This window comes from Corynebacterium sp. HMSC066C02 (assembly GCF_001814945.1).
Lineage (GTDB): Bacteria > Actinomycetota > Actinomycetes > Mycobacteriales > Mycobacteriaceae > Corynebacterium > Corynebacterium aurimucosum.
This window is the reverse complement of sequence record NZ_KV818450.1, coordinates 1-53028: the sequence shown is the minus strand read 5'-3', so window position 1 is coordinate 53028 and position 53028 is coordinate 1. Positions and strand designations below refer to the sequence as shown.

The window sequence follows — 53028 nt, the reverse complement described above, 5'->3', positions numbered from 1 at the left end:
TATCGCCGCCCAGCGCCTCGACGACCGCTGCCATACCCGGCGTCGAGCTCAGCGAACCTGCAAGGGTACCCACGCTGATCGCGGGGTCCAGATCAAAGAGGCGCATCGCCAGGGTTGTCAGCCCCGCCAGAATGAAGAAGAAGACGATGACCACCATGGACATCTTCCAGCCGCGCCGGCGGAAATCTTCGAAGAAGCTACGGCCGAAGTTCAGGCCGATGACGTAAACGAAGATGGCCAGGCCAAATTGGTACACGAACGCCGGGACCACGATGTCCGGGTTCGCTGCGGACAAGCCCAAGGCCACGAACATCGCAGCCGCGGCGCCGAGCGAGATGCCGAAGACATTGATCTTGCCCACGGCCAGTCCCACCGCCATGATGAGAAAGAGCGTCAGCAAGGGCTGTTCAGCAAGAAAAGCCAGCACGTTAATTCACCCATTTCCATGTAAATACGCGGACATCATCGTCCGAGTCGCGGTTAATTGTGATAGCGAGGTACGCATCAGACAGGCGCTCCATGAAGCCCCCACCCCACTCGGCAACGACCACGGCGTCCTCTATTTCGGTGTCCAAGTCTAGGCTGTCCAGCTCCCCCAACGGATCCTCAGAATGGTCGAGGAGGCGGTAGGCATCCACGTGCACCAACGTCGGCCCGCCCACGCGGGAAGGGTGCTCGCGGGCGATGACGAAGGTCGGTGAGGTCACCCGCCCCTTCACCTGCATCCCGCGGGCAATGCCCTGCGTAAAGGTGGTTTTCCCGGCACCTAAGGGGCCGTCGAGGATAACCAGGTCTCCTGCTTCCAGCGCCGCGCCTAGCTCTTCACCAAATGCCTGGGCATCCTCTGGCGTGGCGGCCTCACGGCGTCCTTCGTGTGGAAAATCACTGCGCATCGCTAGCTCCTTCGCGGTATGTACGCTCGGTGCGCCCGGTGGGGCGGCACACCACTTCATAGTTGATGGTCCCGGCTGTCTCGGCTAATTCTGTAGCGCTCATACCGCCGCGCCCGAAGATAACGGCAGTGTCTCCGGCGCGCACGCCGTGAGGGTTCGCGCCGAGGTCGACGACGATCTGGTCCATGCAGACGCGCCCCACCTGCGGGTAGAGCTCACCACCAATGCCTACCTGCAGCGCCCCCTGAAAGGCGCGCGGTAGGCCATCGGCATAGCCCACGCTGACGGTGGCGAGCTCGCGGTCGCTATCCGCGGTCCAGGTCAGGCCATAACACGTGGACTCCCCCGCCGAAATCGGCTTCACTGCGACGACGGAAGCCTCCCACGTCATGGCGGGTTCCAGCCCATGGTCGCGCCCGGCGACCGGTTCGAGCCCATACAGGGCCACACCGACGCGCACCTGTTCAAAACGCGCCGAGGGGCGAGTCAAGGCCGCGGGCGAGTTAGCCAGGTGGTTCAGCGGGCACTCCAGCCCCACCTCACGGGCAAGCGTTAGGGCCTGGCGGAACTCAGATTCCTGATGATCATTGTGCGGGTGCGCCGGCTCATCAGCGCAGGCGAAGTGGGACATGAGGCCGAGGACGGTGATGTGGGGGGCGTCGGCAAGCAGGCGGAAGGTCTCCTCCCACGCATGCTTGTCGACGCCCGATCGGTGCATCCCCGTCTCCACCATCACGAAGACTTCGGTGGGAGTCTCAGCAGCAATGAGTGCTTGGGCGTGCGCCAGCGAAGGGATACCGATCTGGATACCAGCGGCGAGGGCCGGGGCGATGTCCTCTGTTGGCTCCCACAGCCAAGCAGCGATGGGGAGGGTGTCAATGACCTTCCGCAGTGCGACAGCCTCGGCCAAGGTGGCCACCCCGAAGGCGTCTGCCCCAGCCTTCGCCATGACCGGTGCGCAGCGCTCGATGCCGTGGCCATAGGCATCCGCCTTGACCACGCACATGAGGCGGGCCGGAGCCACCGCCTCCTTCACGCGAGCAACATTGTGGGCAATAGCGTTGAGGTCAACGGTGGTTTTTAACATACCCACCATTGTGCCACTTGAGGGCTCAGCGCTATTCGACGGTCACGGACTTCGCCAGATTGCGCGGCTGGTCCACGTCATAGCCCTTGGCGGTGGCTACACCGCAGGCGAAAATCTGCAGCGGAACGGTAGCCAGCAACGGCTGCATCAGCGTCGGCGCCTGCGGGATGCGGATGATGTGGTTGGCGTAGGCCTCGACTGCCTCGTCGCCCTCTTCCGCGATGACGATGGTGATAGCACCACGGGCGCGGATCTCCTGGATATTGGAGACAACCTTGGCATGCAGGGAATCGCGGCCACGCGGGGAAGGCACGATGACGAAGACCGGCTGCCCTTCCTCGATGAGCGCGATGGGGCCGTGCTTGAGCTCACCGGCGGCGAAGCCCTCCGCGTGCAGGTAGGCAATCTCCTTGAGCTTGAGCGCGCCCTCCAGCGCGACGGGGAAGCCGACGTGGCGGCCCAGGAAGAGCACCGACTTGGCGTTCTCCATAGCGTTGGCTAGGTCGTAGACCTGCTGCTCGTTGTCGATGATTGCCTGGACCTTTTCCGGCATGCCACGCAGGTCTTCGAGGACCGAGTTGACCTCATCGGAGAACATGTTGCCGCGCAGGCGCGCCAGGTAGAGGCCCAGCAGGTAGGTCGCGGTGATCTGCGCCAGGAAGGCCTTGGTGGAGGCCACGGCGATCTCCGGGCCGGCGTGGGTGTAGAGGGCGGCGTCAGACTCGCGCGGAATGGAGGAGCCCTGGGTGTTGCAGATAGCAATCACCTTGGCGCCCTGCTGGCGGGCGTGGCGTACTGCCATGAGGGTATCCATGGTCTCGCCCGACTGGGACAGGGCCACGACCAGGGTCTTTTCGTTGACGATCGGATCGCGGTAGCGGAATTCGTGAGCCAGTTCCACCTCACACGGGATGCGGCACCAGTGCTCGATGGCGTAGCGCGCGACGTGGCCGGCGTAGGCGGCGGTGCCGCAGGCGATGACGATGATCTTGTCGATGGACTTGAGCACCGACTCCTCGATGCGGATCTCATCGAGGATCAGGTTGCCGGTCTCATCGAGGCGGCCCAGCAGGGTATCGCGCACGGCTGCTGGCTGGTCGTGGATTTCCTTCTCCATGAAGGAGTTAAAGCCGCCCTTTTCAGCAGCAGCGGCATCCCACTTGATCTCGAAAGGCTTGCCCTGGGCGGGGTTGCCCTCATAGTCAGTGATTTCGATGTCATCCGCGGTGATGGTCACGACCTGGTCGTTGTCCATCTCCACGGCAGACTTGGTGTAGTCGATGAAGCCGGAGACGTCCGAGCCCAGGAAGTTCTCCCCCTCACCCAGGCCGATGACCAGCGGCGAATCGCGGCGTGCAGCCACGATGCGATCCGCCTGCTCGGCGTGAATAGCCAAGAGGGTGAACGCACCTTCCAGACGCTTGCCGGTCAGCTGCATAGCCTTGGTGAGGTCACCGCCGGCTTCGTTGTGGAACACATCTGCCAGAAGGGTGGCGGCTACCTCGGTGTCGGTCTCGGAGACGAAGTTATGTCCCTTGCCCTCCAGCTCGCTTTTAAGCTCAGCAAAGTTCTCGATGATGCCGTTGTGCACGACGGCGAGCTTGCCGCCATCCACCACGTGCGGGTGGGCGTTCAGATCGGTCGGGCCACCGTGAGTAGCCCAGCGGGTGTGGCCGATGCCCAGGACGGAATCCTTCAGTGGACGCGCAGCGATTTCGGCTTCCAGCGCAGCGACCTTTCCGGCCTTCTTGCGCCAGCCGATCTCACCATCGGCGTACATTGCGACGCCTGCTGAGTCATAGCCGCGATACTCCAGTCGGCGCAGGCCCTCCAACACAACGTCTAACGCAAAGTACTCACGGCCATCGGTATTTCGGCCAATGTATCCAACGATTCCACACATGGGAAAAAATTTTACAGCATGATTTATCATGCCGAATCTCAAGGATCGCGTTTAATTCTCCCCCCACTGCCTTATAGTGTCCACCGCTTTACCTACTCTTTGCTCTATTCTGTAAAGCGTGTCTGCGAATTTGAAGAAGCATCTCGGTACGTTGTCCAAGCGCGGCCCGCACCGCGTTCTCGTCGGGGACCTGTCCTATGCAGGGCTGGAAGGCAAGGTCTACACCCCAGCTGAGGGTAAAGGTCTGCCTGCCGTGGCATTTGCCCACGACTGGACGAAAAGCGTTAAGGACTACCACGCCACCCTGCGCCACTTGGCCAGCTGGGGCATCGTAGTGGTTGCTCCCGATACAGAAACAGGCGTCTTTGCCAAGCACCGCAACTTGGCTGCCGACCTCGAATCGGCTTTGCAGATTGCCGCTGGTGTCCGGTTGGGTGCCGGAAAGATTTCGGTGTCCCCCTCCAAACTGGGTGTCTTTGGACACGGCATGGGCGGCGGCATAGCCACCTTGGCCGCCGTGGATAACCCAAAGGTCCGCGCCGTCGCTGCCCTCTACCCCGCCGATACTTCCCCCTCTGCAGTTCAGGCCGCCCACGCTGTTAAGGCCCGCGGCCTTGTTATCGGCGCAGGCCAGGATGATATCTTCCGCGCCGGTAATCCCGCGAAGCTAGCCAACGCCTGGGGCGGCCCGGTGGCCTACCGTGAGATTGCTAAGGGCACGCAGTCCGGTTTCAGCGAGGATAAACTCTTCAAGTTGGCGCTTGGTTCCGGCTTCTTTCAAGGATCCGCCGTTGAGACAGCCCGCGGCCTAGTCACCGGCTTCTTGCTGTCCACCCTGGCTGGTGAGTCCAAGTATGACGCCTTTGCGGCTGCCGACGCCTCCGCCAAGGGCGTCGAGAGCTTCCTCGGCGAGGACCTCACCAAGCACGCGGGTTTCTAGCGACGGGAAAGGTTTCGACGAGCTAGCACCGCAAGGCGCACGTGTGCTCCGACTAAAGCAGGACGATCGTTTATTCGTCCTGCTTTAGTCTTTTTAAGCGGGGAACTTCAAGGAGAAGCCAGGCGATAAGGCCAATTCCTGGGAGAAGCAGCTGCGCGGCCGTCCACAGCTTTATGTGGGCCATATCTCTGTCGCATTTAATCTCAATGCCAAGCACGACAAAAGCCACCAAGAGGTACAGCATGGGAAGAACTCCCCACAAGACGTCATAAACCCAAGGAATTGTCATGTGGTCTTCCCCCAAACCTTGGTTGATACGTGCAGTGGCTACTCACGCCACAGTAACACCTGGGGCTGCTGGCGCACTGAGGAGTTTCCCGGTTTCCGTGTCACCCGCGCCTGAGCACTGATTGCACTTGGCCGCGCGGGCGGCCTCGCCCCTGCCTTTGGCTTTGGCTGTGCGCTCCGCCCCTAGAAGCAGGGTTCCGCCGCTGCGCCTCTGTAGGCGATTGGGCTTGGGCGGCACGCTGCGCAGACTTTTCCAATTCGTCCTGTGCTTTAGCCATGGCTTTCTCAAATTCCAGCAGCCGTGCGGCTGTGCGCTCGCGGAATCCGCGCGCGAACTCATCAAAATCATTGTGCGGCATTACCACTGCCCTGCCTTTCGTGCGTGTACGGAGGAGGTTTCTGAACTTTCTTGCGGGGGCATTTCTGGCGTGGCCTCAGCCCCAGCGGCCGGACCTGGTACTGGCTCAGGTGCAGGTGCTGGCGCCGGGGCTGGCTGCGGCGCCGGTGCCTCCGCTGCCTGCATGTGCGCAAGTTTCTCTGGCGGTGCCTCTGGCTCAGGAACGTTGTTCAGCTCCGGAGGCGGCGGCGTAACACCGTTGTCAGGAGCAGGCTCTGGTGCAGGCGGTGGGCAGGGTTCGGGCTCTGGCTGCGGTTCTGGCTCGGGTACAGGCTCCGGTACGGGCTCCGGCTCCGGCAGATTCTCCACGAAGTCCATAGCTGCCTCAGCCAACAGACCCAGCCCCAGAATGGCAACGCCCACGCCAAGCAGGCCTAAGCTTCCACAGCAGGCTTCTTCAGGCTTGCACTCACCTGCTTCCGCACCGGGTGGCTGCTCTGGCTCTTCGCAATCATCGCTTTCTAACGACTCTTCAGGACACTTGGCCTCCTCAGCCACCGGCTCCTCGTCCTCTGGGCAGTCCACCACCTCCTGCGGCACAGGCTCGATGGGAACGTCAACTCCTGCATCAGCGGGCTTCGTGGTTCCTAGTTCTCGCTGATGCTCACCGCAGTCACAGGTGTGTGCCGCTTTCTCTTCTGTGCAGCGGCACGGTGTGTGCTCCTCTTCTGGTGCCGTTGAAGCGGGCTCAGTCGGCACATGGCTCGGCTCAGTCGGCGGCGCAGGCTGTGGCTTCTCTTCAACCGGTGGGCAGTCTTTTTCAGGCACCGTGGCGGGCTGGGTGGGCTCCGGCTTTTCTGGTGGTGCCACCGGTGTTTCTGGTTTCGGCTCTACAGGTTGCTGCGGTGCAGCTGGCGCCGAAGGCTGAGCTGGCTGTGTGGGCTGAGACGGTGTGGACGGGGCCGGAGCTGGTGACGGCTGGGCCGGTGCACAAGGTTCAGGCTCAGGTTGCGGGCACTCTTTCCGCTTCTCCTCACAGCCGCATTCGGGCTCTGGCGGGGTTTCCGGCAGCTCCCGCTCGCACACCTCGGTGCAGCGCCGTTCAAACTCGTCATAGCAATTCTCAATGGCGGTATCGCGGTCCCGGCACGTTTGCGTGATGGTGTCATTCGTCTGATCGATAAGCTCCCCACCAATGCGCGATATCACCGGGATGATGACCTTTCCCAGAGGGTGCCGCTGCAACAGCATGGTCAAGATGTTAATCAGTGGAATCACAGCAGAGATAAGCTCTGCCACCGCGGAATCAGAAACATCAACGACGTCTTCGATGGCATCCGAACACTGCTGCGCGGATTCCACCAAATCACCGGCTTCGTCCCTTTCCTTGTCGAAATCGTCTTGTACGCCGCGCAAATGATCCATGATCGCTCCCCCGGCCAGCGATAGAACCGTACCGAGAAGGAATTCCCGCAACCCGTTACCACCGCGCCCTGGGCGGCGAGCACCCATCGCCGACGCAGTGTTCGTAACCAAGTCGCCTGGGTTAATCCCATCGACCGACCCCACCATGTCCCCCAACAAGCCAATAGGCGTGCTGGGCCCGGAATAGCCTCCTTGGCTTGCCGCCTGGAACTGGGACACCGCTTGTGAATAATCACCCAAGAGTGACTTGACCATCGTGGACATCAATTCACCCCTGCTTCCTGGTCACCGAGTTGCCCGGCGAGGCCGCGGTCCACGTCCCCGAAAGCACGCAGTTGTTCGCGCGCGGCATCCGCTGTGGCCGATATGTTCTCTAACCGCCACGCACCGCGTTCATGGAGCCGGTTCAACAGGGCCTGAATCTGTGCGCCGTGCCCGCCGAAATCACGCCCCGCGGAGGATTGGGGAAAATTCGGTCTATCCCCGCGGTGCGCGTCACTTTGGGCACGGGTTTGGTCCACGACGGCGTCGAGAAGCCGCGTGGCTTCATCCTCATCAAAAAATACGTCGGGCATATGTGCCCTCCTTCTCGTCCACAACAAACAGTGATTCCTGCTTTTATTGGACTGAGCAACATCCCCTTTGGTTCCCACACCACCCCACAAAACACGAAACCCCAGGCCAGCAGCCTGGGGTTGTGGTGGAATGAGTAGAGCTACACTGCAGCAACGACGGCCGCAAGCTTGCCTGCGACCTTGCGCGCCTGCTCCTTTTCAGCAGCCTCCACCATGACGCGGAAGAGCTCCTCCGTGCCGGACGGGCGCAGCAGAACGCGGCCCGTATCACCGAGCTCTGCCTCGGCAGCAGCGATAGCTTCCTTAACCTCAGGGGCGTTAAGGATGACAGCCTTGTCGGACACCGGAACGTTAATGAGCACCTGCGGCAGCACCGTCATCACGGAGGCCAGCTCCTTGAGGGTCTTCCCGGACTTGGCCATGCGCGCCATGATGGACAAACCGGTCAGCGTGCCATCACCAGTGGTGCAATCATCCGGCAACACCACGTGGCCGGACTGCTCACCGCCCAGAGAGAAGTCACCGCGATTGAGCTCTTCCAGCACGTAGCGGTCACCCACGGCGGTTTCCTTGACCTCGATGCCCTGCTCCTGCATGGCCAGCTTCAGGCCCAGGTTCGACATCACGGTGGCCACCAGGGTGTTGAAGCGGAGATCGTTTTCTTCCTTCATACCCACGGCGAGGATCGCCATGATCTGGTCACCGTCAACGACGTTGCCTTCGGCATCCACGGCTAGGCAGCGGTCAGCGTCACCATCGTGTGCGAGGCCCAGATCGGCGCCGTGCTCGACGACGGCCTCCTGTGTCTTCTCAATGTGCGTAGAACCGCAGTCCTCGTTGATGTTGAAAGCATTCGGCTTGTTATGGATGGCGATAACCTCAGCACCCGCAGCCTCATAGGCCTGCGGTGCAACCTTGGAAGCCGCACCATTTGCAGTGTCGACGACAACCTTGATGCCGTTCAGATCCGTGGTAACAACCTCAGCCAAGTGCTTCAGGTAGCGCTCGCGACCATCCGGAGCCTCCGAAATAATACGACCAATCTTGGTCGCAGTCGGGCCATCTTCAGTGAGATTGTCCATAGCAGCCTGGATGCGGTCTTCCACCTCATCCGGCAACTTCTTGCCGCCCGCGGAGAAGAACTTGATGCCATTGTCTGGCATCGGGTTATGGGAAGCGGAGATCATCACGCCGAGATCTGCCCCAAAGTCATCGGTAAGGAACGCGATTGCCGGGGTAGGCAGCACGCCGACGCGCACGACGTCAACGCCTCGCGATGCCAGACCCGAGGCAATCGCCGCATCCAGCATCTCACCCGACACACGCGGGTCGCGCCCGATAATCGCGAGCGGGCGACGCTCATAAGATTCACGGTCTGAAGTAAGAACTTCCGCTGCCGCCTGGCCCAAGCGCAGCGCAAGAATCGGTGTGAGCTTCTTGTTCGCGAGGCCGCGAACTCCATCGGTTCCAAAAAGTCGAGTCATAGTTGTTCATTATGCCCGCTCCCCGTTGTGTGGCGCAGATCGGTCCACCTTTGGGGCTTGGTTATACCCCGCAACATAGCAGGAAACTCGCCCCACCCCTGCCATACACGGCGAAAGCCGCCACCTCCACGAAAGGGAAGCAGCGGCTTTCGGAAAATGCAGTAAGCGAAGATTAACGCTTGGAGTACTGCGGGGCACGACGTGCCTTGTGCAGACCAGCCTTCTTGCGCTCCACGGCACGAGCATCACGGGTGAGCAGGCCAGCCTTCTTCAGGGCCTGGCGGTCAGCCGGGTTGTAGATGTTCAGTGCGCGGGCGATAGCCAGGCGCAGGGCGCCTGCCTGACCGGTCGGGCCACCACCGTTGACGGTGACCTTGATGTCGAACTGACCCTCGCGCTCGAGGATGGTCAGCGGCAGCAGGATGTCCTGCTGGTGCAGCTTGTTCGGGAAGTACTCGTCAAAGGCGCGGCCGTTGACGGAGATGTTGCCGGAACCAGCAACGAGGCGAACACGAGCGATGGCGCGCTTACGGCGACCAACGGTCTGGATCGGGCCCTCGTGGATAGCCGGGGCAGCGGTCTCAACCTCAGCCTCGGTATCGGTTGCCAGGGAATCACCGATGGTGTTGGTGAACTCCTCGGTAGCGGCGGTTGCTGCAGCGATGTCGGCAGCGTCGGCTACATTGTTGTCGATGTTCTGCTCGGTCATTACTGTGCCACCTGCTTAAACTCAAAGGTTTCCGGCTTCTGGCCGGCGTACGGGTGCTCCTCGCCCACGAAAACGTGCAGCTTCTTGATGGAGGCGTTGGAAAGCTTGTTGTGCGGCATCATGCCCTTTACAGCTTCCTCGATAACGCGGACCGGGTTGGCGTCCAGGGACTGACCAAGGGTCATGGACTTCAGGCCGCCCGGGTAACCGGAGTGGCGGTAGCGCATCTCGCGCTCGCGCTTGTTGGAGGAAATGTGGATCTTGTCCGCATTCAGGATGATGATGTGGTCGCCGCAATCAACGTTCGGTGCGTACTGGGGCTTGTGCTTGCCGCGCAGCATGTCAGCCACGGTGGAAGCGAGCTTGCCCAGAACCACGTCGGTAGCGTCGATGACGTACCACTTGCGGGTGATGTCACCGCTCTTCGGGTGGAAAGTAGACAAAATGACTCCTTGAAAGTCTGTCTCGGAACTGCCGGCCATCGCTATGTAAGCCCCTACGCGGTACATACAGCGGCCGGTGGAGACCTGCAGCACGCGCGCACCAACGTTCAACGAGGTGCGGACACATAGGTGTTTCACTTTAGTACGCAGCGGATCAAAAACCCAAAACGCCGATATCGCCCCTCACCAACGCCTCCATCCCAGCTAATTCGGGGTGGGGGTTCGAGACAGAAACGTTGATGAGAAGCGATACCGGCGCCTTTTACTGAGTGGGCGGAGGGTGGTGTGGGTCAAGGTGGCGCGTCCAGCCCTTCCATTCTCTGCGCCACTCCCCTAGCCTCCGCGTCTTCCCCCCTCCCGCTCACTGCTCATGGTGGTGAATGGTCAGGCAGAAAGTGTCCGCACACCCAGCTCAAGACTCACAGTAGGAGTGGTTTAGCCCCAGCTAGCGGCAGCGCGACGGTTGACGTCGCTCATATTGTCATTGCCCTGGGAAACCGTGGTGGAGATGGTCGCTAGCACCGTGTTGAGCTCGGCGGCTGCCTTGTCCCATTTCGCCTGCGCCGCGTTATATGCGGCAGCGGAATCTCCCTCCCACGTCGATACCATCGGCTGCAGGGTGGATTTGAGGTCACCGAGGAGCCCGTTGATGCGGCCCGAGGTGGAGTTGATGTCGGCGGCGGCACCGGCGATGGCGCCAAACTGATACTTGATTCCAGACATTGCGTGTTCCTTATCTTCTGTGTTCGTGCGTGGTTCAGCGTGTGCAGTAGTCAGTGAAAGCAGCTCGTGTTTAGAGGGCCAGGCCCGCGCCGCCAACGTTCTCGAAAGACTGGGCGTTATCAGCCTCGACCGAATCAAAGTTGCGGGCATTGTCCCTGATGTTCTCGCTGATGGCGGTCAGCGCCTCACGCAGCTGCTGCGCGGAGGAGTTGTAGCGCTGCATTAGGTTGTCAAAGGAAACCTGCGCGCGGCCTGCCCAGCTGCCACGGACGGAGTCCACAACACCCTGCAGGCGGGTGAGCTCCCCCTGTACCTCGTCGTTGGTGGAGTCGACGCGGCCAGCGGTGGCCACCATTACGTCGGCTTCTGTGCGGAACGTTTGAGTCATGTCCTTCTCTTTCTGTCTTGTTCCCTACCTTGGGGCGTATCCCTTATTCCTAGGGATTGGTGTGTGTTTCTTCCCCCGAGAAGCACCCTGTGTCCTTCTCACCCTTATTGGACTGAGCTAGTAGCTCATCGGTTCCCGCTAATTTCCAGATCCTTTGAGATTCGCAGAACTTTCCCGCTTAGTCCTTCTTGACCAGCGATTCTGCCGCCATTCGGCAGGCAGCCTTCTGCACTACATTGGGCTCAAACTTGGTGTGACAGCCCACGGACATCTGATGGCCCTTGTCTTCCCACATCATCCACGTCACCCGGGAGCCGTCGCCGGGGTCCTCGGTATACGTCAGCCGTCCAGAGTCCTCTACCGGATCACGGAGGGCAGGATCGGATTCGATCTGCTCTTTAATCTCTGTGAACAACGCGTCGACAGGCACATTGAAAAGCGGATCAGCAGCCAGGAGGATGCGCAGGTTGGGGTCTTCACCGGCAGCGGTGACCAGACCATCCTCCACGCTGGTGCGGAATCCTTGAGGAAGCACCAGGGACATTCCCTCCACGTCGATGGCCTGCTGACCGGGTCGCAGCTGCCTGCTTCCGGATTCCTGAGCTCCGGTCCCCTCAGCAGAGCTCTCGGGCTGTGCCTCCGTGTCGGGATTCGGGGCCATGCCCGAAGTGCCGGAGGCGGCAGATGCTCCTTCAGCTGTCTGATCGGGAGTCGACGCTGCCACAGCCGCATCCTTGCGACCCACCGCCCACCACGACACCCCGGCCACCACGAGCACCATGACCGCGATAGCGATGTAGAAAAGATCGATACCTCCCAACAACGCGGACCAGCGGGATTCCGCTGCACGGTGCGAGCGCCCGCGGCGGACAGGCCGGGACAGCTCGGCAGTCGCCGCGTCCTCATCCCCAAGGTCCTCGTGCTGCGTGCCCACGACCGAACGGGAAGAAGACGGTGCAGCACTAGCCGCAACAGACACGGACGGCGGCGATGGTTCTGGTTCCTGCACGGTCGCACCCGCACCAGCGAGCTGACGGCGCAGGATATTCACGGCTTCGACGCTGACCTCCGTTCCGGAGGGATCCGCCACCACATCAACGCTGATATCCGGCCATTCCGCCCCGCAGACTTTTTCGGCTTGGTCGAGGACTGCCTCCAGCGCCCAACCTTCGGCGATTCCAGTGCCGGGCAGGTCATAGCGATAGATCGTCTCTGGGCCTTCATAGATCGTGGCGGCATCGAGCACCGTAATAGCTAGCGTGGTCTCGGGCGCGGTTGTCGGGGTTCGCAGTGCATGCGTCGTGGTCATTGGTTCTCTCCCTTGTTGCTTGTGGTCTGTGGTGAGGTATGTGAACTATCGGCGCTTGGCACATAGACCTGCGCCAAGCCTTGGGATACGCCGCGGACGACCCATTGGCCGCGGCCGGGCGGCAATGCCGTCGGTTTGACGCCGAAGATGGCGCCTTCGTCACGGTCGGCGTCGAGAAGCAGCAGCGCCGGCTGCAAGTCCCGCACCGCCGAGAGGAACTGCCCAAACATCGCGCGCCCAATGCCACCTGCTTTGCGCGCGAACACCAGGTGCAGCCCCACATCGCGGGCGTGCGGGAGGAGCTCCAGCAGAGGTGCTAGCGCTATCTCGCTGACGAGGTCGAGGTCATCGATGACAAGGTAAATATCTGGGCCCTGCCACCAGCTCCGCGCGGCGAGCTGGGCAGGGGTGACGTCGGCGCCAGGGAGGCGCTGCTCTAGGGTGCGCACTGTATCGAGAATGGCTTGGGTGGCCGCGCTTGCCGACGCCCCATAGGCCGCCACCATCTCCTCATCCAGCGTCCCCAAATGCGCGCGGCGCTCATCGATGACCACCAGGCGGGCTTCCTCCCGACTCAGCTGGCTGATTCCGGCGAGAATCACGCTGAGAAAATGCGATTTGCCGGAGCCTTGAGAGCCAATGCACACGAGGTGAGGCTGGACGCCCGGATCCCAGTCGAGGACCTCTAGGTCCGGACCACCAATGCCCCAGGCCACCCCGTCTGATGACGAACCATCTTCCGGCTCAGGCAATTCGGTGAGCACAGTGGGCAACATTTTCAGCGGTGGAACCGGAACAGCATCCGCATGCACGCCACAGATATGAGCGATATCCTGCGGTGAGGTCGCTGCAAAAAGGAGGTTTTCCCCTGCTAAAGTGATCCCTCGCCCAGGTGCTGCCGGCAACTTCTGCTGCGCCTTGCGGTCGATGAGGGAATCCATGGCTTCGCCCAAGCGCAGCTCAAGGCGGGCCGCGATGAGATCCCGAATCGACGGCCGCAAACTGGTCCACCGCGCCGCTGCAATCAAGACGTGAACGCGGGCGGAGGCACCGTCAGCAACCAACTGGGTAATCGGCTCAGCTAAGTCCTCAAAGTCTGCCCCGGAGGTGCCGATGTGGTGCCAGCCGTCCACGATCAAAAAGGTGTGGCGAGGTTCCGGGCGGCGCACGAGGCCGGCGACTTCATCGACGATGCGCCGCACCTTTTCCGGTTCCTCACGTCCGGCTACCCCAGCTACATGAGGCAGACGGTCCAACACCCGCAGCTGCCCGCCTCCTAGGTCGATGACATAAAAGCGCACCTGGTCCGGCGAATGCCACAGGGCCATACCGGAGGCGATGCTGCGCAGCGCCATCGACTTTCCTGACTGCGGTCCGCCGCACAGTGCAAGGTGCCCACCGCCCGTCGTGAAATCCACGAGCAGCGGGTCTTGACGCTGGTGATAAGGACGATCAATAAGCCCCACCTCCGCGCGTAGCCCGCCACCTGCGCTGAGTGAATCCGTGCGCAGAGCGGCAACGCTGGATAGCTCTACCACGGGCGGCAAGGGTGGCAACCAGATTCGCCTCGCTGACTGGCCGCGCTTGGTGGCTTCCTCCCGGGCGGCAGCCACCACTGTGTCCAAGAGTGTGCTCGAAGAATCCACGAGCTCCGTATAGTCCGCGTTCTCCTCCGCCGTACGATGCCCACTAAAAAGCTCCACGCGTGCCGAATGCCGCGTATGTTCGGCCACCTCATCACGCACTACCCGGCGCGTGACCGGGCCAGAAACATAAGAAGCCTGAAAGCGCGTGGGGGCATCGGCATCCGTTTTGAGGTAGCCGGCTCCCGGCTGGGCGGGGAGGTGATAAGCATCAGGCACACCGAGGACCTGGCGGGATTCCCCGGCGGAGAAAGTCTTCAACCCAATGCGATAAGACAGGTGCGAGTCCAATCCCCGCAAGCGCCCTTCCTCCAAGCGCTGGGAAGCGAGCAGCAGATGCACGTGCAGCGAGCGGCCGAGCCTTCCCACCGCGACGAAGAGTTCAGCGAAGTCCGGGTGCTGCCCCAACAGCTCCGAAAACTCATCCACCACAATGACCAACGCCGACAGCGGCCCGTGCTCCGCCACCGCGGCAGCGGAGGCGTTGAATTCGCCCACGTTGGCAAAATTTCCTGCCTTGCGCAGCAGCTCCTGGCGGCGATTCATCTCGCCGGAGATGGCATCGTACATTCGCTCCACCAGGGTGGATTCTTCTTCCAGGTTGGTAATCACGGCGGAGGTGTGCGGCAGTTCCTCACAGCCCAAGAAGGTGGCGCCACCTTTGAAGTCAACGAGCACAAGATTGAGTTCCTCCGGACTGTGCGTGGCGGCCAGCGCTACGACAAGCGTTCGAAGTAATTCCGATTTTCCGCTGCCTGTGGCACCAATGCATAACCCATGCGGCCCCATCCCGCCCTGCGCGGACTCCTTTAAGTCAAGCATCAAAGCGTGCCCGGACTCGTCGACACCGATGGGCACACACAGCCGCTCAGCAGGGCTGCGCCCCTGCCACATGCCGGAGGCTTGGAGCGCATCTACATCCCGAAAGCCCAGCAACGAGGGCACATCCGCATTGCGGCCATGCCGAGGCGTGGACGCGACATCGCCACCGAAGGGGCGGTGATAGGGCGCGAGGGTGCGGGCAAGGAGGAGGGCCGTGGGGACGTCGACAAGCGCGCAGCTTCCTAGCTCCTCCTCGCCCGCGGCAGTAACCACGGAGAGCGTGCTTTCCGCCCGCAGGTAGATGCCCTCTTCCTCGGCGCGCCGTCCCAGCGGCGAATGGGGTGTCACCCCCACGGCGATGGTGGTTGTGGGGCTATCCCCCGGCGCGTCACTGCGCAGCACACCAACGCTATGCCCTTGTTCCTCCGTCATGACGCAGATGCGAAACTGCGCCTGGTCAGGCTCCCTGGAATGCGGCAGCCACTTCAACCATCCCCATTCCGCACCGTGATACTCAATGCCCACGGTCTCCGGGCCATGCAGCACCGCCAGGTGTAACAGCAGCGCGCGGGCCACCCCAGCGGCGTCTTCACCGGCCAGGCCGACGACGCGAAAGGCCTGCAACTGGATGACCACCGGCATATCCGCGAGGGTTCCCACCGCACGCACGGTCTGGCGCAGGCTCACCGCGCACACCGGGTCGAGGTCTTCCGCCGCACCCGAATCCGGCACATTAATGGGAGTGCACAGGGCCATCGGCCCCGTCCCCACCCGCACTTCCAAGGCATCCGGGGCATCCGCCGTCCGCTCCCACAGCCGCGGGGTGGGAATCAGCGCGCCAAGCTGTTCGGAGTCAGGGTTGCGGTGTTCCTCGTGCGCGCGCTGAGCCGCCCCACGCTCTAGTGCTTCCTCCCGCAGTGCCTTGAGGTGGCGCAAGTAGGTCCGGCGGGTCTCATCCGGATCGTGCCCGCCTGCCTGTGGGTTAAACATCATGGCCATGCTGGCCAGCATCATGAGCGGGAACATGAGGCTCATGGGACTGATCCGTCGTGCATCCCCCGCTCCGAGAACCATGAGCGCCACCATGCCCAGCATGGCCGCGATCATCACCAGCGGCATGAGTAAGCGCACGAGCGGCACCGGTTGTGCGCGGGCTGCCTCCGGCACCGCCTCGGCATCAATGCTGCCCTGCGGCAACGGTGGTGCTGGCTCCCGATAGGCCGCCACCCCAGTGCCAACGACGCGTGTAGGTACGCGCATGTCAAAGTCCTTCCCCCCGAAGTACTCCACCGCCTCCTTAAGCGGTGGACAGCGTGCCACAAGTAAGCCACAATGTGAGGCAATGGGCAAGGGGTTGCCCAGAAAAATTTTTCGGGGGAGGTACTTTCCATGACTCGCGCACTTGCGCATTCCATTCACGTCACCGTCCGCATCCATGCAGGCCAGACCCGCAAAGAAGCAGATGTATCGCTACCGCTTTCTTCCAGCGTCGGGGAGGTGCTGGGAGAATTGCTCGTGCTTGTCGACGTCCCCCCGGCCCCCATCCTCTGGCGCGCCACCACCGCGGCGGGCAAAACCATATCGATGACCACGCCACTCGACCGCACCAGTTTGGAAGACGGCTCCGTCCTGGTGCTCAGCCCAGATGCGCCGACACCGGCGCCCATCGTGCGGGATGCCGCGGAGGCACTCGCTGCCGAGGCCTCGACCACGCAGCTGTCTGGTCTAGCCGGGGTCTGGGGCGTGGCAGGGCTTATCGCCGTCGGCGCCTTGCTCGCCGCCGCCCTATCTCCCTCGATTGGCTGCGCCGCCGCTGCACTCCTCGGCCTCGTGCTCGCGGCGTGGACCCGGCGCGGTTCTCTGCTTGCAACCGCCCACGTTGCTGCTGGTCTGGCGGGGGCGCTGTCCACTGGTTCGCCTGTGGCTACTGGCCCAGCCGGAACCGTGATTCCGGCCGCACCACTCGTGGGTGCTGCGGCGGCCGTGGGTGCTGTGGCGGTGCTCTCCCACGTGGTGCGTATTGGCGGATTACGTGCTCGGGCAAGTGCCGCCACGTGGTGCCTGCTCGCGCTCGTCGGTGTGCTTGGCCCCGGCCCGTTACTTGCCTCCACTGTGGTCCTGCTAGCGGCCTCTCCCCTGCTGACCACGCGGCTTGCTGGTCTCCGAGTGCCGCAACTGCCCACCGCCGGGCAGGACTTGAGTATCTCGGATGAGGATCCCACGGATAACTCACTCAAAGCCCGGCACGCCGGGCAGGCCTACGAAGGTATAGCGGTGGGCTGCACGCTGGCGGGCATTCCTTCCCTCTTTCTCGTCGCGCTCAACGCTCACACGGACGCAACCGTGGTTGCTTCCCAGGCATTATGCGTGAGCATCGCCGGAGCGGTCATCGTGCATGCGGCACGCCATGCCCGGCTCATTGCGGCGTGGGCACTGGGTATCTATGGCCTGGCCGCGGCTAGTGCCGCGGTGGCGGTACCTCTGCGCGAGTGGCAGCTGCTTAGTGCCCCGACTATGGGAACGTGGGTGCTCAGCGTGATCGTGGGTCTCATCGTGGTGGCCATGCTTTCAGTACCGGTGTGGGCAGGCAAACTACAGCAGATTGAGCCAACTACCATCGTGTGGTTCGAGCGCGCCGAGGCACTCGCGCTCGCCGCTTGCCTGCCGCTCGCCGCGCACCTGGCCGGGCTCTTCGAGTTCATTCGGGGGTTGGGCGCATGACAGCTCTAAGCAGAATCAGCGCTGCCAGCGCAGCCCTTGGCGCCGTCCTGGCTTGGGGTTCCTGCGTGTTGCCTGGGCCGGTAGCTGCTGCCCGCGAACCGGATACCGCCTGTGCAGTAGCCACACGGGCTCCGGCAGGACCACAGCCCTCGGCGCAGTACTCGGAGTATCGTACGCGGTTGCATTCCTTTGCCACGGGTGCCGGGGTGAAGGTCGCGGTCATCGACACTGGAGTGGCCGCCCACCCACAGCTGCACGTATCACCAGGAGCGGACTTCGTAACCCCGGAGGAACCAGACCCGCTGCGGGATTGTGACCTGCACGGAACGGTGGTGGCCGGCGTCATCGCAGGTAAGGAACTCGGCGTGGCTCCGGATGCGGAAATCTACTCCATCCGGCAGACCAGTTCGCATTACCGGGCTCCAGCAGCAGAGAGCAGTGAAGCGGAACGAGCTGGCTCCGGCACACTGGCCAGCCTGGCTGCCGCCATCGAGGATGCTGTTAACGCAGACGCAAAGGTCATCAACGTCTCCGTGGTCTCCTGCGTTCCGCAGGATGCCGCGGCAAGGGTGGACCGCGCTGGTGTGGATGCGGCGCTTCGCCGTGCAGAAGAGGCTGGGGCGGTGGTCGTGGCGGCGTCGGGAAACGCCACGGCTGGCGGCTGCGAAAAGGATGACGTGGTCTTTCCCGCGGAAGCCGAAACCGTCCTCGCGGTCGGCGCCTTAGCTACGCCGCATGACCTCGCGGAGTACTCCATCGCCGCGCCCCTCAGCGCGGAAGGAAACGTCCCTCTTGCGCTTGAACCCGGCGGCGGCTGGGCCACGGGAAAAGGCGACGCTACCTTTCAAGGCACTTCCTTTGCTGCGCCGCTGGTCAGCGGTACTCTCGCTTTGCTGGTGCAGCGATACCCCGGGGACTCCCCGGCACAGCTGCGCCAGCGCATTATTGATTCGGCCGAACCCGGGCACGGGGTGGTGGATCCTCTTACTGCGGTAACCTATCGGCCCCCGAGCGATTCCCGTAAGGATCGCTCGATTGCGGTCGCACCAGCGGCGGCATCGAAAGACACGTCCTGGCCACAGGTGCGTTTGCTCCTCGGGGCCTTAGGCATGCTCATCCTCGTGGCGGTTTTCAGTGCTCAGCCTTTAAGGCCTCCGCGCGGCTTAAGGTAGAGCCTTCCGGCAACAGGCGCAGGATCTCCCACGGCACCTGCTCCGGTTCCTCCACGCCCAGCGCGCTCAGCTCCGCGGCACCAGCCAGCTCGTGGCGTCTGCCAGTGGCGGACACCACGTGATAACCGTGCCCGCTATCCACGCCCACGCCAGCTTGGAGTCCGGCGAAACGGTGCGCGGGCGAATCTCCCGGTAGGTCCACCGTGGCCGCCACCGGCCGCAGCATGCCAGCACCCTGTTCGTGTGTCGCACACAACCAGCCTTGCTCGGGAGACAGGAAGTCCACGCGGGTGGTGGGCAGGTTGAAGGTCGGTGGGACGTCGCCCAGCGCGGCCACCTCTTGCGCCTGTGCGGGCAGGCGCTGAGCACCCACGCCGACGAGCATCTCCGCCTGGGTGGGGGTGATGGAGAAAACACCGTGCTCCGTGCGCGCCCACAACTGCTCGCCGGTGTCGAGGATCTCAGGCGGCGCGGCTGGAAAGCTCAGCGGCTCCAGCTCTGTGAAGGCGTTGAGCAATTCCTCGGGCATGGTCCACACAGCGGTTTCTGCAGTCATCCCCAACGCGCGGCGCAGGACCCTGCCCTGCGTGCTCGTAGCCTCAGGCAACACGACGCGCCCCTGGCCCGTCAGCAGCCACTGCGTTCCCGCGGATTCCACCACGGCGGCGTGCTCCGCATCGAAGGTAGGAACGGCATGGTGGGCCACCACGGTGACGATGCCGACGCGGCTGCTGGACTGCCAGTTCTCGCCTTGCGTAGATTCCTCCAAACAGGCCGACCAGCCTGACTCCTCCCCCATCGCCGTGCCCAGGAGGTTAGGCGCATCCGCAATTCCCAGCGGTGTGCCCAGGTTCACCTGCTCCAGGAAGCTTTCGCCGGCGGCCTGCGCTTCGACCGGTTCGTTGGCGATGAGTCTGGCCGAAGCCAGGTTGGTCACCGGATGATAGGTGCCATTCACTAGCGCTAAGAGCTGCCCCTCAGAAGAACGCACGACGGGCGCATCCCCTGGCTGCGGGTCCGGCTGCATCCACGCGATGAGCCCCGATCCGAGACTCAAAAAGGCCACGGCGGCCACCCCGCCAAGCAAGGCGCGACGCCGTCGCTTTAGCGGATCATGAATCATGCGGATATCCCCGAAGACCAAGCCGTGCTCGAGGCGACGCAGTAGAAACTTGTGCCCGGATACTTGGGCCTTGGTAGTAGGCAACGCGCGTGCCATGAGAGTCCTCCCCGAATCAGTGCGCCACCCTCCCACGGCGCAGTGAGTTCTAGATTAACCCAACTCGGTATCCTCTGCAGCGCGACGGCTGCGGGTCATCTCCGCGCGCGCGGCTAACTGTTCCGCATCGGGATAGTCCACGCCGACGAGGCTCAAACCCGCTGCCGGGGCGAGGGGAATCTGGGAAGACCTGCTGGTCTCTTTGAGCATCTGGTCTGCGAAATCCACGTCACGGGAGCCTTCGCCCACCCGCAGGCAGCAGCCTACGAGACAGCGCACCATGGACCAGCAAAAAGCATCGGCGCTCACGTGCGCCTCATAAAGCTGCGGTTCGGCTGGCGTGGAGACATCCTTCCACTCAAATGCCAACAGCTCGCGGATGGTGGTTGCGTGCGGCTTGGCTTTGCAGAAGGCCACGAAATCGTTGAGGCCCACCAGCCTGTCGGCGGCTGCCTGCATCAGATCCAGGTCCACCGGCTTGAACCAGGTCGCGGTATCGCGCGCGCGGGTCGGCAGTGCCCCGCGCGGATGCGTCGTAATGCGGTAGACATAGTGGCGGCATAGCGCCGAAAAGCGCGCATCAAAATCGGGCGATACTTCGGTGCAGGCGTGTACACGGACGTCGACGGGCAGCAGCTTGGCCAGGCGCCTGACCAGTTTGGCAGGGTCACCATCGATGCTCCGTTGGCTCAGCGCCTCACGGGTGGTGTCGAAGTGAGCCACCTGACCGCTGGCATGAACGCCCGCGTCGGTGCGCCCGGCCACGGTGAGCTCCACGGGGTGGCGCAGCACCATGCTCAGCTTCTCCTCCACGGTCTGCTGCACCGTGCGAAGCCCACCTTTCTGCCGAGCCCAACCATGGAAGTCGGTGCCGTCATAGGCCAAGTCCAGTCGCAGGCGAACGCTTTCACTCATGGGGGTTGATGATACCGTGCGCCCGAAGCGCCGTGCAGACTGCGTCGGTGGCCCGTTTTAACAAATAGTGGCCTAAAAACTGCAATTTTTGGACCCTTATTTGTTAAAACGGTACTTCATCCAGAGCACCTGCGCCGGGGCCCGTAAAAGACGACAAAGGCCCGCGTCCCACCACAGTGGTGAGCGCGGGCCCTATAAGACCTAAAGAAGAATTACTTCTCCTCGGTGGTCTCCTCTGCCTCAGTCTCGTCAGCCTTAGCGGACTCAGCCTCAGCCTCTTCAGCCTTAGCTTCCTCGGCCTGCTTGGAGGCAGCAGCGCGGGTAGCGCGGTTTGCCTCGGAGGTCACGGTCTCCTCGAGAACGAGGGAGATCTGGGACATCGGGGCGTTGTCGCCGGAGCGGTTCTCCAGCTTGATGATGCGGGTGTAGCCACCCTCACGGTTCTCGAACTTCGGTGCCAGCTCATCAAAGAGGTAAACAACGACATCCTTGTGCGGGATGAGCTTGAGAACTGCGCGACGGTCAGCAACGGTGCCGGCCTTCGCCTTGGTGATGATCTTCTCGATGTACGGACGAAGAACCTTCGCCTTGGCATCGGTGGTCTTGATTGCGCCGTGCTCGATCAGGCTCGCAGCCATGTTGCTCAGCAGGTGCTTCTGCTGGCTGGCGGAGCCGCCGAGACGCGGACCCTTCTTGGGGGTAGGCATGATGTACTCCTCGTGTGCGGATTAATTGAGCGCGCGACGGGGCGCAAAAGTCGCGCCGTCACGATTCAGTGGAATTCTTTACTCGGAATCGTCGGAAGCCGGGTCTTTGAAGTCACCGGTTTCTGCGTCGTAGCCTTCCAGCTGGGTCGGGTCGAAGTCCTCGGGAGTGTCCTTGAGGGCCAGGCCCAGGTTAGCCAGCTTGATCTTTACCTCGTTTATCGACTTCTGACCGAAGTTGCGGATATCCAGCAGGTCCGACTCGGTGCACTCAGCGAGCTCACCAACGGTGTGGATCTCCTGACGCTTCAGGCAGTTGTAGGAGCGGACGGAGAAGTTCAGATCCTCGATCGGCATGCTGTAGGCGGCGATGTACTCCGTCTCCTGCGGGGACGGGCCAATCTCGATGCCCTCAGCAGCGGTGTTCAGCTCGCGAGCCAGGCCGAAGAGCTCGACCAGAGTGCCGCCGGCGGAAGCCAGGGCGTCGCGTGCGGAAATCGAGTTCTTGGTCTCGACGTCGATGATCAGCTTGTCAAAGTCAGTGCGCTGCTCAACACGAGTAGCTTCGACCTTGTAAGAGACCTTCAGCACCGGGGAGTAAATCTGGTCAACCGGAATGCGGCCGATTTCTCCCGAGGTAGCAGCAGCCGGGACGTAGCCACGGCCGCGCTCGACGACGAGTTCCATCTCCAGCTTGGCGGACTCATTCAGCGATGCAATGTGCAGATCCGAGTTGTGGATCTCCACGCCAGCCGGCGGCTGGATATCGCCTGCAGTGACCTCACCCGGGCCTTCCTTGCTCAGGTACATCACAACCGGCTCGTCGGAGTCGGAGGACAGAACCAAGCCCTTGACGTTCAGGATGATCTCGGAAACGTCTTCCTTCACACCGTTGATGGTGGTGAACTCGTGGAGCACACCGTCAATCTTGATGGAGGTTACTGCCGCGCCCGGGATGGACGAAAGCAGCGTGCGACGAAGCGAGTTGCCAAGGGTGTAACCGAAGCCCGGCTCGAGCGGCTCGATGACGAACTTAGAGCGGGACGAGTCGATGAATTCCTCGGTGAGCTGAGGACGCTGGGAAATAAGCATGGAGTTTCTCCTTGTCGGCGCCCGCTATATGACGCCGGTAGAAGGGGTAAAGATGAAAGTGTCGAAGGATTACTTCGAGTAAAGCTCGACGATGAGCTGCTCCTGCAGCGGGACGTCGATCTGAGCGCGCTCGGGCAGCTGGTGCACGAGGATGCGCAGGGTGTCCGGAACGACCTGCAGCCACGCCGGAACGTTGGCGTCGACCAGGCGGTCCTGAGCCTCTTCGAACCATTCCATCTTCTGGGAACGCTCACGAACATCAATGATGTCGTACTGCGTAACGCGGAAGGAAGGAACGTTGATCTTCTTGCCGTTCACGGTGAAGTGACCGTGAGAGACAAGCTGGCGAGCCTGGCGGCGGGTGTTGGCCAGACCGGCGCGGTAGATCACGTTGTCGAGACGGGACTCGAGCAGAACGACGAGGTTGTCACCGGTCTTGCCCGGGAGACGGTTAGCCTCGGCGTAGTAGCGGCGGAACTGACGCTCCAGCACACCGTAGGTGTACTTTGCCTTCTGCTTCTCCTGGAGCTGCAGCAGGTACTCAGATTCCTTGATGCGGTTGCGGCCAGCCTGTCCCGGAGGGTACGGGCGACGCTCAAATGCCATGTCGCCGCCGACCAGGTCGACGCGCAGACGGCGGGATACGCGGGTAGCGGGGCCAGTATAACGAGCCATTTTCTTACCTCTTCCTTTCCCTTAAACCTTGCGGCGCTTGGTCGGACGGCAGCCGTTGTGCGGCTGTGGGGTGGCATCCGTGATCGAGGAAACCTCGAGGCCTGCAGCCTGCAGGGAACGGATGGCGGTCTCGCGGCCGGAGCCCGGACCCTTGACGAAAACGTCAACCTTCTTCATACCGTGGTCCATGGCCTTGCGGGCCGCGTTCTCTGCAGCCATCTGCGCAGCGAACGGGGTGGACTTACGGGAACCCTTGAAGCCGACGTGGCCGGAGGATGCCCAGGAGATGACAGCACCGTGCGGGTCCGTGATGGACACGATGGTGTTGTTGAAGGTGGACTTGATGTATGCGTGGCCAGCGGCCACGTTCTTCTTTACGACGCGACGACCACCACGGCGCGCGCCGGAACGAGTCTTGGGTGGCATATTTTACTTCTTCTTTCCTGCGATCGTCTTCTTCGGGCCCTTGCGCGTACGAGCGTTGGTCTTGGTGCGCTGACCACGAACGGGCAGGCCACGACGGTGGCGGATGCCCTGGTAGCAACCGATTTCAATCTTGCGACGGATGTCAGCCTGAACCTGGCGGCGGAGGTCACCCTCTACCTTCCAGGTAGCTTCAATGACGTCACGCAGCGCCGACAGCTGATCGTCGTCGAGGTTGTCGGTGCGCAGGTCGGGAGAAATGCCGGTCTTTTCCAGCAGTTCCTTGGCACGGGAAGGCCCGATGCCGTAGATGTAGGTGAGAGCAACCTCCATACGCTTGTTGCGCGGGAGGTCAACACCAGCTAGACGTGCCATATGGCTAGTCCTTTCGGGTTGTTACGATGGTTTTCTCCTCATCCGTCCCCCGCCACGCATACGCTTCGCCCCGGACCGTGCCGGGGTACTGTGGGCATGCTTAGCAGCGTGGGCTCAGGCCATCGCAGCCTGAGGTGAAAAAGGACGCAGCTAGTGCGTCCCGTGGGTGAGGAGGCTTACAGTCTTTACTTGTAGCGGTAGACGATGCGTCCGCGGGTCAGGTCATAAGGAGACAGCTCCACAACAACGCGGTCCTCCGGGAGGATGCGGATGTAGTGCTGACGCATCTTGCCCGAGATATGGGCGAGTACCTTGTGTCCGTTGTCGAGTTCGACGCGGAACATTGCGTTGGGCAGGGGTTCGACGATGCGACCCTCAACCTCGATTGCGCCTTCCTTAGCCATAACCTCTACTTTTCTGGTGAAGTGCGTGCCACGCTTGGCGACGCCCCCACCTGCATGTTTGATGTCTACTGCCTGGTGCCTCCAGCAACCACTTTGGCCGCATACAGACACCAGCACTAAAGCATACGCTGCGAGAACGGGTTTTCCAAATACAGAAACCTCCCGTCACCACATGGTGCGGGAGGCTGATGCCATGTAGCGGTGACTCGCTCACCGCAACGTCTTAGTAGATGAAGACCTTCGAGCCCATCGGCACATCATTCCAGTAGCGCACCGCATCCTGATGGGTCAGGCGCACGCAGCCATTGGACTGGTATGCCGGGGAACCCTCATGGAAGGCGTGGCCATTGTTGGTGAAGTACATGGCGTAGGGCATCGGGGCGTTGCCGAACTCCCAGGAGATCTCGTCCTTGATCTTGCGGTTGATGTAGAAGGTACCAGCCGGGGTTTCCTCACCCGGCTTGCCGACAGACATGCCCTGAGCGACGTAGGTGACGTTGCCGTTGCCATCCTGCAGCCAGGTACGGCTCCCACCACGATCCACGCAGATGCGTGCATCTGCCGGGCAAGGACCAACGTCGAAGCGCTGTGCCTGACGCTCAGCCTCAGCCTTGCGGGCAGCTTCCTCAGCGGCAGCCTTCTCGCGGGCAATCTGCTCAGCGTGGGCGCGCTCTTCAGCTTCGCGAGCGGCGCGGATCTCAGCATTCTTCTGGTCAATCAGACCCGGGAAGATCAGCTCGATGGCACCATCGATAACTGGGCGGAGGGCGTCAGCCGCCTGCGGGTTAACGCTCTGGAGCGTCTCCAGCATCTGGTTGCGGCTATTCCACGCGTTCTCGCGGGTCTGGCCAGCGAACTCATCAAGCTGGGACTGAACATCGGAAGACAGGGTGTCGATCGAAGGAACCGTCTGTGCGTTAGCGGCCGGAGCCACCGAGAGAGTGGCGGTTACCAGGCCAATTGCGGTGGCGCGACGTAGGGAACGGGCGCCAACTAGGGAGCGAATCTTAGACATGGCAAAAAGTATAAACCTTCCTTAGGCAAAATGCCTACCCAGGACACAGGTTTTAATAACGCTGAGTCAGGATGCGCGGACCATTCTCCGTGGCCGCCACCGTGTGCTCCCAGTGGGCAGATAGTGAACCGTCGAGCGTCACGACAGTCCAATCATCGTCGAGAACTTCATTGTCCTCGGTACCCAGGGTCAGCATCGGCTCAATGGCGAGGACGGAGCCCTCCTGAATAATCGGGCCACGTCCCGCCTTACCTTCATTAGCCAGGTAAGGCTCTTCGTGCATTTCACGGCCAATGCCGTGGCCACCGTAGCCATCGACGATGAATAGCTCCACGCCGAACTTATCCTCGGCGCGATAGGTAGCCTGCTCGAGGGCTGCGGAGACGTCGGTAAGCCGATTGCCGGGAACCATGGCCTTGAGGCCTTCGTGTAGGACCCATTCGGTGGCGTCGCTCAGCGCCTGTGCCTCAGGGCTGAGCTTGCCGACGCCAAACGTCCACGCACTATCCCCCACCCAGCCGTCTAGCGTGGCACCGCAGTCGATGGAGACGAGGTCTCCCTCGGCCAGGAGAAGGTCTTTGTGAGGAATACCATGGACAATCACGTCATTGACGGAGGCGCAAATAGACCCCGGAAAGCCGCCATAGCCCTTGAAGGTGGGCACGGCGCCGGCATCCCGAATGGTGTGCTCGGCTACTTCATCGAGTTCGAGCGTACTCACCCCCACTGCCGCAGCGGCCCGCACGGCTTGCAGAGCGCGGCCGACAACTTCTCCGGCCGCCTGCATGGCGTCGAGCTCGCCCGGCGTGCGGGCGGGAATGGTCTTGGTGCGTCGTCGAAAAGCCATGGCGAGGTTGGCAGATTACTTGCCCATAGCCTGAAGGGTGCGCTCGTTGATCTCCTCAACGCTTCCTTCAGCCTTAATGGAGATGATGGCATCGCCGTAGTGCTCGATGAGCGGGAAGGTCTCCTCGCGGTAGACACCTAGGCGGGTGCGAATGGTTTCCTCTGTGTCGTCCGCGCGGCCGCGAGCAAGCATGCGCTCGACCACGACGTCCTCGGATACCTCAAAGTTCAGGACGCCATCGAGCTTCAGACCCTTGTCGGCGAGTAGCTTCTCCAGGATGTCGGCCTGCTCCACGGTGCGCGGGAAGCCGTCGAGAAGGAAGCCGTCCTTGGCGTCATCCTGGTTGAGGCGGTCCTCCACCATGCGAGCCGTGACGTCGGTCGGCACCAGCTTGCCGGCATCAATGTAGGACTTGGCCTCTACGCCGAGCGGGGTGCCCTCACCAATGTTGGCGCGGAAGAGGTCACCGGTGGAGATGTGCGGAACGCCGAGCTTCTCGCTGAGGAGAGCGGCTTGGGTGCCCTTGCCGGCACCGGGAGGGCCAAGGAGTACGTAACGCATTACTTAAGCAGTCCTTCGTAGTTGGATTGTAGGAGCTGGGACTCGATTTGCTTGACCGTGGTCAGGGCCACCGAGACCATAATGAGGATGGCGGTACCACCGAAAGCGGAGGTACCAGCGGCACCAGCGCTGCCGATTCCAAGATCCAGGAGGATATTCGGCAAGACGGCGATAACCGCGAGGTAGATCGAGCCGACGAACAACAGACGGTTCATGACAAAGCCTAGGTACTCGGCGGTCGGTCGGCCCGGGCGAATGCCCGGGATAAATCCACCATACTTCTTCATGTTCTCAGCCTGCTCGGCCGGGTCATATTGAACCGAAACGTAGAAGTAGGAGAAGAAGATGGTGAGCACGAAGTACAGGACGATGTACTGCCAGGAGCTCGGCGACTGCAAGTGCGCGATGACATTGCGCTGCCACCAGTTATCAGACACGCCCGCGGAACCGGAGTTAACGATCTGGGTGATGAGCACCGGCATGTAGATCAGCGAGGAAGCGAAAATGACCGGGATAACGCCGGCCTGGTTGACCTTAAGCGGCAGGTAGGTGGAGGAACCACCGTACTGGCGGCGGCCCACCATGCGCTTGGCGTATTGCACCGGAATCCGGCGCTGGCCCTGCTCGATGAAGGTAATGCCCACGACGAGGAAGATGAGCCCGGCAAGAACCATGGCGAAGACCAGGCCGCCATTGTTCTGGAGGATGTTAACGCCGTCGGTAGGAAGGCGGGTAGCAATACCGGCGAAAATCATCAGCGACATACCGTTGCCGATGCCCTTCTCAGTAATCAGCTCACCCATCCACATCACAAGGATGGCGCCGGAGGTCATGGCGATAACGAGCACGATGAGGGTGAAGAAGTTGCGGTCCTCCGCCAGGACGCGCACACCTTGTCCTAGAAGCTGCTCGCGGTCCGCCAGAGCCACGATGCCCGAAGACTGCAGCAGCGCCAACGCCAGGGTGAGGTAGCGCGTGTACTGCGTCATTTTGGCCTGACCGGACTGTCCCTCCTTCTTCAACTGCTCGAAGTGGGGAATGACCACGGTCAGCAGCTGCACGATAATCGACGCCGTAATGTACGGCATGATGCCGATGGCGAAGATGGACAGCTGCAGGAGCGCACCACCGGAGAACAGGTTGATCACCGAATAGAGGTTGCCTGCTTCCTCCGTGAGGTCACGAAGCCGGCCGGCGATGGTGGCGTAATCAACGCCCGGCGACGGGATCTGTGCGCCAACGCGGTAGAGGATAATCAACACGAGCGTGAAGATGATCTTCTTACGCAGGTCGGCATCTTTGAAAGCCTGCAGAATGGCGGACACTACTAAATCCTCCTGGCCTACCGCGCTTGCTATGCGGTTCGAATTCGCCGCGCACGGGGGTGGATCTCATCTGTTCCCAAACTTTAAGAGTCTTTTTAAGGTCTCTCATAGGAACGGTTGAACACTTTTGACCCCATCACCCTACCAGCCTCGGCCTCATTCGCCACATTGAGCCCGCCCATGCCACGCCGCTGGGCTCCCTATGGTTTTCCCCCTTAGCGCCTTCTACAGATCGGGCCTACCATGGACCCCGTTGCTTTAAGGCAATGTCCTTACAAGATTTTTACGTCTTTTCGACCTTTCCGGCGACGCCTGGAGTGTCTCGGAGTATGGCCGTTCTTGATCTGCCAGACACTGAACCGAAAGAAGTATGTAATTTTATGAGTAAGCGATTCACCCCAATGACCGTGGCTGAGATCATCGATACCTTCGTTCCCAGCCCCAACCCCTTCCGCTGGGAGGCATTCGACGGTTCCTCTACCGGCCCGGCCGATGCGCAGTTCACCGTCAGGATTAACAACCTCCAGGGCTTGGCCTATATCGCTACTCACCCAGGGGACGTCGGGTTCGCCCGCGCCTATGTCACCGACGGCATCACGGTCGAAGGCGAACACCCGGCGCATCCCTATGGCATCTTCGACGCCTTGCATGCGATGTATGACAAGTTCTCCCGCCCGGACGCCAAGGCACTGGCCCGGGTAGCCCGCTCCTTAGCCTCGCTGGGTGCCTTCCAAATCCAGCCGGTCCCAGAGGTTGAGCGCGCTTCCTGGCTGCGCCGCAAGCTGCACGAAGGCCTGTCCAAGCATTCCAAGGAGCGCGATGCAGACGTCATCTCCGATCACTACGACGTGGGCAATGACTTCTACGAACTCTTCCTCGGCGATTCGATGACATATACCTGCGCCTACTACCCCTCCCCCGACGCCATGCTGGATGAGGCTCAGGAAAACAAGTACCGGCTCATCTTCGACAAGCTGCGCCTCAAGGAGGGCGACCGCCACCTGGACGTCGGCTGTGGCTGGGGCGGGATGGTGCGCTACGCCGCTAAGCGCGGCGTGAAGTCAGTCGGTGTGACCTTGTCCAAGGAACAGGCTGAATGGGGCCAAGCCAAGATTAAGGAGGAGGGCCTCGAGGACCTGGCGGAAATCCGCTTCCTGGATTACCGCGACGTCACCGAGGAAGGCTTCGATGCCATCTCCGCCATCGGGCTACTCGAGCATATCGGTGTCAAGAACTATCCCAGCTTCTTCAGCTTCCTTCACGGCAAGCTCAAGCCAGGTGGTGTGATGCTCAACCACTGCATCACCTACCCGGATAACCATAAAACGCCGAAGGGTGGGTTCATCGACCGCTATATCTTCCCCGACGGCGAGCTCTCCGGCTCCGGCACCATCACCAAGTGCATGCAGGATGCCGGATTCGAAGTTGTCCACACGGAATCCCTCCGCTTCGACTACATGCGCACGCTGCATGATTGGTGCGAGAACCTCAAGGAGAATTGGGAGGAAGCCTGCTCGCTGGTGGGTCTGCCCACCGCGCGCCTGTGGGCCATCTACATGGCCGGCTCCGAGTGGGGCTTTGAGCACAACATCATCAATCTGTACCACTTCGTGGGCGTCAAACTGGGCGAAGCCGGCTCCCGCGCCGGCGTGCCAGAGCGCCGCTGGTGGGAAGATTCGCGCTTCTAAAGACTTAAGGGAGTTTTATGTTGACCGATCTCATCCGCAATCACCGCAGCGTTGACGCAGTAGAGATTCCGCCGGTGGGCTGGAAGGCGCACCGGGAGGGCGTCGATAAGCTCCTGCGTAGCTTCCACGCGGTGCCGAAAGATAAGCGTGTGCGTTTGGCCAAGAAAACCTCGAACCTGTTCCGCGGGCGCAGCGGTGAGCAAGCCGGGCTGGACGTCTCCGGTCTGGATGGGGTGATTGAGGTCGATCCGATCGCACAGACCGCCGAGGTCCAGGGCATGTGCACCTACGAGGACCTCGTCGACGCCACCCTGCCGCATGGGCTTATGCCCTTTGTGGTGCCGCAGCTCAAGACCATTACCCTGGGCGGCGCCGTGACGGGGATGGGAGTGGAGTCCACGAGCTTCCGCGATGGACTGCCGCATGAATCCGTCCTGGAGATGGACATCCTGACCGGCACGGGGGATATTGTCACGTGCTCGCGCGAGGAGAACGTCGATCTCTTCCGCCTCTTCCCCAACTCCTATGGCTCCTTGGGCTATGCGGTGCGCCTGAAGATTGAGTTGCGCGCGGTCAAACCCTATGTGGAGCTGCGGGAGGTACGCTTTCACGACTTCGAGTCTTTGGCACGCACGCTTGACGACGTCTCCCGCACCCACACCTATGACGATGTCGAAGTGCACGGCCTGGATGGCGTGGTCTTCTCGCCGGAGGAGTCATACCTCGTCATGGCCCGTTTTACGGATGAGGCGGGGCCGACCTCCGACTACACGCGCGACAAGATCTTCTACCGCAGCCTTCAGCACGCCCGCGGCATCCGCCGCGACCGCCTCACGGTGCGCGACTATATCTGGCGCTGGGACACGGACTGGTTCTGGTGCTCGCGCGCTTTCGGGGCGCAGAATCCGCGCGTGCGCAAGGTGTGGCCGCGGCAGCTGCGCCGCAGTTCCTTCTACTGGAAGCTCGTGCGCCTAGACCGCAAATACGAGCTGGAGTACAACTTCATCAAGAAGCCGAAGGGCCTGCCCCGCGCCGAGCGCGTGGTGCAGGACATCGAGGTCACACCGGACAATTTGCCGGAGTTCTTGGATTGGTTTTTCCAAGCCTCCGACATCCAACCAGTGTGGCTGTGCCCGATTCGGCTGCGCGAGGGCGTCGAAGACCTCGTTGACGCGGGCACGCTGGCCGCTGATTCCCCAGCTCCGTGGCCGCTGTACCCCCTGCGCCCGGGCCAGACCTGGATCAACGTGGGCTTTTGGTCAGGCGTGGAGGGCAATCACGTCGACCCCTCTGCTCCAGGCAATGGCGCCTTCAATCGCGTCATCGAGGACAAGGTGAGCGAGCTAGGCGGGCACAAGTCATTATATTCCGAAGCCTTCTATTCGCCTGAGCAATTCGCGGAGCTTTATGGCGGCGACCTGCCGGAGCGCATCAAGGCCGTCACCGACCCGGATGGCCGCTTCCCCGGCCTCTACGAGAAGACGGTCAACGAGGCCTAACGGCCCCGCATAAATTTCATGCCATACGGTTTCTCCCAAAAGGCATTAATACCTTTTGAGAGATGCCTTTTGCGGCACTCTCCACGTAAAACCCCAGGTCAATACATAACACGCAAGCCATAAGGCACCCCTCAAAAGGTACTCATGCCTTCTGCGCCCAGGGCTGCCCCGAAAACGCCAGAAGCCCTCCCGAAGGCCACCGAAAGGTGGCGCCGCGGGAGGGTTATGGCTCTCACAGAGCCTGTAAGAGAATTACTTGGTTGCGGTGGCGGTGCCGCCAGCAGCCTCGATCTTCTCAACAGCAGACTTGGAGAACTTGTCAGCGGTGACGTTCAACTTAACGTTGATCTCACCGTTGCCCAGAACCTTGACCGGCTGGTTCTTGCGAACCAGGCCAGCAGCAACGATGTCCGCAACGGTGACGTCGCCACCGTTAGCGAAAGCCTCTGCGAGGTCAGCAACGTTGACTACCTGGTACTCAACGTGGTTCGGGTTCTTGAAGCCCTTAAGCTTCGGCAGACGCATGTGGATCGGCATCTGGCCACCCTCGAAAGCAGCTGGTACCTGCTTACGAGCTCCGGTGCCCTTGGTACCGCGACCAGCGGTCTTACCCTTGGATGCCTCACCGCGGCCGACGCGGGTCTTGGGCTTGTTGGATCCTGCGGCCGGGCGCAGGTCGTGGAGCTTGATGATATCAGCCATGGTTTACTCCCCTGCCACTTCTTCGACGGTGACCAGGTGACGCACCTTGTGAACCATACCGCGGATGATCGGGGTGTCCTGCTTCACAACAGAGTGTCCGATGCGCTTGAGACCAAGCGACTCCATGTTTGCGCGGTGGTTCGGCTTGGTGCCCACAAGGCCCTTTACCTGAGTAATCTTCAGAGCCATTGCTTATGCCTCCTGACCTGCGCGCTTGCGCAGCATCTGGGCCGGTGCGACCTCCTCGAGGGACTTGCCACGACGTGCGGCAACTTCCTCAGGGCGAACCAGCTGCTTGAGGCCGTCCACGGTAGCGCGGACGACGTTGAGAGCGTTGTCGGAGCCCAGGGACTTCGACAGAATGTCCTGCACGCCAGCGCACTCAAGCACCGGACGAGCAGCACCGCCGGCGATGACACCGGTACCCGGAGCGGCCGGCTTCATCATCACGATGCCAGCTGCGTCGCGACCCTCTACCGGGTGGGTAATGGTGCCAGCAATCATCGGGACGCGGAAGAAGTTCTTGCGAGCCTCTTCTGCACCCTTCTGGATTGCGGCCGGGACTTCCTTGGCCTTGCCGTAGCCGACGCCCACCATGCCCTGGCCGTCGCCGACGACGACGAGAGCGGTGAAGGACATGTTGCGGCCACCCTTAACGGTCTTAGCGACGCGGTTGATGGTCACAACGCGCTCGATGTACTTATCGCGCTCGTTGTCCTGGTGGTTGCGGCGGTCGTTACGACGGCCGTTGTTGCGACCCTTGCGGTCGTTGTTGTTCTCGGCGGAGCGTCCGCCGTCACGCTGTTCACGGTCCGACATTAGGCGTTCCTTCCGTTGATGTTTCCGTATGCCTTAATCATTAGAACTGCAGACCACCTTCGCGAGCGGCTTCGGCCAGCGCAGCAACGCGGCCGTGGTACTTGTAGCCTGCACGGTCGAAGACGACCTGCTCGATGCCAGCGGCCTTGGCGCGCTCAGCGATGAGCTGGCCTACCTTGGCAGCCTTAGCCTTCTTATCGCCCTCGAGTGCACGCACGTCGGCTTCCATGGAGGAAGCGGCAGCCAGGGTGTGGCCAGCCAGGTCGTCGATGACCTGAACGTGCATGTGGCGGGAGGAGCGGTGAACGACCAGACGCGGCGCCTCAGGGGTGCCGCGGAGGGTCTTACGGATGCGGAAGTGGCGGCGCGCGCGTGCTTCACGACGACGCGAGGAAATGTCCTTGCCAACCGGGGTGCGCTTTGCGTTTTCAGTGTTAGCCATTGCTTACTTACCCGTCTTTCCGACCTTGCGGCGGACCTGCTCGCCGTCGTAGCGAATACCCTTGCCCTTGTAAGGATCGTCCTTACGCAGGCGGCGGATGTACGCGGCGACCTGTCCAACCAGTTGCTTGTCAATACCAGATACGGAGAGCTTGGTTGCGCCATCCACAGCGAAGGTGATGCCCTCCGGAGCCTCGATGAGGATCGGGTGGGAGTAACCCAGAGAGAACTCCAGGTCCTTACCCTTCTGCTGGACACGGTAACCAACACCGAAGATTTCCATCTTCTTGGTGTAGCCCTCGGTCACGCCAACAACGGCGTTGTTGACCAGGGAGCGGGCCAGACCGTGCAGGGCGCGGTTCTTGCGGTCGTCATCCGGACGGGAGACCTTGATCTCGTCATCCTCGACGGCTGCGGTGATCGGCTCCGGCAGCTCAACCTCGAGGGTGCCCTTGGCACCCTTAACGTTGACAACCTGGCCATTGATGGTGATGTCGACGCCCTTCGGGACGGCGATAGGTGCTAGACCGATACGAGACATGTGTCAATCCTCCCTTACCAGACGTAGGCGAGAACTTCTCCGCCTACACCCTTCTCCTGAGCCTGACGGTCGGTAAGCAGACCCTGAGACGTGGAAATGATAGCCACGCCCAGGCCGCCCAGAACCTGCGGCAGTTCGGTGGACTTTGCGTACACACGCAGACCCGGCTTAGACACGCGACGCAGACCCGAGAGGGAACGCTCACGGTTGTTGTACTTAAGCTCGAGGGACAGCTCGTGGCCCTCGACGGAGTAGTCAGCGATGTAGCCTTCCTGCTTCAAGATCTCAGCGATGTTCGCCTTGAGCTTGGAGGTCGGCATCGACACGACGTCGTGGTGCGCATTAGATGCGTTGCGCACGCGCGACAGCATGTCGGCAATAGGATCAGTCATAGTCATATGAGTGACCTTTAACCTTTCTCGTTGCGGTTCCCACAAAAGCTCACCAAAGCGTTTTCCGTGTGATTTCGGGCTACTCACGCTCCCCGCGGTCAATACCACGAGGCGCTCGCCACCCTTTGATACAGACAACGGTCCGCTATCTACGGCGAGGGGCCTACAACAAAGTAGATGTGTTCAATTCTTCCGGCTTGGCACGTTTCCGCACCTCCTGCACTGTTTTCGCGGCACAGGAGTGGAAAAATGCAAGTCCGTCGGATTACTCTACCCGCTGACATGCAGTTTTCCAAAACGCGTTAGCATAGGAAGCCATGAGCGAAACACCTGATCCGATCCGCACCGCCCATCAGTGGCTGAAGGAGGCTGCCGAGCTGATCGGCGCCTCTCCCGAGGAGGCCACCGCTTTGATCAAAGAACTTCTCGATCTGACCAAAGACGTTGCGCATACCCAGTCCCGGCCCGCCGCTCCCCTAACCGCTTACCTGGTGGGGCTCGCGTCCAAGAACACCGATGAGGCCCGTGCACACATTGCCACCTTGAAGGAGGCCCTCAACCGATGAGCGGGCGCGTCAACGCCACATTCGCTGTGACCAAGGTGCGCCTCGATGAGAACGGCCACGTCACCCAAGTCGATACCCGTGGCGATTCCGTCGCCGGCGAGGAGCCGCTGGAGATCCGCGTCGGCGGGCAAACACTAACGACGACGATGCGCACCCCGGGACACGACGTCGAGCTGGCACATGGTTTCCTCCACTCCGAAGGACACATTGAGAAGGTCAGTGACGTCCGGGGGGCCCGCTACTGCGCCGGCGCCTCGGTGGATGGGCGCAATCCCTATAATCTGCTCGACGTGGAGCTGGCTAACCCCCACGCGCTCACGCTCGCCGATCTGCGTCTGACCACCACCACGTCCGCCTGCGGCGTGTGTGGCACCTCCTCCATCGAGGCACTCATGAAGCAGTCACGCTACGAGATTCCACAGGTGCCGGTGGATCCGGGGGTCGTCGCCAAGCTGCCCGAGGCCCTCAAGCGGGAGCAGAAGCAGTTCCGTAAAACCGGAGGTATTCACGCTGCCGGGGCCTTTACTCTCGACGGCGCTCCCGTCGTGGTGCGCGAGGACGTCGGGCGGCACAACGCCGCCGACAAGGTCATCGGCAACCTGCTCATGGAAGGAAAGCTGCCCGCCAGTGACCTCATTCTGGTCATGAGCTCGCGCGCCAGCTTCGAACTCGTCAACAAGGCCGCTATGGCCGGCTTCGGCATGCTTGTCGCGGTCTCCGCAGCCTCCTCCCTAGCCGTCACAACCGCCCGGGAGACGGGCATGGCGCTCGTCGGCTTTGCCCGCGGCGACCGATTCAACCTTTATTCGGGTCAACTTAGTCGCGATACGCTTCCGGGCCGGAGTTAAGCCACGCGTAGACCCCACCCATGAGGAAGCCACCGCCGATGAGGTTTCCCATCCACGCGATGGACCAGTTGGTGAGCACCGCGCCCAGGCTAAAGGCATCGGGCAGCGGGCTAGCACAGAAGACCGTCAGCATCATCAGACAGAAGTTCGCGATGACGTGCTCAAGGCTTAAGCCCACAAAGCACGCGATGATGGGAACGATGACGAAGAATTTGGACACCAGCTCCTTGGCCGAGATCGCCCCGATGATCGCCATGTTCACCACGAAGTTGGCAACGATGGCCTCGACGAAAAGACCGCCCGGGGTCTTCTCCAGCTTCCCCGCCGACATCGTGGCGATAAGGTGACCCGGGTCCATGTTTCCCAGCTTCGCGGACACCGACATGGCGGCGGCAAAAATCACTACGCCGACGAGGTTAAACAGCGTGGTCACCACGAGCAACCACAGCGCCTTTCCCCACCCCACCTGCTTCTTCACCGCGCCGTAGACCATGTACATCATGTTGCTGGTGGCCAAATCAGCACCCAAGATGACAATGGCGAACAGGCCGAGCCCGAAAAGCGCAGCGAAAACCAAGGAGCCCAAGCCAGCCGCGTGCTTTTCGACACCCATCCCCACTACGCCAGCGAATGCCGTGCCGATGGCTAGGTACGCGCCCGCCAGGGTAGCTCGCACGGCGAAACGGGCGAGGGATTCGTCGAGAAGCGTGAGCTTCTTCTTCACCGCAACGGCGGCGGCTTCGTTGAGAGACATCCAGTACCTCACTGGCTCGAGAAACGTTAAGGCACCCGATATCGTACTCCGTGTCAGGACGCGCGAAACCCCCGGCCTCCTTGCAGGGAGTACCGGGGGTCGTTCTCTATCTCAAAGAGAAAGTGTCGCCGCTTACTTGAACGGGAAGCCGAGCTCGCGCAGGAGCTTGCGGCCTTCCTCGTCGTTGGTAGCGGAGGTGACGACGGTGATGTCCATACCGCGCGGGCGGTCCACCTTGTCGATGTCGATCTCGTAGAACATGGTCTGCTCGCTGAGGCCGAAGGTGTAGTTGCCGTGGCCGTCGAACTGCTGGTCGGAGAGACCGCGGAAGTCGCGAATACGCGGCAGCGCGATGGTCAGCAGGCGGTCCAGGAACTCCCACATGCGGTCGCCACGCAGGGTAACGCGTGCGCCGATGGGCATGCCCTCACGGAGCTTGAAGTTAGCGATGGACTTCTTAGCGCGACGCACCTGCGGCTTCTGGCCGGTGATAGCGGTAAGGTCCTCGAGAGCGCCGTTGATCATCTTGGAGTCGCGGGCAGCGTCGCCCACACCCATGTTGACGACAACCTTGGTGACGCCCGGAATCTGCATCACGTTCTCGTACTTGAACTCTTCGTTCAGAGCCTTCTTGATTTCCTCGCGGTAGCGGGTCTTCAGACGCGGAGTGTAGTTCTCGCTCATTTTAGATGTCCTTCCCGTTGCTACGTGCGATGCGGACCTTCTTGCCGTTCTCGTCGAAACGGTAGCCCACGCGGGTCGGGTTGCCCTCGGAGTCAACGATCGCAACGTTGGACACGTGGATCGGAGCTTCCTGGGTAACGATTCCGCCGGACTCGGCGCCACGCTCGGTAGCGGAGTTAGCAACGTGCTTCTTGACGCGGTTAACGCCCTCAACGAGGACCTTGTCACGCTTCGGGTATGCCTCGATGACCTTGCCCTTCGCGCCCTTGTCCGGGCCCGAAATAACGATCACCATATCGCCCTTATGAATCTTCATAAGACTAGATCACCTCCGGTGCGAGAGAAACGATCTTCATGAAGCGCTTGTCACGAAGTTCGCGAGCAACCGGGCCGAAGATGCGGGTACCGCGCGGCTCGTTGTCACCCTTGAGAATAACTGCGGCGTTTTCATCGAATGCGATGTAGGAGCCGTCCGGGCGACGGGTCTCCTTCTTGGCGCGTACGATGACGGCCTTGACGATGTCGCCTTCCTTTACGTTGCCACCCGGGATGGCTTCCTTGACAGTGGCGACGACGATGTCACCAATGCCAGCGAAACGTCGAACGGAGCCGCCGAGAACGCGGATGACGAGGATCTCTCGTGCACCAGAGTTATCGGCGACGCGCAGACGCGATTCTTTCTGAATCACTATGGGTCTCCTGACCTGGATTAACGTGCGTCAAGATTTCCGTCCTTGACACACCTGGTCTACTTGCTTATGTGGCACAGGCTGTGCGACGAACTCGCTGTTCACAGCGGTCGAAGGGTCTCGGTGCGGCGATTCGGAAACGCATCGCGCTGCACCGCCCGGCCATATGCAACCCATACATTCAAGCATGCCTTAGACTGTTTCCCCAAATTGCACGCCCCGCTGCTTCCCACAGCCCGGTTGCATGACGGAGCTCCCATGCGGCATCCCCCTCGCTCGCGCCTGCACTCCTAGGCCTTGGAGGCTGATGCGGTGGTTGTCGCATCAGCAGGTTCTGGTTTCGGGTCCACGGTAAGGAATGCATCGCCGAAGGAAATCTCCTCGCCCGTGACGAAGGCCGGCAGGACCGGGCCTGTCTTCTTCGAGTTGGACACGACGACCGGCGTGGTCACCGGGTAGTCGGCGGCCTTGATGGCTGCGATGTCGAACTCGCACAGCAGGTCACCAGCCTTCACCTCATCGCCCTTGGACACGTGCGAGGTGAAGTGCTCGCCCTTCAGGTTCACGGTGTCGAAGCCGATGTGCATGAGAATGTCCACGTTGTTGCCGTCAGCATCCTTGCCACGCACGGCATACGCGTGCTTGGAAGGAAAGGTGACGGTAACCTTGCCGTCAATCGGGGAGACGAGGCGCCCCTCGGTCGGCTCGATGGCCGCGCCCGCGCCCAGCTTTCCAGCGGCAAACATCGGGTCGGAGACCGACTCCAAGGCGATGGCCTTACCAGCCAGCGGGGAAGCCACGCGGTAGGCATTCGGGTCAGCGGTGGCGGCAGGAACCGCGCCACCCACGCCGGTGCCGGCAGCACCGACCTCATCGGGGTCGATGGAACCATTCTTCGCAATCAGGTAGCGGCCATATACAAAGGCCACGCCGAAGGAAAGGATCAAAGACGTAAAGGCGCAGATGAAGAACTGCGTGTAATCCTCGGGACGCATGGAGACGAAGCCGATGAAGCCGGCGGCACCGAGGGCGGTGGCTTTGACGTCGAGAAGCGCAATGAACGTCGAGGCCACTGCGGAAGCGCCCATGCCGATGTAGAAAGGCCAGCGCAAGCGCAAGTTCACACCGAAGATGGCAGGCTCGGTAATACCGAAGAGTGCGGAGACACCCGAGGCACCGGACAAGCCCTTGAGCTTCTCAGAGCGAGCAAGGAAGTAGACCGCCAAGGCCACGCCACCTTGGGCGATGTTAGCCATGGAGGCCACCGCGAAGATGAAGGAACCGCCCTCGTTCCACAACATCGTCTCAATCGGCGGGAAGGACTGGTGCAGGCCGGTAATGACGATCGGCGAGTAGAACAAACCGAAGATGAAGCCGCCCACCGGGCCGGCGAAGGTGTAGAGGTTGTTGAGCCCTGCGCCGAGCATGTCGCCGGCAGTACGCAGAACAGGACCGACCGCAATGAAGGTGATAAAGCCCGTCACCAGCAGCGTGAGCAGCGGGGTGAGCATGAAGTCCACCGTGCCCTTGAGGTGCTTGTGCAGGAACTTCTCAATCGTGGCCAGAATCCACGCGATGACCAGAATCGGCAGGATGGAACCCTGGTAGCCCGCCTGGGCCACGTCGAGGCCGAAGATGTTCCAGTAGGACATCTCGCCCGCCTCGATGGTCGCGGCCACTTGGTAGCCGTTCACTAGGTCCGGCATCACCATGGCCATGGCCATGCCGGCGCCGAGGAACTCATTGCCGCCGAAGCGCTTGGTGGCGGTGAAGCCCACCAGGATGGGCAGGAAGGCAAACGGCGCGGACGCCAGGAGGTTGATGAGCCCGGCGACATCCGCCATGGCAGGGAACATCTCAATGACGGACTGCTCGCCGAACAGGCCATTGGCTGTCAGCACGTTGTTGAGCGCCATGAGCAGACCGCCGCCGACCAGAATCGGGATGAGCGGTACGAAGATATCCGCGAGGACCTTCACCGCGCGGGAGAACCAGTTGCCGGAATCGGCGGCAATGTCCTTGAGCTTATCGGTGGAGACCGCGATGTCCTTGGTGGTTATCTTGTTGAGCTGGTCGAAGACGATGTTGACATCGCCCGGACCGACGATGACCTGGAACATGCCCCCGGCCTCAAAAATGCCTTTGAGGTCCGGATCGTTTTCCAGGGCGGCCTTGTCGACCTTCTTGCTGTCTTTGAGCACCATGCGCAGGCGAGTGGCGCAGTGTGCGAGCGCCACGATGTTGTCTTCGCCGCCGATGGCTGAGAGTATTCGCGCCGCGACCTGTGAGTGATCCATTCCGGCGTGCCTCCTAGAAGAGTGAGATGAATTAAATAGCGTCACCTCCTATTAGACACGTTACCCAACACAAAGCCAAGCATTCGGGCATAAATATAGGAAAATTCACACCCTAACGGGCTTCCCAGCCGTGCCAGCGAGCGTCGCTGGCACCAAAAATCGCCGACGCGCCCGCAATCCGCCCATCACCCGCGAAGACCTCCACGGCACATCCATCCGCGATGAGCTCCACGGAGCCAGCCGGGCAGGGAACGACGCGCTCATCGTCCCCAACTGCCAAACGGAGTTCTCCCCCGCCGTAGGTGACGCGGAAGGCGTCGGCCCCGGAGTCGTCGACAAGCACGTACGTTCCCTCGCCGGCCATCAGCGTGGCTACCGAACCGAACCCAACGCGTGCTGCCTCCGCCGGCACAGCCGGCAGCGACCACAACGGCGCCTGGCGCAACCAGCCTTCCTCCAGCCACACGCGCCGCGGCAAGGTGAGCGTGTGGACCCAGCCCTGGGCAACCGTCGGGGTGTCATCCTGCACGGGCAGCCCCATCCACCCCAGCATGATGGCCTCGCCATCCTTTTCCACCAGCTGCGGCGCATAAAACTGGTGGCCATAATCCAGCTCGCTAAAGCCCCGCTCCACGTGGAAGACGGTGCCCTCCAACCGGCCCACGAGGTAACCGCACTGATCGGAGGAGGCGTAGTGCGTGGTGCCGTCAGCAACCACCGGCTCGAGTCCTTGCGGGCAGATGACCAAGACGTCCTTGTCCTCTCCCGTCGCGCGGTCCCGGAGCGTGAGAAGGTTGGGGCACTCCCACATGTAGCCGCCCGGCACGAGATCCGGGCTCAGGCCCGGCTGAGCACTCGAGGTATCAAAGGTGATCGTGCCTTCAAAGGACCACTGCGCCAAGTCCGTAGAACGGTAGAGCACGGCGTGCCCGCTTTCGTCTTCTGCTTGGGCGCCGAGCACCATGCGCCAGCCGGCACCATCGCGGGTGATCTGGGGATCGCGGTAGTGCCCCGTGAAGCCCTCCGCGGGGCCATTGATGAGCGGGTTGGCGGGGTCGTGCTCATAGAAACCGCCTTCTGGACCGCCGGCATCGACGGCACGGACGCGATTCTGCGAGGGAATCCGCACGCCATCGCGCTTGAGATTGCCGGTATAAAACAGCCAGACGTCCTCACCGTCGACCACTGCGCCGCCCGAGTAGCAGCCGTGGGCGTCGTGCTCACGGATGGGATACAGCGCGTCCGGGTAGTGCCGCCATGGCTTCGCCTCGCTTAAGGAGGCCACGGCATGACCCCAGCCTGTCTGCTTCGCCGCGTGCGGGAAGTAGGGGTCGTGCTGATAATAAACATGCAGGTTGTTGCCATCGATGAAGACCCCATTCGGGTCATTGAGGCGGCCGGAGGGCGGGGAGAGATGGAAAAGCGGACGGTAGTTCATGCTCTCGATAGTATGGGTTCCATGGACATTATGGTGTGTGGCGAAGGCCTTGTTGACCTCGTTCCGCGCGGACGCGGGCAGCTGGCGGATTTAACACCGGCGTTGGGCGGCGGTCCCTTCAACGTGGCGGTCGCGGCGAGCCGTTTGGGCGCTAGCGTGGGATTTCAGTCGCGGCTCTCGCACGATGCCTTCGGGCAAGCGCTCATGGAGCGTCTGCATAAAGAAGGAGTGGATACCTCGCTCGTGCAGCGGGGTGAGGAACCCACGACACTAGCAGTCTGCAACATCGGTGAGGACGGATCGGCCACCTATTCCTTCTACACGGAGGGCACGGCGGACCGCCTAATAGAGCCTGTGCTTGTCGACGTCCCCTGGGCCTGTTTCGGCACCGTCTCCCTCGCCCTGGAACCTGGTGCCTCCCGTTATGCCGCGTTGCTGAAGGACCTTGCCGCGAAGGGCACGAAGGTCGCGCTGGACCCTAATATTCGCCCCTTCTTCGCCACCCCGGAGCACCGCGATTTCTTGTTGTCACTGTTGCCACACGTCACGTTGTTGAAGTTGAGCGAGGAAGAAGTGGAATTCCTGGGCGAAGACGCACTGGCCCACGTACCTGTAGTGGTAACCACGCGCGGCGCAGAAGGGCTGAGCGTACGCACGGATTCGGTATCGGCGCAGGTCCCACCGGTTAAGGTCGAGGTGGCAGACACCATTGGCGCCGGTGACACGGTCATGGCCGCGCTGCTGAGCCAGTTGCTAACGCGGGATATCAGCGCATTAAGCGCCGAAGAGTGGCAGGAGATCCTCCACTTCGCGGCGACGGCCGCAGCCATTACGGTGTCCCGCACGGGCGCGCAACCGCCCACGTGTTCTGAAGTGGAGGAGTGCCTATGAACTACCCAGTGCGTGCCAGCGTAGTGCACGGCCTGCTCTTTGTGCTGGTAGCCGTGGCTTTTATCCTGCCGGTGGTCTTCGGTGCCGCAGCGCTTCTACCGGTGCCGCTTGCGGCGTGGGCGTCGGTGGTGCTCGCCGCACTCGCGCTTGTCGACGCCTCCTACCACGCCTTCTCCCCCTCCCAGCGCCCCACCCGCGGTTTACGAGCCCTGTCGGCGGTAGGCAGCGCTGCGCTCATCGTTGGCTGGTTGGTGTGGCTGCGGATTTATAACACCATCGACCTGGTGAGCGCCACGCCCTACCGTATCGGCACGTTCCTTCTCGCGGTAGGCGCGGTGTTGAGCGCATTCTGTCTCGCCATTGCACTCACGCACCGGGGCACACGCTAGACTCTTGGAGGCTTCCGCCCCCGGGTTCGCCGCCCGATTCAGAGCACGCGTTCCCTAGAGGACTTCGTCTGGGGTGTAGTCCACGTACAGCGCACCCATAGGAACGCTCGTATCGCTTTGCCACCAGCCGCGGTCGGGTTCAAAGGGCAAGGTGACGTGCTTGCCCTCGTAGCCTGCCCACGCGCTTTTCTCGACGAGCCCAATGCAACTCTTGCCGGAAAAGGTCAACGTTTTCCGTGACGGGCTGCCACTCTTATATCCGCTCAAGGTGGTGGGCGCATCCAAGGCCAAGAACCAGACCTCTGTCGAGGCGTAATCGGACACGACAATGCCTGGCACGCCACCATCGAGGTCGCCTGCTTTGACCTTGTGCACAGTGCCTGACACCGTGGTGGGAGCATCGGCAGGATTGCCCTCACTGGCAACGCGATCCTTCCGGTACTCGCACTTTTCGATGCCACTGGTGACGGAGGTGTCCGCCTCGGCATTGTTTCCATCGTTGGGTGCAGGTGTCTTCGTGACCTCGGCGGTGCCAGAATTACCGGCACCAGGCGAGTAGCCCGCCGGAAGCGTCGGTTTGGGTCCGGCAGCTTCGGTGCTGGGCTGGGGCTGCGCCTCCGACTCCGGTTTAGCTTGCGTAGGTGAAACGTCCGCGGCGGAGTCCACAGCCGGGGCGTCGGCAGCAACGGGGGCCGGCTCCTCTGCGGCGCAACCGACGAGGGCCGCTACGGAGGAAGCGCAGACAAGGGTAAGCAGAGAGCGAGAGAACGCGGACATACGGCGTTAAACCTTTCAGGAGATGAACGGCCTAACCCTAGCACGTTCCTGCAGCGCAGCCGGATAAAATCGGAGAGCATTCCCCTAGCCAGCCTGTGCTGTGTTGCGCCGATTCAGCCCGATAGGGGGCATAAAAAAGACCCCCACGGTGAACGTGGGGGTCATTGATATCGAAGAGGGCTAGATATTACTTAGCCTTCTCCACGATCTCGACGAGACGGAAGTGCTTGTCCTTGGACAGCGGGCGAGTCTCGGCGATGAGAACGCGGTCGCCGATGCCGGCGGTCTCGTTCTCGTCGTGCGCCTTAACCTTCTTGTTAGTGCGCATAATCTTGCCGTAGAGGGCGTGCTGCTTGCGGTCCTCGAGCTCGACAACGATGGTCTTATTCATCTTGTCGGAGACAACGATGCCGGTGCGGGTCTTGCGAGCGCCCTTTTCCTTCTTAGTGTTCACGTTTGCCTCACTCATGATTAAGCCTCAGCTCCCGGAGCAACGGACAGGCCCAGCTCGCGCTCGCGCAGAACGGTGTAGATGCGGGCGATGTCGCGCTTAACCGTGCCGATGCGGCGGTTGTTGGTCAGCTGGCCAGTGGCCTTCTGGAAACGAAGGTTGAAAAGCTCTTCCTTCGCATCCTTCAGGCGGTTCTCCAGCTCAGCGTTGTCGAGCTCACGGAACTCGTGGGCGGGGGTACCGGTAGCCATTAGAACTGGTCCTCCTTCTTGATGATGCGGACCTTGCACGGAAGCTTCTGGCCGGCGCGGCGCAGAGCCTCGATGGCGGTAGCTTCGTTCGGGTAGGTCATCTCGAAGAGGATGCGGCCCGGCTTAACGTTGGCAACCCACTTCTCGACGGGACCCTTACCGGAACCCATACGCACGCCGAGCGGCTTCTGGGTCAGCGGACGGTCCGGGAAGATGTTGATCCACACCTTGCCACCACGCTTGACGTGGCGGTTGATGGCAATACGTGCGGCCTCAATCTGGCGGTTGGTGATGTACGCCGGCTCAAGAGCCTGGATGGCGTAGTCACCGAAGTTGATGCGGTTACCGCCCTTGGACACACCCGAGCGGGTCGGGCGGTGCTGGCGACGGTACTTGACGCGCTTAGGAATCAGCATGGATTAGCCCTCCTGCTTCTGCTGTGCGCGCTGGCGACGCTGGCCACCACGGCGCGAGCGACCGTTACGGTCACCGCGGCCGCGGCCCTGCGCCGGAGCGTTCAGTTCGGACTCGCGGACGCCACCGACAACGTCACCCTTGTAGATCCACACCTTGATGCCGATGCGGCCGAAGGTGGTGTGGGCCTCTGCGGTGCCGTAGTCGATTTCGGCGCGAAGGGTGTGCAGCGGAACGCGACCCTCGTGGTAGCGCTCAACGCGAGACATTTCTGCACCGCCCAGGCGGCCGGACAGCAGAATCTTGATGCCCTTGACCTGCGGCTGGCGCATAGCGGACTGGATAGCCTTGCGCATTGCACGACGGAATGCGACGCGGTTAACCAGCTGCTCCGCGATGGACTGTGCAACCAGGGTTGCGTTGGCGTCGACCTGCTTGACCTCGAGGATGTTGAGGGCAACCATCTTGCCGGTGAGCTTCTCCAGCTCACGACGGATGCGGTCAGCCTCAGCGCCGCGGCGGCCAATCACGATGCCCGGGCGGGCGGTGTGAATGTCCACGCGGACGCGGTCGCGGGTGCGCTCGATGACGACGTCGGCGATGCCGGCGCGGTCGAGGCCCTTCTCCAGGTACTCGCGGATCTTGATGTCTTCGGCTACGTAGTTTGCGTAGTCCTTATCGGCGTACCAGTGGGTCTTCCAGTCGGAAGTGATGCCCAAACGTAGGCCGTGAGGATGGATCTTCTGGCCCATTACTTGGCCCCTTCCTTCTGGCTCTCGACAACCACGGTGATGTGGCTGGTGCGCTTACGAATCATGAATGCGCGGCCCTGTGCGCGCGGCTGGAAACGACGCATGGTCGGACCCTCGTTGGCGTATGCCTCGGAGATGACCAGGGTGCGCGGATCCAGGCCGAAGTTGTTCTCAGCGTTGGCAGCTGCGGATGCAACAACCTTGGCAACCGGCTCAGCGGCGCCCTGCGGAGCGTACTTCAGGATTGCAAGTGCCTCGGCTACGGACTTACCGCGGACCAAGTCGATGACGCGGCGTGCCTTCATCGGGGTAACGCGGACGTAGCGAGCCGTTGCGGATGCGGAGGTGATGGTGTCACTCATCGCTTATCGACGTCCCTTCTTGTCGTCCTTGACGTGACCCTTAAAGGTCTTGGTGGGTGCGAACTCACCGAGCTTGTGACCAACCATGGAGTCCTCGACGAACACCGGCACATGCTTGCGGCCGTCATGGACGGCGAAGGTGTGACCGATGAAGTCGGGCAGGATGGTGGAGCGGCGAGACCAGGTCTTGATGACCTGCTTGGTGCCGGCCTCGTTCTGAGCATCAACCTTGTTGAGGAGGTGCTCATCGACGAACGGGCCCTTCTTAAGGCTGCGTGGCATTGTTTACCTCCTCTTAGCGCTTCTTGTTCGGGCGACGACGGCGCACGATCATGTTGTTCGAGTAACGGTTCGGGTTGCGGGTGCGGCCTTCCTTGTGGCCCCACGGCGACACCGGGTGGCGACCACCCGAGGTCTTACCCTCACCACCACCGTGCGGGTGGTCGACCGGGTTCATAACGACACCGCGGACGGTCGGGCGGACGCCCTTCCAGCGCATACGGCCGGCCTTGCCCCAACGGATGTTCATCTGGTCAGCGTTGCCAACCTCACCGACGGTGGCGCGGCAACGGATGTCGACGCGACGGATCTCGGAGGACGGCATACGCAGGATGGCGTACTTGCCTTCCTTACCCAGCAGCTGGATGGAGGCACCAGCGGAGCGGGCCAGCTTAGCGCCAGCGCCCGGCTTGAGCTCCACAGCGTGGATGGTGGTACCGGTCGGGATGTTGCGCAGCGGCAGGTTGTTGCCAACCTTGATATCCGCGTTCGGACCAGCCTCGACGATGGTGCCCTGCTTCAGGCCCTTCGGGGCGATGATGTAGCGCTTCTCGCCATCTGCGTAGTGCAGGAGGGCGATGTTGGCGGTACGGTTCGGGTCGTACTCGATGTGTGCGACCTTTGCAGGGATGCCGTCCTTGTCGGTACGACGGAAGTCGATCAGACGGTAACGGCGCTTGTGGCCACCGCCGATGTGGCGGGTGGTGATGCGGCCGTAGTTGTTACGACCACCAGTCTTGCTCAGCGGGCGCAGCAGGGACTTCTCCGGGGTCGAGCGAGTGATTTCCTCGAACTCGGACACGGAGGATGCGCGGCGACCCGGAGTTGTCGGCTTGTACTTACGAATAGCCATAATTCTTCCTTTTCCTTTCGGCTCTTCGGTGGGGCTTAAGCGCCTGCGCCGAAGACGTCGATGGAGTCGCTGCCTTCACGGAGCGTCACGTAGGCGCGCTTGGTGGACTTACGCTGACCGTAGCCGGTGCGGGTGCGCTTGCGCTTGCCTGCACGGTTCACGGTGTTCACGGAAGCAACCTTCACGCCGAAGATCTGCTCGACGGCATCTTTAATCTGGGTCTTGTTGGAGTCCGTGGAGACGTAGAACGTGTAGACGTTCTGTTCCATCAGGCCGTAGGACTTCTCGGACACAACCGGTGCGATGATGACGTCGCGCGGGTTAGCGAGCTTAGCCATTACTTCTCCTCCTTAGCTTCCTCGGCGGCGCCGGTAGCGCGCTCGACGAAGGTGTGCAGAGCCTCAACGGAGAACACAACGTCGTCCGAGTAGAGGACGTCGTAGGTGTTCAGCTGGCCGGCGTCCAGGATCTGGACGTTCGGCAGGTTGTTGGCGCTGCGGCGAGCATTGATGTCCTCGCGGCCGATGACCAGAAGAACATTCTTGCGGTCGGTGAGGCGCTCGATGAAAGCCTTGGCCTGCTTGGTGGACGGGGTCTGGCCCGGGACGAGCTCCTCGATGACGTGGATGCGCTCGTTACGTGCACGGTCAGACAGTGCGCCGTAGAGAGCAGCCTTGATCATGCGCTTCGGGGTGCGCTGGGAGTAGTCACGCGGGACCGGGCCGTGCACGGTGCCACCACCGGTGTAGTGAGGCGCACGGATGGAGCCCTGGCGGGCGCGGCCGGTGCCCTTCTGACGGAACGGCTTGCGACCACCGCCGCGGACCTCGCCGCGAGTCTTGGTCTTGTGGGTACCCTGACGAGCAGCAGCGAGCTGTGCGTTGACAACCTGGTGCATCAAAGCAATGGATGCCTCGGTGTCAAAGAGCTCGGCCGGCAACTCAACGGTGCCGTTGGTCTTACCGTCAGCGGTCTGGACGTCTAGCTTGAGGTTGCTCATGCGTGTGCACCGCCCTTCACTGCGGTCTTAACGGTGACGAGGCCACCGCGCGCACCCGGGATAGCACCCTTGATGAGCAGCAGGTTGGACTCGGCATCAATCTTCTGAATCTTCAGGTTCTGGGTGGTCACGCGGTCCTGGCCCATGCGGCCAGCCATGCGCTTACCCTTGAAGACGCGGCCCGGGAACGAAGCGCCACCAATGCCACCAACGCGGCGGTGAGCAGCCTGGTTACCGTGGGCAGCGCCCTGGCCTGCGAAGCCGTGGCGCTTCATGGCGCCAGCGTAGCCGTGACCCTTGGTGGTGCCGGTAACGTCAACGAAGGACACGCCCTCGAAGATGTCCACCTTGACCTCCTGGCCGACCTCGTATGCGGAGGTGTCGTCCATGCGGATCTCAGCGACGTAACGGCGCGGGGTCACGCCAGCCTTCTTGAAGTGACCGGTTGCAGGCTTGTTGACCTTGCGCGGGTCCTTCTCGCCGAAGGCAATCTGGATGGCGTTGTAGCCATCGGTTTCTTTCGTACGGATCTGGGTAACCACGCACGGGCCAGCCTCGACGACGGTCACCGGCACAACGCGGTTCTCCTCGTCGAAGACCTGGGTCATGCCGAGCTTGGTGCCCAGAATTCCCTTGATCTCGTTTTCACTCATTGTTTGTTCTCCACCAAATACGTTGTGTCGATCGCTTACTGGATATTCACGTCGACGCTTGCCGGAAGGTCGATGCGCATGAGGGCGTCAACGGTCTTCGGGGTCGGGTCGAGAATGTCGATGAGGCGCTTGTGAGTGCGCATCTCGAAGTGCTCGCGAGAGTCCTTGTACTTGTGCGGAGAACGAATAACGGCGTATACGTTCTTCTCGGTTGGGAGCGGCACCGGGCCGACAACACGAGCACCCGTACGGGTAACGGTCTCGACGATCTTCTTAGCAGAAGCGTCGATGGCCTCGTGGTCGTAGGCCTTCAGCCGAATGCGGATTTTTTGTCCCGCCACGCTTATCCTCTTCCTCGCTTCCCCACTTTCACATTCCCGGCGTATCCGGGGCGTGAAGCGGTGGGAAATTGCTTCTCGATTTCTCTATAACGTTGTCCGGGCTGGAAGCCATGGCTCAACGCCAGTTGTCTGACTGTCATGACGACCACGAGAGTGACTTAAGGCAAAAGCCCAGAGTGCAGTGCTCGTGACGGGGTACAAGACCCGTAGTCAAAGTAAATAGGAAGAAGACTGGGGCGTTAGATCTCAATGATCCGCAACCAAAGTCTTATTCATATACTGCCGCTGTTTATTTGCCATGCCCCTTCTCCGGTCCATCTTCTCGGGATTGTCTCTGCTCAAGCGCGGACCTAGCCCGATCGGATGACCTTCGCGTGTAGTTCTAAAAGAACCCCACAACAAAGGTGTCATGTTCGCCTTACCAGCAACAACGCCCTACAAGCTGAAGCCTGTGGTTACGTCGCTGTGTTAAAGCAACCCCTGTATTTAAGCACGTAACCTCGCGTTTTCCAAACTCCTGCGGAAACAGTGGGTAACATCACGTTTTGGCCAAGGATTGACTCTCCGCCGCCCCGCGGACCGCGTTCGCGGTTAAGCTCGTGACGTAGATACATACCTACATCAACTACACAATGAGAGGGATCCACCATGGCTGAAAACACAACCCCCAAGGACGTCGCCGAGCAGACCGCCCCGGCGAACGACGCCACCCCGGCGCCTGCCCCGGAGCGCAACAAGAACCTGGAGACCGATTTCGGCACCACCCGCATCGATGATGTCGTTGTGTCCAAGATCGCCGGCATCGCCGCCCGCGAGGTTTCCGGCGTCGCCGCCCTCGGCGGCGGTGGCGCCCGCATGATGGGCTCCATCCGCGAATCCTTCGGCGCTTCCGAGGACGTCCGCCAGGGCGTGAGCGTCGAGGTGAACAACGGCACCGCTTCCATTGATATCGCCATCATCGCCGAGTACGGCGTTGCCATCCACGAGCTCGCCGAGGCTATTCGCCGCAACATCATGAATGCGGTCGAACGCATGACCGGCCTGTCCGTCGATCGCGTCGACGTCGTCGTCCACGACGTCAAGCTGCCGCGCGAAGAGGACGAGTCCACCGAGGCAACTCCGGCGGTTACCCAGGGCCAGGCATAACGTGACCTCTGCCGAGCTCACCCTCCCCCTTGCCACGTCCATAGCGGAGGCGGTGACGGATCTGAGGGGCGTCGCCAAGCTTTCGCCCGGCCGGTTCGGGGAGGTCGCGCTGCTCTTCCCCGGTGAGCGCGTGCACGGCATTCGCCGCCCCAGCCCGCAGGATGACACGCACCTGGAGCTGCACATTGTCGTTGATGTCAGCGCAGGCGTACCACTCGCCGAGCTTGGCGACGTCACCCGCACCACCGTCCGCGCCACCTGGCCCGCAGTGCGCCGCGTAGACGTGGTCTTCGACGACGCGGTCTAAAAGGAACCGACATACAGAACTAAAGGAAAACCATGAAGAACTACACCTCCCTCGGCGTGATCGCCGGCTTGGTTCTGGCCTTTTTCATCTACCTCGGCGTGTGGTACGTCGCGCTCGCGGTCTTGCTTGCCGCGGTCGGCGGCGTCATCGGCGCGCATTTCGACGGCCGCATTGACCTCACCGCGGTGTGGAAGGGCGTGGTCGGCCAGGATAGAGGCCGAGGCTAGTGAGCACCGAATCAACCGGGGTCGCCCTCTTCGGGCGAACCCGCTTTTCCCTGCGCGCGATGGAAAAGGTCATTAACGCCGCCATTGCGAGCGTGCCGGGGACCGCGGCTGTCGACGCCAAATTAGCCGGCCTCGCCGGCCGCGCCTTTCCGCGCGTGATGGCGCAAATGGACCCGGATACGCAGATGGTGGCGGTGGATGTCGACATCGCTGTGTACTGGCCCTCCCCCGTCACCGAGGTGGCGAAGGCAGTTCGCACGGCAATCCGCGAGGCAGTCCGCGATTTCACAGGTTTTCGCACCACTCGCGTCAACGTAACGGTGGGCGGTGCGGTCCCAGGCGAGCGTACAACCGCGCTGGCGGTCGAGACACGCGCGCCACTGTCGGCGCAGATTCCGGCGATTGTTCCGGAGCGCGCTGTGAAGCCGGTGGACGTAAGCCAGCGCGCCGCGGTGCGCCAAGTGTCGACCCCTGCGCCGGTCCCTGTACGCACGGTGAGGGTGCCGGAGGCGGTGCGGGTGAGGGGCGTCGGCAAGCCTGCGGACGTTACGGTACGCACGGAAGGTTTCGGCCCCGGCGAGAATCGCTACGACAAGCTGCGCCCCATCCACACGCCCGAACCGCAGCCGCTGCGCGCAGTCACGGATCCTGCGCCGGTACAGGTCCGCTCGGTGCCTGCGCCACGGGAGTTCGCGCTGCGCCACGTCGAAGTGCCCCGCCCGGTTGAACCGCGCGGCGTGGACCTTCCGCACACTTCTCCGCTTCGCGTCCCGCATGCCAAGCCGCTTCAGCTTCGCCCAATTGCGATTCGACCCTCGGCCGAGTTCACACGCCGGGTAGACGTTCCACGTCCGGTGCCGCTGCGCGCCATCACCATCCGCGAAGGAGGTCATCATGAGTGAGAACTCGCTGCCCGCTGGCTTTGGCCAACGCCCGAAAGCCTCCCCACCGGCGCGGGGGTGGACCATCATCGTGGGCATCCTGCTGCTCGCGGCCGCCGTCGTCGTGGGGCGTGAGGCCTGGGTGGCAGGTGCCAACGAGGGCGCAACCTCGTGGCTGCAGCCCTTCATCGACGTGATGTCCTCGCCGGAGATCCATACATGGATGCTTGTGGCCGGGGGCGTGGCGATCTTCGTCGGGTTGATTCTGTTGTGGGCGGCGTGTGCGCCGCGGAAGACAACGCACGTGCGGATTGGCTCCGAGGATGCGTCGATGTGGCTGCGCGCGGTGGATATTGCACGGGTGGCGTCGGCAACGGCGCGTCGGGTGCCGGGAACGACGGCGGCGCGGAGTCGGGCCAAGATCACCAAGGAGCGCTCCCGTATCACGGTCACGGCCACGGGCGATCCCGATGATGCGCAGCTTAAGGAGCGCGTGACTGAAGCGGTGACGGCGGCGCTGGCGGCTATCACGCCAGCCCCGGAGGTTACCGTGGTGATTGAGAATGAACAGGAGGATATCGCCAATGTCTAAGACGCTTGCGGGTGTGGACCGCGCGATACTTGCGGTGTTGGGAATCCTGCTCATAGCTTTGGGCGTGTGGCCGATTCTCATCCACTTCGACGTGCCTTTCGCAACGTACTTGGCCTCGTGGGTGGACCACGACACGTGGGCGGGTCTGCCTGGGCAGTCTTGGTGGCCTTTTGCGCTGGGCTTGGCGACGATCATCTGTGCCCTCACCGGCCTGTGGTTGGTGATAAGCAACCTGCGCCATCATCGCTTTAATTCGATGCCCTCGGAGGAATCGAATGAGGAGGGTGCGATTAAGACGGAGATGCCCGCGATTGCAGGGGCGGTAGCGGATACTCTCGCTGACATTGAGGGCGTGGAGAAAGTATCGCGGCTGGTAGCCTACGACCGCTCGCGGCCGACGTTGCAGTATGAGGTGCTAGCGGATCCCGATACCCCGCTGCTGCGCATCAAGGATGCCATTGAGGTCAATGACCGCGACTTCCGCGCGGCCTTTCCGGACGTGGATGTGGATACGCGGTACAAGGTTCACTTCACGAAGGTCCGCAACGCTACCGTCTAGGCCGCCGCGCGCGGCGAGCGGGCTTACTCACCGCCTACGTTCGCCTTGCGGCACCTACTAACCTCGCATTCTCTTGCCTCCGCGGTTGGCGTTTCGCCCCACCCCTGAGCTGGGTGTTTCTTCCTCCG

The 53028-nt window shown here is 61.9% G+C and carries 65 protein-coding genes (1 of these 65 only partly in view); 15 read left to right on the top strand and 50 right to left on the bottom strand.

Annotated elements, in window-relative coordinates; genetic code table 11:
- The 4 genes in view from HMPREF2996_RS05645 to glmS are tightly spaced (at most 31 nt apart) and all read right to left on the bottom strand, a layout consistent with a single transcriptional unit that may run on beyond the window.
- Nucleotides 1–427, bottom strand: the beginning of a protein-coding gene (locus HMPREF2996_RS05645; protein WP_070730475.1) for an aspartate:alanine exchanger family transporter. 1166 nt of this gene lie to the left of the window's left edge; the window shows 427 of its 1593 coding nt (coding positions 1–427); the start codon lies at nucleotides 425–427; its stop codon lies off the left edge, out of view.
- Nucleotide 428: 1 nt separating this feature from the next.
- Nucleotides 429–893: a tRNA (adenosine(37)-N6)-threonylcarbamoyltransferase complex ATPase subunit type 1 TsaE gene (gene tsaE / locus HMPREF2996_RS05640; protein ID WP_070730473.1), complete on the bottom strand. Its 465-nt coding sequence runs from the start codon at nucleotides 891–893 to the stop codon at nucleotides 429–431.
- Nucleotides 883–1980: an alanine racemase gene (gene alr / locus HMPREF2996_RS05635; RefSeq protein WP_210398898.1), complete on the bottom strand. Its 1098-nt coding sequence runs from the start codon at nucleotides 1978–1980 to the stop codon at nucleotides 883–885. Before alr ends, tsaE begins: the two co-directional genes overlap by 11 nt.
- Before the next feature lie 31 nt (nucleotides 1981–2011).
- On the bottom strand, nucleotides 2012–3883 hold the full coding sequence (glmS, locus tag HMPREF2996_RS05630) for a glutamine--fructose-6-phosphate transaminase (isomerizing) (RefSeq protein WP_070730471.1): 1872 nt from the start codon (nucleotides 3881–3883) through the stop codon (nucleotides 2012–2014).
- 118 nt (nucleotides 3884–4001) lie between these two features.
- Here glmS and HMPREF2996_RS05625 point away from each other — a divergent pair, with 118 nt between their 5' ends.
- On the top strand, nucleotides 4002–4823 hold the full coding sequence (locus tag HMPREF2996_RS05625) for a dienelactone hydrolase family protein (RefSeq protein ID WP_070730469.1): 822 nt from the start codon (nucleotides 4002–4004) through the stop codon (nucleotides 4821–4823).
- A gap of 70 nt (nucleotides 4824–4893) precedes the next feature.
- On the opposite strand, the gene HMPREF2996_RS05620 is transcribed toward HMPREF2996_RS05625, so the two are convergent.
- The 10 genes from HMPREF2996_RS05620 to eccCa form a co-directional block, all read right to left on the bottom strand.
- Entirely contained in the window at nucleotides 4894–5112 is a 219-nt protein-coding gene (locus tag HMPREF2996_RS05620; protein WP_070730467.1) for a hypothetical protein, read from the bottom strand.
- A 357-nt stretch (nucleotides 5113–5469) separates the two neighbouring features.
- Nucleotides 5470–7137, bottom strand: coding sequence for a zinc metalloprotease (locus tag HMPREF2996_RS05610; RefSeq protein ID WP_070730463.1), 1668 nt, complete (start codon nucleotides 7135–7137; stop codon nucleotides 5470–5472).
- On the bottom strand, nucleotides 7137–7448 hold the full coding sequence (locus tag HMPREF2996_RS05605) for a hypothetical protein (protein WP_070446536.1): 312 nt from the start codon (nucleotides 7446–7448) through the stop codon (nucleotides 7137–7139). The genes HMPREF2996_RS05610 and HMPREF2996_RS05605 overlap by 1 nt, the downstream gene beginning before the upstream one ends.
- A 140-nt stretch (nucleotides 7449–7588) precedes the next feature.
- Nucleotides 7589–8932 (bottom strand): phosphoglucosamine mutase, encoded by a 1344-nt coding sequence (gene glmM / locus HMPREF2996_RS05600; protein ID WP_070730460.1) that lies wholly within the window; start codon nucleotides 8930–8932, stop codon nucleotides 7589–7591.
- 172 nt (nucleotides 8933–9104) lie between these two features.
- Nucleotides 9105–9641: a 30S ribosomal protein S9 gene (gene rpsI, locus HMPREF2996_RS05595; protein ID WP_070644433.1), complete on the bottom strand. Its 537-nt coding sequence runs from the start codon at nucleotides 9639–9641 to the stop codon at nucleotides 9105–9107.
- On the bottom strand, nucleotides 9641–10084 hold the full coding sequence (rplM, locus tag HMPREF2996_RS05590; RefSeq protein WP_010189505.1) for a 50S ribosomal protein L13: 444 nt from the start codon (nucleotides 10082–10084) through the stop codon (nucleotides 9641–9643). The genes rpsI and rplM overlap by 1 nt, the downstream gene beginning before the upstream one ends.
- Before the next feature lie 435 nt (nucleotides 10085–10519).
- Nucleotides 10520–10807 (bottom strand): WXG100 family type VII secretion target, encoded by a 288-nt coding sequence (locus tag HMPREF2996_RS05585; RefSeq protein WP_010189507.1) that lies wholly within the window; start codon nucleotides 10805–10807, stop codon nucleotides 10520–10522.
- A 70-nt stretch (nucleotides 10808–10877) separates the two neighbouring features.
- A complete protein-coding gene (locus tag HMPREF2996_RS05580; RefSeq protein WP_010189512.1) occupies nucleotides 10878–11195 on the bottom strand; it encodes a WXG100 family type VII secretion target in 318 nt (105 codons plus the stop codon).
- Nucleotides 11196–11373: 178 nt separating this feature from the next.
- On the bottom strand, nucleotides 11374–12504 hold the full coding sequence (locus HMPREF2996_RS05575; RefSeq protein ID WP_070644434.1) for a type VII secretion-associated protein: 1131 nt from the start codon (nucleotides 12502–12504) through the stop codon (nucleotides 11374–11376).
- Nucleotides 12501–16229: a type VII secretion protein EccCa gene (gene eccCa, locus HMPREF2996_RS05570; protein WP_201828684.1), complete on the bottom strand. Its 3729-nt coding sequence runs from the start codon at nucleotides 16227–16229 to the stop codon at nucleotides 12501–12503. Before eccCa ends, HMPREF2996_RS05575 begins: the two co-directional genes overlap by 4 nt.
- A 129-nt stretch (nucleotides 16230–16358) precedes the next feature.
- On the opposite strand from eccCa, the gene eccD reads away from it, so the two are divergent.
- On the top strand, nucleotides 16359–17690 hold the full coding sequence (gene eccD, locus HMPREF2996_RS05565; RefSeq protein ID WP_070644436.1) for a type VII secretion integral membrane protein EccD: 1332 nt from the start codon (nucleotides 16359–16361) through the stop codon (nucleotides 17688–17690).
- Complete coding sequence (locus HMPREF2996_RS05560) at nucleotides 17687–18862, top strand: S8 family serine peptidase (RefSeq protein WP_070730457.1); 1176 nt, start codon at nucleotides 17687–17689, stop codon at nucleotides 18860–18862. Before eccD ends, HMPREF2996_RS05560 begins: the two co-directional genes overlap by 4 nt.
- Here HMPREF2996_RS05560 and eccB read toward each other — a convergent pair.
- The 12 genes from eccB to secY all read right to left on the bottom strand — a co-directional run bounded on the left by eccB (nucleotide 18822) and on the right by secY (nucleotide 28417).
- Nucleotides 18822–20081 carry a type VII secretion protein EccB gene (gene eccB / locus HMPREF2996_RS05555; RefSeq protein ID WP_070717495.1) on the bottom strand — a complete coding sequence of 420 codons (1260 nt, stop codon included), beginning with the start codon at nucleotides 20079–20081 and terminating at the stop codon, nucleotides 18822–18824. The two genes, HMPREF2996_RS05560 and eccB, sit on opposite strands and share 41 nt — an antisense overlap.
- A 54-nt stretch (nucleotides 20082–20135) precedes the next feature.
- Entirely contained in the window at nucleotides 20136–20996 is an 861-nt protein-coding gene (gene truA, locus HMPREF2996_RS05550; RefSeq protein WP_070446552.1) for a tRNA pseudouridine(38-40) synthase TruA, read from the bottom strand.
- 212 nt (nucleotides 20997–21208) lie between these two features.
- Nucleotides 21209–21703 carry a 50S ribosomal protein L17 gene (gene rplQ / locus HMPREF2996_RS05545; RefSeq protein WP_070730456.1) on the bottom strand — a complete coding sequence of 165 codons (495 nt, stop codon included), beginning with the start codon at nucleotides 21701–21703 and terminating at the stop codon, nucleotides 21209–21211.
- Between the two features lie 78 nt (nucleotides 21704–21781).
- Nucleotides 21782–22792 carry a DNA-directed RNA polymerase subunit alpha gene (locus HMPREF2996_RS05540; RefSeq protein ID WP_010189530.1) on the bottom strand — a complete coding sequence of 337 codons (1011 nt, stop codon included), beginning with the start codon at nucleotides 22790–22792 and terminating at the stop codon, nucleotides 21782–21784.
- Nucleotides 22793–22861: 69 nt separating this feature from the next.
- On the bottom strand, nucleotides 22862–23467 hold the full coding sequence (gene rpsD, locus HMPREF2996_RS05535; protein ID WP_010189536.1) for a 30S ribosomal protein S4: 606 nt from the start codon (nucleotides 23465–23467) through the stop codon (nucleotides 22862–22864).
- 21 nt (nucleotides 23468–23488) lie between these two features.
- On the bottom strand, nucleotides 23489–23893 hold the full coding sequence (gene rpsK, locus HMPREF2996_RS05530) for a 30S ribosomal protein S11 (protein WP_010189540.1): 405 nt from the start codon (nucleotides 23891–23893) through the stop codon (nucleotides 23489–23491).
- A 3-nt stretch (nucleotides 23894–23896) separates the two neighbouring features.
- Entirely contained in the window at nucleotides 23897–24265 is a 369-nt protein-coding gene (rpsM, locus tag HMPREF2996_RS05525; RefSeq protein WP_039673764.1) for a 30S ribosomal protein S13, read from the bottom strand.
- 185 nt (nucleotides 24266–24450) lie between these two features.
- A complete protein-coding gene (infA, locus tag HMPREF2996_RS05520) occupies nucleotides 24451–24669 on the bottom strand; it encodes a translation initiation factor IF-1 (protein ID WP_003854422.1) in 219 nt (72 codons plus the stop codon).
- 223 nt (nucleotides 24670–24892) lie between these two features.
- Nucleotides 24893–25684 (bottom strand): L,D-transpeptidase, encoded by a 792-nt coding sequence (locus HMPREF2996_RS05515; RefSeq protein ID WP_070446556.1) that lies wholly within the window; start codon nucleotides 25682–25684, stop codon nucleotides 24893–24895.
- Nucleotides 25685–25736: 52 nt separating this feature from the next.
- The gene (gene map / locus HMPREF2996_RS05510) at nucleotides 25737–26531 is read right to left on the bottom strand and encodes a type I methionyl aminopeptidase (RefSeq protein ID WP_070446558.1); all 795 of its coding nucleotides are present in this window, start codon (nucleotides 26529–26531) and stop codon (nucleotides 25737–25739) included.
- Nucleotides 26532–26546: 15 nt separating this feature from the next.
- Nucleotides 26547–27092, bottom strand: coding sequence for an adenylate kinase (locus HMPREF2996_RS05505; protein WP_070446560.1), 546 nt, complete (start codon nucleotides 27090–27092; stop codon nucleotides 26547–26549).
- Nucleotides 27092–28417, bottom strand: a complete 1326-nt coding sequence (secY, locus tag HMPREF2996_RS05500; protein WP_070730455.1) for a preprotein translocase subunit SecY — start codon at nucleotides 28415–28417, stop codon at nucleotides 27092–27094. The genes HMPREF2996_RS05505 and secY overlap by 1 nt, the downstream gene beginning before the upstream one ends.
- A 380-nt stretch (nucleotides 28418–28797) precedes the next feature.
- Between secY and HMPREF2996_RS05495 the strand changes: the two genes are divergently transcribed.
- Entirely contained in the window at nucleotides 28798–30105 is a 1308-nt protein-coding gene (locus HMPREF2996_RS05495; protein ID WP_070730454.1) for a class I SAM-dependent methyltransferase, read from the top strand.
- 17 nt (nucleotides 30106–30122) lie between these two features.
- Nucleotides 30123–31604, top strand: coding sequence for an FAD-binding oxidoreductase (locus HMPREF2996_RS05490; RefSeq protein WP_070730453.1), 1482 nt, complete (start codon nucleotides 30123–30125; stop codon nucleotides 31602–31604).
- 252 nt (nucleotides 31605–31856) lie between these two features.
- Here the strand turns inward: HMPREF2996_RS05490 and rplO are convergent, their stop codons facing one another.
- The 6 genes from rplO to rpsH are packed head-to-tail and all read right to left on the bottom strand — an operon-like array spanning nucleotide 31857 to nucleotide 34505.
- Complete coding sequence (gene rplO / locus HMPREF2996_RS05485) at nucleotides 31857–32306, bottom strand: 50S ribosomal protein L15 (protein WP_010189563.1); 450 nt, start codon at nucleotides 32304–32306, stop codon at nucleotides 31857–31859.
- A gap of 3 nt (nucleotides 32307–32309) precedes the next feature.
- Nucleotides 32310–32495, bottom strand: coding sequence for a 50S ribosomal protein L30 (rpmD, locus tag HMPREF2996_RS05480; protein WP_010189565.1), 186 nt, complete (start codon nucleotides 32493–32495; stop codon nucleotides 32310–32312).
- A gap of 3 nt (nucleotides 32496–32498) precedes the next feature.
- On the bottom strand, nucleotides 32499–33125 hold the full coding sequence (gene rpsE, locus HMPREF2996_RS05475; protein WP_010189568.1) for a 30S ribosomal protein S5: 627 nt from the start codon (nucleotides 33123–33125) through the stop codon (nucleotides 32499–32501).
- A gap of 40 nt (nucleotides 33126–33165) precedes the next feature.
- Complete coding sequence (rplR, locus tag HMPREF2996_RS05470) at nucleotides 33166–33567, bottom strand: 50S ribosomal protein L18 (RefSeq protein ID WP_070717484.1); 402 nt, start codon at nucleotides 33565–33567, stop codon at nucleotides 33166–33168.
- A 3-nt stretch (nucleotides 33568–33570) separates the two neighbouring features.
- The gene (gene rplF / locus HMPREF2996_RS05465) at nucleotides 33571–34107 is read right to left on the bottom strand and encodes a 50S ribosomal protein L6 (RefSeq protein ID WP_010189572.1); all 537 of its coding nucleotides are present in this window, start codon (nucleotides 34105–34107) and stop codon (nucleotides 33571–33573) included.
- 14 nt (nucleotides 34108–34121) lie between these two features.
- Nucleotides 34122–34505 carry a 30S ribosomal protein S8 gene (gene rpsH / locus HMPREF2996_RS05460; RefSeq protein ID WP_010189573.1) on the bottom strand — a complete coding sequence of 128 codons (384 nt, stop codon included), beginning with the start codon at nucleotides 34503–34505 and terminating at the stop codon, nucleotides 34122–34124.
- Nucleotides 34506–34816: 311 nt separating this feature from the next.
- Between rpsH and HMPREF2996_RS05455 the strand changes: the two genes are divergently transcribed.
- Nucleotides 34817–35065, top strand: coding sequence for a DUF6457 domain-containing protein (locus HMPREF2996_RS05455; protein WP_010189574.1), 249 nt, complete (start codon nucleotides 34817–34819; stop codon nucleotides 35063–35065).
- Nucleotides 35062–35913, top strand: coding sequence for a formate dehydrogenase accessory sulfurtransferase FdhD (fdhD, locus tag HMPREF2996_RS05450; protein WP_070710826.1), 852 nt, complete (start codon nucleotides 35062–35064; stop codon nucleotides 35911–35913). The genes HMPREF2996_RS05455 and fdhD overlap by 4 nt, the downstream gene beginning before the upstream one ends.
- On the opposite strand, the gene HMPREF2996_RS05445 is transcribed toward fdhD, so the two are convergent.
- The 6 genes from HMPREF2996_RS05445 to HMPREF2996_RS05420 form a co-directional block, all read right to left on the bottom strand.
- A complete protein-coding gene (locus tag HMPREF2996_RS05445) occupies nucleotides 35882–36667 on the bottom strand; it encodes a formate/nitrite transporter family protein (protein WP_070710825.1) in 786 nt (261 codons plus the stop codon). The genes fdhD and HMPREF2996_RS05445 overlap by 32 nt on opposite strands.
- A 132-nt stretch (nucleotides 36668–36799) precedes the next feature.
- A complete protein-coding gene (gene rplE / locus HMPREF2996_RS05440; RefSeq protein WP_010189579.1) occupies nucleotides 36800–37351 on the bottom strand; it encodes a 50S ribosomal protein L5 in 552 nt (183 codons plus the stop codon).
- 1 nt (nucleotide 37352) lies between these two features.
- A complete protein-coding gene (gene rplX / locus HMPREF2996_RS05435) occupies nucleotides 37353–37667 on the bottom strand; it encodes a 50S ribosomal protein L24 (protein ID WP_005527724.1) in 315 nt (104 codons plus the stop codon).
- Nucleotides 37668–37671: 4 nt separating this feature from the next.
- Entirely contained in the window at nucleotides 37672–38040 is a 369-nt protein-coding gene (gene rplN, locus HMPREF2996_RS05430) for a 50S ribosomal protein L14 (protein ID WP_070446572.1), read from the bottom strand.
- Nucleotides 38041–38330: 290 nt separating this feature from the next.
- On the bottom strand, nucleotides 38331–40337 hold the full coding sequence (locus tag HMPREF2996_RS05425; protein ID WP_070717481.1) for a sucrose-specific PTS transporter subunit IIBC: 2007 nt from the start codon (nucleotides 40335–40337) through the stop codon (nucleotides 38331–38333).
- Between the two features lie 112 nt (nucleotides 40338–40449).
- Nucleotides 40450–41775, bottom strand: coding sequence for a glycoside hydrolase family 32 protein (locus HMPREF2996_RS05420; RefSeq protein ID WP_070644446.1), 1326 nt, complete (start codon nucleotides 41773–41775; stop codon nucleotides 40450–40452).
- A gap of 21 nt (nucleotides 41776–41796) precedes the next feature.
- Here HMPREF2996_RS05420 and HMPREF2996_RS05415 point away from each other — a divergent pair, with 21 nt between their 5' ends.
- Entirely contained in the window at nucleotides 41797–42666 is an 870-nt protein-coding gene (locus HMPREF2996_RS05415; protein ID WP_070730666.1) for a carbohydrate kinase family protein, read from the top strand.
- Nucleotides 42663–43055, top strand: a complete 393-nt coding sequence (locus HMPREF2996_RS05410; protein WP_070730451.1) for a hypothetical protein — start codon at nucleotides 42663–42665, stop codon at nucleotides 43053–43055. The genes HMPREF2996_RS05415 and HMPREF2996_RS05410 overlap by 4 nt, the downstream gene beginning before the upstream one ends.
- 54 nt (nucleotides 43056–43109) lie before the next feature.
- On the opposite strand, the gene HMPREF2996_RS05405 is transcribed toward HMPREF2996_RS05410, so the two are convergent.
- From HMPREF2996_RS05405 to rpsJ, 12 genes are all read right to left on the bottom strand, one after another.
- Nucleotides 43110–43832: a hypothetical protein gene (locus tag HMPREF2996_RS05405; protein WP_070730449.1), complete on the bottom strand. Its 723-nt coding sequence runs from the start codon at nucleotides 43830–43832 to the stop codon at nucleotides 43110–43112.
- Nucleotides 43833–44019: 187 nt separating this feature from the next.
- Nucleotides 44020–44301, bottom strand: coding sequence for a 30S ribosomal protein S17 (gene rpsQ / locus HMPREF2996_RS05400; RefSeq protein ID WP_010189641.1), 282 nt, complete (start codon nucleotides 44299–44301; stop codon nucleotides 44020–44022).
- Nucleotides 44302–44303: 2 nt separating this feature from the next.
- Nucleotides 44304–44534: a 50S ribosomal protein L29 gene (rpmC, locus tag HMPREF2996_RS05395; RefSeq protein WP_010189642.1), complete on the bottom strand. Its 231-nt coding sequence runs from the start codon at nucleotides 44532–44534 to the stop codon at nucleotides 44304–44306.
- Nucleotides 44534–44950 (bottom strand): 50S ribosomal protein L16, encoded by a 417-nt coding sequence (gene rplP / locus HMPREF2996_RS05390; protein ID WP_010189643.1) that lies wholly within the window; start codon nucleotides 44948–44950, stop codon nucleotides 44534–44536. Before rplP ends, rpmC begins: the two co-directional genes overlap by 1 nt.
- Nucleotides 44951–44953: 3 nt before the next feature.
- Nucleotides 44954–45700 carry a 30S ribosomal protein S3 gene (gene rpsC, locus HMPREF2996_RS05385; protein WP_070446580.1) on the bottom strand — a complete coding sequence of 249 codons (747 nt, stop codon included), beginning with the start codon at nucleotides 45698–45700 and terminating at the stop codon, nucleotides 44954–44956.
- Nucleotides 45700–46062 (bottom strand): 50S ribosomal protein L22, encoded by a 363-nt coding sequence (rplV, locus tag HMPREF2996_RS05380; protein WP_010189645.1) that lies wholly within the window; start codon nucleotides 46060–46062, stop codon nucleotides 45700–45702. The genes rpsC and rplV overlap by 1 nt, the downstream gene beginning before the upstream one ends.
- A gap of 3 nt (nucleotides 46063–46065) precedes the next feature.
- Nucleotides 46066–46344, bottom strand: a complete 279-nt coding sequence (gene rpsS, locus HMPREF2996_RS05375; protein ID WP_010189646.1) for a 30S ribosomal protein S19 — start codon at nucleotides 46342–46344, stop codon at nucleotides 46066–46068.
- A gap of 13 nt (nucleotides 46345–46357) precedes the next feature.
- The gene (gene rplB, locus HMPREF2996_RS05370) at nucleotides 46358–47194 is read right to left on the bottom strand and encodes a 50S ribosomal protein L2 (protein ID WP_010189648.1); all 837 of its coding nucleotides are present in this window, start codon (nucleotides 47192–47194) and stop codon (nucleotides 46358–46360) included.
- Nucleotides 47195–47229: 35 nt separating this feature from the next.
- Nucleotides 47230–47532, bottom strand: a complete 303-nt coding sequence (rplW, locus tag HMPREF2996_RS05365; protein WP_010189649.1) for a 50S ribosomal protein L23 — start codon at nucleotides 47530–47532, stop codon at nucleotides 47230–47232.
- Nucleotides 47532–48194 (bottom strand): 50S ribosomal protein L4, encoded by a 663-nt coding sequence (gene rplD, locus HMPREF2996_RS05360; RefSeq protein WP_010189650.1) that lies wholly within the window; start codon nucleotides 48192–48194, stop codon nucleotides 47532–47534. Before rplD ends, rplW begins: the two co-directional genes overlap by 1 nt.
- Entirely contained in the window at nucleotides 48191–48847 is a 657-nt protein-coding gene (gene rplC, locus HMPREF2996_RS05355) for a 50S ribosomal protein L3 (RefSeq protein WP_010189651.1), read from the bottom strand. The genes rplD and rplC overlap by 4 nt, the downstream gene beginning before the upstream one ends.
- Nucleotides 48848–48882: 35 nt before the next feature.
- Nucleotides 48883–49188 (bottom strand): 30S ribosomal protein S10, encoded by a 306-nt coding sequence (gene rpsJ / locus HMPREF2996_RS05350; protein WP_003848085.1) that lies wholly within the window; start codon nucleotides 49186–49188, stop codon nucleotides 48883–48885.
- A 648-nt stretch (nucleotides 49189–49836) separates the two neighbouring features.
- On the opposite strand from rpsJ, the gene HMPREF2996_RS05345 reads away from it, so the two are divergent.
- Genes HMPREF2996_RS05345 through HMPREF2996_RS05320 form a run of 6 tightly spaced genes read left to right on the top strand, consistent with a single transcriptional unit; the run spans nucleotide 49837 to nucleotide 52900 of the window.
- Entirely contained in the window at nucleotides 49837–50334 is a 498-nt protein-coding gene (locus tag HMPREF2996_RS05345; protein ID WP_070710820.1) for an Asp23/Gls24 family envelope stress response protein, read from the top strand.
- Nucleotide 50335: 1 nt separating this feature from the next.
- Nucleotides 50336–50641, top strand: coding sequence for a hypothetical protein (locus tag HMPREF2996_RS05340; RefSeq protein ID WP_070710819.1), 306 nt, complete (start codon nucleotides 50336–50338; stop codon nucleotides 50639–50641).
- Between the two features lie 32 nt (nucleotides 50642–50673).
- Nucleotides 50674–50868 (top strand): hypothetical protein, encoded by a 195-nt coding sequence (locus HMPREF2996_RS05335; protein WP_010189668.1) that lies wholly within the window; start codon nucleotides 50674–50676, stop codon nucleotides 50866–50868.
- Complete coding sequence (locus HMPREF2996_RS05330) at nucleotides 50868–51770, top strand: Asp23/Gls24 family envelope stress response protein (RefSeq protein WP_070730447.1); 903 nt, start codon at nucleotides 50868–50870, stop codon at nucleotides 51768–51770. The genes HMPREF2996_RS05335 and HMPREF2996_RS05330 overlap by 1 nt, the downstream gene beginning before the upstream one ends.
- On the top strand, nucleotides 51763–52341 hold the full coding sequence (locus HMPREF2996_RS05325) for a DUF6286 domain-containing protein (protein WP_070730445.1): 579 nt from the start codon (nucleotides 51763–51765) through the stop codon (nucleotides 52339–52341). The genes HMPREF2996_RS05330 and HMPREF2996_RS05325 overlap by 8 nt, the downstream gene beginning before the upstream one ends.
- On the top strand, nucleotides 52334–52900 hold the full coding sequence (locus HMPREF2996_RS05320) for an Asp23/Gls24 family envelope stress response protein (RefSeq protein ID WP_070730443.1): 567 nt from the start codon (nucleotides 52334–52336) through the stop codon (nucleotides 52898–52900). Before HMPREF2996_RS05325 ends, HMPREF2996_RS05320 begins: the two co-directional genes overlap by 8 nt.
- The last annotated feature ends 128 nt before the right edge of the window (nucleotides 52901–53028 follow it).

What these genes read in the sequence shown, in the direction of transcription:
- HMPREF2996_RS05420 (WP_070644446.1), bottom strand. Translation starts at nt 41,775, where the DNA reads ATGAACTACCGTCCGCTTTTCCATCTCTCCCCGCCCTCCGGCCGCCTC.
- HMPREF2996_RS05505 (WP_070446560.1), bottom strand. Translation starts at nt 27,092, where the DNA reads ATGCGTTACGTACTCCTTGGCCCTCCCGGTGCCGGCAAGGGCACCCAA.
- rpsM (WP_039673764.1), bottom strand. Translation starts at nt 24,265, where the DNA reads ATGGCACGTCTAGCTGGTGTTGACCTCCCGCGCAACAAGCGTATGGAG.
- HMPREF2996_RS05410 (WP_070730451.1), top strand. Translation starts at nt 42,663, where the DNA reads ATGAACTACCCAGTGCGTGCCAGCGTAGTGCACGGCCTGCTCTTTGTG.
- rplQ (WP_070730456.1), bottom strand. Translation starts at nt 21,703, where the DNA reads ATGCCTACCCCCAAGAAGGGTCCGCGTCTCGGCGGCTCCGCCAGCCAG.
- rplC (WP_010189651.1), bottom strand. Translation starts at nt 48,847, where the DNA reads ATGAGTGAAAACGAGATCAAGGGAATTCTGGGCACCAAGCTCGGCATG.
- rplV (WP_010189645.1), bottom strand. Translation starts at nt 46,062, where the DNA reads ATGAGTGACACCATCACCTCCGCATCCGCAACGGCTCGCTACGTCCGC.
- HMPREF2996_RS05320 (WP_070730443.1), top strand. Translation starts at nt 52,334, where the DNA reads ATGTCTAAGACGCTTGCGGGTGTGGACCGCGCGATACTTGCGGTGTTG.
- HMPREF2996_RS05605 (WP_070446536.1), bottom strand. Translation starts at nt 7,448, where the DNA reads ATGCCCGACGTATTTTTTGATGAGGATGAAGCCACGCGGCTTCTCGAC.
- HMPREF2996_RS05415 (WP_070730666.1), top strand. Translation starts at nt 41,797, where the DNA reads ATGGACATTATGGTGTGTGGCGAAGGCCTTGTTGACCTCGTTCCGCGC.
- rpsE (WP_010189568.1), bottom strand. Translation starts at nt 33,125, where the DNA reads ATGTCGGACCGTGAACAGCGTGACGGCGGACGCTCCGCCGAGAACAAC.
- HMPREF2996_RS05610 (WP_070730463.1), bottom strand. Translation starts at nt 7,137, where the DNA reads ATGTCCACGATGGTCAAGTCACTCTTGGGTGATTATTCACAAGCGGTG.
- HMPREF2996_RS05580 (WP_010189512.1), bottom strand. Translation starts at nt 11,195, where the DNA reads ATGACTCAAACGTTCCGCACAGAAGCCGACGTAATGGTGGCCACCGCT.
- HMPREF2996_RS05405 (WP_070730449.1), bottom strand. Translation starts at nt 43,832, where the DNA reads ATGTCCGCGTTCTCTCGCTCTCTGCTTACCCTTGTCTGCGCTTCCTCC.
- eccCa (WP_201828684.1), bottom strand. Translation starts at nt 16,229, where the DNA reads ATGCGCGTACCTACACGCGTCGTTGGCACTGGGGTGGCGGCCTATCGG.
- truA (WP_070446552.1), bottom strand. Translation starts at nt 20,996, where the DNA reads ATGAGTGAAAGCGTTCGCCTGCGACTGGACTTGGCCTATGACGGCACC.
- HMPREF2996_RS05345 (WP_070710820.1), top strand. Translation starts at nt 49,837, where the DNA reads ATGGCTGAAAACACAACCCCCAAGGACGTCGCCGAGCAGACCGCCCCG.
- glmM (WP_070730460.1), bottom strand. Translation starts at nt 8,932, where the DNA reads ATGACTCGACTTTTTGGAACCGATGGAGTTCGCGGCCTCGCGAACAAG.
- rpsC (WP_070446580.1), bottom strand. Translation starts at nt 45,700, where the DNA reads ATGGGCCAGAAGATCCATCCTCACGGCCTACGTTTGGGCATCACTTCC.
- rplO (WP_010189563.1), bottom strand. Translation starts at nt 32,306, where the DNA reads ATGGCTGATATCATCAAGCTCCACGACCTGCGCCCGGCCGCAGGATCC.
- rplD (WP_010189650.1), bottom strand. Translation starts at nt 48,194, where the DNA reads ATGAGCAACCTCAAGCTAGACGTCCAGACCGCTGACGGTAAGACCAAC.
- HMPREF2996_RS05495 (WP_070730454.1), top strand. Translation starts at nt 28,798, where the DNA reads ATGAGTAAGCGATTCACCCCAATGACCGTGGCTGAGATCATCGATACC.
- HMPREF2996_RS05490 (WP_070730453.1), top strand. Translation starts at nt 30,123, where the DNA reads ATGTTGACCGATCTCATCCGCAATCACCGCAGCGTTGACGCAGTAGAG.
- tsaE (WP_070730473.1), bottom strand. Translation starts at nt 893, where the DNA reads ATGCGCAGTGATTTTCCACACGAAGGACGCCGTGAGGCCGCCACGCCA.
- HMPREF2996_RS05575 (WP_070644434.1), bottom strand. Translation starts at nt 12,504, where the DNA reads ATGACCACGACGCATGCACTGCGAACCCCGACAACCGCGCCCGAGACC.
- eccB (WP_070717495.1), bottom strand. Translation starts at nt 20,081, where the DNA reads ATGGCACGCGCGTTGCCTACTACCAAGGCCCAAGTATCCGGGCACAAG.
- fdhD (WP_070710826.1), top strand. Translation starts at nt 35,062, where the DNA reads ATGAGCGGGCGCGTCAACGCCACATTCGCTGTGACCAAGGTGCGCCTC.
- glmS (WP_070730471.1), bottom strand. Translation starts at nt 3,883, where the DNA reads ATGTGTGGAATCGTTGGATACATTGGCCGAAATACCGATGGCCGTGAG.
- alr (WP_210398898.1), bottom strand. Translation starts at nt 1,980, where the DNA reads ATGTTAAAAACCACCGTTGACCTCAACGCTATTGCCCACAATGTTGCT.
- rplP (WP_010189643.1), bottom strand. Translation starts at nt 44,950, where the DNA reads ATGCTGATTCCTAAGCGCGTCAAGTACCGTCGCCAGCACCGCCCGACC.
- rpsH (WP_010189573.1), bottom strand. Translation starts at nt 34,505, where the DNA reads ATGACTATGACTGATCCTATTGCCGACATGCTGTCGCGCGTGCGCAAC.
- rpsK (WP_010189540.1), bottom strand. Translation starts at nt 23,893, where the DNA reads ATGCCACCCAAGACTCGTTCCGGCGCGCGCCGTGGTGGTCGTCGCGTC.
- rpsI (WP_070644433.1), bottom strand. Translation starts at nt 9,641, where the DNA reads ATGACCGAGCAGAACATCGACAACAATGTAGCCGACGCTGCCGACATC.
- rpsD (WP_010189536.1), bottom strand. Translation starts at nt 23,467, where the DNA reads ATGGCTCGTTATACTGGCCCCGCTACCCGCGTATCCCGCCGTCTGCGC.
- infA (WP_003854422.1), bottom strand. Translation starts at nt 24,669, where the DNA reads ATGGCTAAGGAAGGCGCAATCGAGGTTGAGGGTCGCATCGTCGAACCC.
- HMPREF2996_RS05455 (WP_010189574.1), top strand. Translation starts at nt 34,817, where the DNA reads ATGAGCGAAACACCTGATCCGATCCGCACCGCCCATCAGTGGCTGAAG.
- rplR (WP_070717484.1), bottom strand. Translation starts at nt 33,567, where the DNA reads ATGGCTAACACTGAAAACGCAAAGCGCACCCCGGTTGGCAAGGACATT.
- HMPREF2996_RS05335 (WP_010189668.1), top strand. Translation starts at nt 50,674, where the DNA reads ATGAAGAACTACACCTCCCTCGGCGTGATCGCCGGCTTGGTTCTGGCC.
- rplW (WP_010189649.1), bottom strand. Translation starts at nt 47,532, where the DNA reads ATGGCTAAGCTCGCTAACCCGCGCGACGTCATCATCGCACCGGTTGTG.
- map (WP_070446558.1), bottom strand. Translation starts at nt 26,531, where the DNA reads ATGGCTTTTCGACGACGCACCAAGACCATTCCCGCCCGCACGCCGGGC.
- rpmC (WP_010189642.1), bottom strand. Translation starts at nt 44,534, where the DNA reads ATGGCTACCGGTACCCCCGCCCACGAGTTCCGTGAGCTCGACAACGCT.
- rpmD (WP_010189565.1), bottom strand. Translation starts at nt 32,495, where the DNA reads ATGGCTCTGAAGATTACTCAGGTAAAGGGCCTTGTGGGCACCAAGCCG.
- HMPREF2996_RS05515 (WP_070446556.1), bottom strand. Translation starts at nt 25,684, where the DNA reads ATGTCTAAGATTCGCTCCCTAGTTGGCGCCCGTTCCCTACGTCGCGCC.
- rplF (WP_010189572.1), bottom strand. Translation starts at nt 34,107, where the DNA reads ATGTCTCGTATCGGTCTAGCACCTATCGCCGTCCCGAAGGGCGTCGAC.
- HMPREF2996_RS05560 (WP_070730457.1), top strand. Translation starts at nt 17,687, where the DNA reads ATGACAGCTCTAAGCAGAATCAGCGCTGCCAGCGCAGCCCTTGGCGCC.
- rpsQ (WP_010189641.1), bottom strand. Translation starts at nt 44,301, where the DNA reads ATGAGTGAGGCAAACGTGAACACTAAGAAGGAAAAGGGCGCTCGCAAG.
- rplX (WP_005527724.1), bottom strand. Translation starts at nt 37,667, where the DNA reads ATGAAGATTCATAAGGGCGATATGGTGATCGTTATTTCGGGCCCGGAC.
- rplE (WP_010189579.1), bottom strand. Translation starts at nt 37,351, where the DNA reads ATGAGCGAGAACTACACTCCGCGTCTGAAGACCCGCTACCGCGAGGAA.
- HMPREF2996_RS05620 (WP_070730467.1), bottom strand. Translation starts at nt 5,112, where the DNA reads ATGACAATTCCTTGGGTTTATGACGTCTTGTGGGGAGTTCTTCCCATG.
- HMPREF2996_RS05540 (WP_010189530.1), bottom strand. Translation starts at nt 22,792, where the DNA reads ATGCTTATTTCCCAGCGTCCTCAGCTCACCGAGGAATTCATCGACTCG.
- HMPREF2996_RS05445 (WP_070710825.1), bottom strand. Translation starts at nt 36,667, where the DNA reads ATGTCTCTCAACGAAGCCGCCGCCGTTGCGGTGAAGAAGAAGCTCACG.
- rpsS (WP_010189646.1), bottom strand. Translation starts at nt 46,344, where the DNA reads ATGCCACGCAGCCTTAAGAAGGGCCCGTTCGTCGATGAGCACCTCCTC.
- rplB (WP_010189648.1), bottom strand. Translation starts at nt 47,194, where the DNA reads ATGGCTATTCGTAAGTACAAGCCGACAACTCCGGGTCGCCGCGCATCC.
- HMPREF2996_RS05325 (WP_070730445.1), top strand. Translation starts at nt 51,763, where the DNA reads ATGAGTGAGAACTCGCTGCCCGCTGGCTTTGGCCAACGCCCGAAAGCC.
- HMPREF2996_RS05425 (WP_070717481.1), bottom strand. Translation starts at nt 40,337, where the DNA reads ATGGATCACTCACAGGTCGCGGCGCGAATACTCTCAGCCATCGGCGGC.
- HMPREF2996_RS05585 (WP_010189507.1), bottom strand. Translation starts at nt 10,807, where the DNA reads ATGTCTGGAATCAAGTATCAGTTTGGCGCCATCGCCGGTGCCGCCGCC.
- eccD (WP_070644436.1), top strand. Translation starts at nt 16,359, where the DNA reads ATGACTCGCGCACTTGCGCATTCCATTCACGTCACCGTCCGCATCCAT.